This window comes from uncultured Parolsenella sp. (genome assembly GCF_958346945.1).
Lineage (GTDB): Bacteria > Actinomycetota > Coriobacteriia > Coriobacteriales > Atopobiaceae > Parolsenella.
The window spans coordinates 57,477-115,147 of sequence record NZ_CATVTL010000004.1 but is presented as its reverse complement, the minus strand read 5'-3'; the positions used below and the strand labels follow the sequence as shown (position 1 = coordinate 115,147).

General features: G+C 65.5%; 51 protein-coding genes (2 of these 51 cut by a window edge). 12 read left to right on the top strand and 39 right to left on the bottom strand.

From position 1 onward, the window contains the following. Positions 1–981: the 5' end (the start) of a cation-translocating P-type ATPase gene (locus Q3866_RS04230; protein ID WP_301829850.1), read on the bottom strand. 1,695 nt of this gene lie to the left of the window's left edge; the window shows 981 of its 2,676 coding nt (coding positions 1–981); its start codon is at positions 979–981; the stop codon falls past the left edge of the window. 401 nt (positions 982–1,382) lie between these two features. Here Q3866_RS04230 and Q3866_RS04225 point away from each other — a divergent pair, with 401 nt between their 5' ends. Together Q3866_RS04225 and pyk are read left to right on the top strand one after the other, a co-directional pair. Beyond that, entirely contained in the window at positions 1,383–2,375 is a 993-nt protein-coding gene (locus tag Q3866_RS04225; RefSeq protein ID WP_301829849.1) for a 2-hydroxyacid dehydrogenase, read from the top strand. A gap of 148 nt (positions 2,376–2,523) precedes the next feature. Next, positions 2,524–3,978, top strand: a complete 1,455-nt coding sequence (gene pyk / locus Q3866_RS04220) for a pyruvate kinase (protein ID WP_301829847.1) — start codon at positions 2,524–2,526, stop codon at positions 3,976–3,978. Positions 3,979–4,117: 139 nt separating this feature from the next. Here pyk and Q3866_RS04215 read toward each other — a convergent pair whose 3' ends face one another. From Q3866_RS04215 to Q3866_RS04150, 14 genes are all read right to left on the bottom strand, one after another. After that, positions 4,118–5,308 (bottom strand): iron-containing alcohol dehydrogenase family protein, encoded by a 1,191-nt coding sequence (locus Q3866_RS04215; RefSeq protein ID WP_301829846.1) that lies wholly within the window; start codon positions 5,306–5,308, stop codon positions 4,118–4,120. Positions 5,309–5,562: 254 nt separating this feature from the next. Continuing rightward, positions 5,563–6,297, bottom strand: a complete 735-nt coding sequence (locus Q3866_RS04210) for a GntR family transcriptional regulator (RefSeq protein WP_293674119.1) — start codon at positions 6,295–6,297, stop codon at positions 5,563–5,565. A gap of 190 nt (positions 6,298–6,487) precedes the next feature. Then, positions 6,488–7,309 carry a hypothetical protein gene (locus tag Q3866_RS04205; protein ID WP_301829843.1) on the bottom strand — a complete coding sequence of 274 codons (822 nt, stop codon included), beginning with the start codon at positions 7,307–7,309 and terminating at the stop codon, positions 6,488–6,490. A gap of 211 nt (positions 7,310–7,520) precedes the next feature. Beyond that, entirely contained in the window at positions 7,521–9,983 is a 2,463-nt protein-coding gene (gene pheT, locus Q3866_RS04200; protein WP_301829841.1) for a phenylalanine--tRNA ligase subunit beta, read from the bottom strand. A gap of 54 nt (positions 9,984–10,037) precedes the next feature. Continuing rightward, a complete protein-coding gene (gene pheS, locus Q3866_RS04195; RefSeq protein ID WP_293673528.1) occupies positions 10,038–11,114 on the bottom strand; it encodes a phenylalanine--tRNA ligase subunit alpha in 1,077 nt (358 codons plus the stop codon). A gap of 459 nt (positions 11,115–11,573) precedes the next feature. After that, a complete protein-coding gene (locus tag Q3866_RS04190; RefSeq protein WP_301829840.1) occupies positions 11,574–12,308 on the bottom strand; it encodes a hypothetical protein in 735 nt (244 codons plus the stop codon). A 9-nt stretch (positions 12,309–12,317) separates the two neighbouring features. Continuing rightward, positions 12,318–13,793: a S10 family peptidase gene (locus tag Q3866_RS04185; protein ID WP_301829838.1), complete on the bottom strand. Its 1,476-nt coding sequence runs from the start codon at positions 13,791–13,793 to the stop codon at positions 12,318–12,320. After that, the gene (locus tag Q3866_RS04180) at positions 13,794–15,056 is read right to left on the bottom strand and encodes a M20 family metallopeptidase (RefSeq protein ID WP_301829836.1); all 1,263 of its coding nucleotides are present in this window, start codon (positions 15,054–15,056) and stop codon (positions 13,794–13,796) included. It abuts the gene before it with no gap. Positions 15,057–15,131: 75 nt separating this feature from the next. Beyond that, on the bottom strand, positions 15,132–16,124 hold the full coding sequence (locus Q3866_RS04175) for an ABC transporter ATP-binding protein (RefSeq protein ID WP_301829835.1): 993 nt from the start codon (positions 16,122–16,124) through the stop codon (positions 15,132–15,134). Continuing rightward, the gene (locus tag Q3866_RS04170) at positions 16,125–17,177 is read right to left on the bottom strand and encodes an ABC transporter ATP-binding protein (RefSeq protein WP_301829833.1); all 1,053 of its coding nucleotides are present in this window, start codon (positions 17,175–17,177) and stop codon (positions 16,125–16,127) included. It lies immediately after the preceding gene. Positions 17,178–17,182: 5 nt separating this feature from the next. Next, the gene (locus tag Q3866_RS04165) at positions 17,183–18,088 is read right to left on the bottom strand and encodes an ABC transporter permease (protein ID WP_301829831.1); all 906 of its coding nucleotides are present in this window, start codon (positions 18,086–18,088) and stop codon (positions 17,183–17,185) included. Further along, a complete protein-coding gene (locus Q3866_RS04160; RefSeq protein WP_126422715.1) occupies positions 18,088–19,044 on the bottom strand; it encodes an ABC transporter permease in 957 nt (318 codons plus the stop codon). The genes Q3866_RS04165 and Q3866_RS04160 overlap by 1 nt, the downstream gene beginning before the upstream one ends. Before the next feature lie 115 nt (positions 19,045–19,159). Continuing rightward, a complete protein-coding gene (locus Q3866_RS04155; RefSeq protein ID WP_301829829.1) occupies positions 19,160–20,698 on the bottom strand; it encodes an ABC transporter substrate-binding protein in 1,539 nt (512 codons plus the stop codon). Between the two features lie 427 nt (positions 20,699–21,125). Continuing rightward, positions 21,126–22,541: an aminopeptidase C gene (locus tag Q3866_RS04150; RefSeq protein WP_301829828.1), complete on the bottom strand. Its 1,416-nt coding sequence runs from the start codon at positions 22,539–22,541 to the stop codon at positions 21,126–21,128. A 138-nt stretch (positions 22,542–22,679) separates the two neighbouring features. On the opposite strand from Q3866_RS04150, the gene Q3866_RS04145 reads away from it, so the two are divergent. Further along, positions 22,680–23,618, top strand: a complete 939-nt coding sequence (locus Q3866_RS04145; protein WP_301829826.1) for a DUF1177 domain-containing protein — start codon at positions 22,680–22,682, stop codon at positions 23,616–23,618. A 150-nt stretch (positions 23,619–23,768) separates the two neighbouring features. Further along, positions 23,769–24,449, top strand: a complete 681-nt coding sequence (locus Q3866_RS04140) for an AroM family protein (protein WP_293826667.1) — start codon at positions 23,769–23,771, stop codon at positions 24,447–24,449. An 88-nt stretch (positions 24,450–24,537) separates the two neighbouring features. Here the strand turns inward: Q3866_RS04140 and Q3866_RS04135 are convergent, their stop codons facing one another. The 8 genes from Q3866_RS04135 to nagA form a co-directional block, all read right to left on the bottom strand. Beyond that, the gene (locus Q3866_RS04135; RefSeq protein WP_301829823.1) at positions 24,538–25,545 is read right to left on the bottom strand and encodes a LacI family DNA-binding transcriptional regulator; all 1,008 of its coding nucleotides are present in this window, start codon (positions 25,543–25,545) and stop codon (positions 24,538–24,540) included. A 46-nt stretch (positions 25,546–25,591) separates the two neighbouring features. After that, positions 25,592–26,020 carry a PTS sugar transporter subunit IIA gene (locus tag Q3866_RS04130; protein WP_301829822.1) on the bottom strand — a complete coding sequence of 143 codons (429 nt, stop codon included), beginning with the start codon at positions 26,018–26,020 and terminating at the stop codon, positions 25,592–25,594. A 62-nt stretch (positions 26,021–26,082) separates the two neighbouring features. Continuing rightward, positions 26,083–27,264: a hypothetical protein gene (locus tag Q3866_RS04125; protein WP_301829821.1), complete on the bottom strand. Its 1,182-nt coding sequence runs from the start codon at positions 27,262–27,264 to the stop codon at positions 26,083–26,085. Positions 27,265–27,336: 72 nt separating this feature from the next. Continuing rightward, positions 27,337–28,050, bottom strand: a complete 714-nt coding sequence (locus Q3866_RS04120) for a sugar isomerase domain-containing protein (protein WP_195449194.1) — start codon at positions 28,048–28,050, stop codon at positions 27,337–27,339. A 179-nt stretch (positions 28,051–28,229) separates the two neighbouring features. Then, positions 28,230–28,730 carry a PTS sugar transporter subunit IIB gene (locus tag Q3866_RS04115; protein WP_293673543.1) on the bottom strand — a complete coding sequence of 167 codons (501 nt, stop codon included), beginning with the start codon at positions 28,728–28,730 and terminating at the stop codon, positions 28,230–28,232. Between the two features lie 24 nt (positions 28,731–28,754). Further along, complete coding sequence (locus Q3866_RS04110) at positions 28,755–29,561, bottom strand: PTS system mannose/fructose/sorbose family transporter subunit IID (RefSeq protein WP_293673544.1); 807 nt, start codon at positions 29,559–29,561, stop codon at positions 28,755–28,757. Then, entirely contained in the window at positions 29,548–30,333 is a 786-nt protein-coding gene (locus Q3866_RS04105) for a PTS sugar transporter subunit IIC (protein ID WP_198433393.1), read from the bottom strand. Before Q3866_RS04105 ends, Q3866_RS04110 begins: the two co-directional genes overlap by 14 nt. A gap of 291 nt (positions 30,334–30,624) precedes the next feature. Beyond that, positions 30,625–31,806 (bottom strand): N-acetylglucosamine-6-phosphate deacetylase, encoded by a 1,182-nt coding sequence (gene nagA, locus Q3866_RS04100; RefSeq protein ID WP_301829813.1) that lies wholly within the window; start codon positions 31,804–31,806, stop codon positions 30,625–30,627. 195 nt (positions 31,807–32,001) lie between these two features. On the opposite strand from nagA, the gene Q3866_RS04095 reads away from it, so the two are divergent. After that, the gene (locus tag Q3866_RS04095) at positions 32,002–32,730 is read left to right on the top strand and encodes a GntR family transcriptional regulator (protein WP_293826289.1); all 729 of its coding nucleotides are present in this window, start codon (positions 32,002–32,004) and stop codon (positions 32,728–32,730) included. 271 nt (positions 32,731–33,001) lie between these two features. Continuing rightward, a complete protein-coding gene (locus tag Q3866_RS04090) occupies positions 33,002–33,421 on the top strand; it encodes an RbsD/FucU family protein (RefSeq protein ID WP_293673548.1) in 420 nt (139 codons plus the stop codon). Positions 33,422–33,672: 251 nt separating this feature from the next. On the opposite strand, the gene Q3866_RS04085 is transcribed toward Q3866_RS04090, so the two are convergent. Further along, positions 33,673–34,479, bottom strand: coding sequence for an HAD family hydrolase (locus Q3866_RS04085; protein WP_301829811.1), 807 nt, complete (start codon positions 34,477–34,479; stop codon positions 33,673–33,675). A 63-nt stretch (positions 34,480–34,542) separates the two neighbouring features. Then, complete coding sequence (gene glmM / locus Q3866_RS04080) at positions 34,543–35,874, bottom strand: phosphoglucosamine mutase (protein WP_293826282.1); 1,332 nt, start codon at positions 35,872–35,874, stop codon at positions 34,543–34,545. A gap of 302 nt (positions 35,875–36,176) precedes the next feature. Between glmM and Q3866_RS04075 the strand changes: the two genes are divergently transcribed. Further along, positions 36,177–37,691 (top strand): carboxypeptidase M32, encoded by a 1,515-nt coding sequence (locus tag Q3866_RS04075; RefSeq protein ID WP_301829810.1) that lies wholly within the window; start codon positions 36,177–36,179, stop codon positions 37,689–37,691. An 8-nt stretch (positions 37,692–37,699) separates the two neighbouring features. Beyond that, positions 37,700–38,152 (top strand): D-aminoacyl-tRNA deacylase, encoded by a 453-nt coding sequence (gene dtd / locus Q3866_RS04070; protein ID WP_301829809.1) that lies wholly within the window; start codon positions 37,700–37,702, stop codon positions 38,150–38,152. A 72-nt stretch (positions 38,153–38,224) separates the two neighbouring features. Here the strand turns inward: dtd and ricT are convergent, their stop codons facing one another. From ricT to Q3866_RS04020, 10 genes are all read right to left on the bottom strand, one after another. Continuing rightward, complete coding sequence (ricT, locus tag Q3866_RS04065) at positions 38,225–39,868, bottom strand: regulatory iron-sulfur-containing complex subunit RicT (RefSeq protein WP_301829807.1); 1,644 nt, start codon at positions 39,866–39,868, stop codon at positions 38,225–38,227. After that, positions 39,847–41,010: an ATP-binding protein gene (locus tag Q3866_RS04060; RefSeq protein ID WP_301829804.1), complete on the bottom strand. Its 1,164-nt coding sequence runs from the start codon at positions 41,008–41,010 to the stop codon at positions 39,847–39,849. The genes ricT and Q3866_RS04060 overlap by 22 nt, the downstream gene beginning before the upstream one ends. Next, entirely contained in the window at positions 41,003–41,644 is a 642-nt protein-coding gene (tmk, locus tag Q3866_RS04055) for a dTMP kinase (RefSeq protein ID WP_301829803.1), read from the bottom strand. Before tmk ends, Q3866_RS04060 begins: the two co-directional genes overlap by 8 nt. Positions 41,645–41,964: 320 nt before the next feature. Further along, positions 41,965–42,801, bottom strand: coding sequence for an HAD-IIB family hydrolase (locus Q3866_RS04050; RefSeq protein ID WP_301829802.1), 837 nt, complete (start codon positions 42,799–42,801; stop codon positions 41,965–41,967). An 8-nt stretch (positions 42,802–42,809) separates the two neighbouring features. Then, positions 42,810–45,404 (bottom strand): DNA topoisomerase I, encoded by a 2,595-nt coding sequence (locus tag Q3866_RS04045; protein WP_301829799.1) that lies wholly within the window; start codon positions 45,402–45,404, stop codon positions 42,810–42,812. A 3-nt stretch (positions 45,405–45,407) separates the two neighbouring features. Beyond that, positions 45,408–46,199, bottom strand: a complete 792-nt coding sequence (gene tatC, locus Q3866_RS04040) for a twin-arginine translocase subunit TatC (protein WP_301829797.1) — start codon at positions 46,197–46,199, stop codon at positions 45,408–45,410. Next, positions 46,199–46,714: a twin-arginine translocase TatA/TatE family subunit gene (locus Q3866_RS04035; protein WP_301829796.1), complete on the bottom strand. Its 516-nt coding sequence runs from the start codon at positions 46,712–46,714 to the stop codon at positions 46,199–46,201. Before Q3866_RS04035 ends, tatC begins: the two co-directional genes overlap by 1 nt. A 51-nt stretch (positions 46,715–46,765) precedes the next feature. Beyond that, positions 46,766–47,077, bottom strand: coding sequence for an STAS domain-containing protein (locus Q3866_RS04030; protein WP_293673829.1), 312 nt, complete (start codon positions 47,075–47,077; stop codon positions 46,766–46,768). A 16-nt stretch (positions 47,078–47,093) separates the two neighbouring features. Beyond that, positions 47,094–47,915, bottom strand: a complete 822-nt coding sequence (locus Q3866_RS04025; RefSeq protein WP_301829794.1) for a tetratricopeptide repeat protein — start codon at positions 47,913–47,915, stop codon at positions 47,094–47,096. Positions 47,916–48,174: 259 nt separating this feature from the next. Beyond that, positions 48,175–49,467 (bottom strand): aminotransferase class I/II-fold pyridoxal phosphate-dependent enzyme, encoded by a 1,293-nt coding sequence (locus Q3866_RS04020; RefSeq protein WP_301829792.1) that lies wholly within the window; start codon positions 49,465–49,467, stop codon positions 48,175–48,177. A 73-nt stretch (positions 49,468–49,540) separates the two neighbouring features. Here Q3866_RS04020 and Q3866_RS04015 point away from each other — a divergent pair, with 73 nt between their 5' ends. Continuing rightward, positions 49,541–49,801 carry a hypothetical protein gene (locus tag Q3866_RS04015; RefSeq protein ID WP_293673832.1) on the top strand — a complete coding sequence of 87 codons (261 nt, stop codon included), beginning with the start codon at positions 49,541–49,543 and terminating at the stop codon, positions 49,799–49,801. A gap of 209 nt (positions 49,802–50,010) precedes the next feature. On the opposite strand, the gene nhaA is transcribed toward Q3866_RS04015, so the two are convergent. The 3 genes from nhaA to Q3866_RS04000 form a co-directional block, all read right to left on the bottom strand. Then, positions 50,011–51,405 (bottom strand): Na+/H+ antiporter NhaA, encoded by a 1,395-nt coding sequence (gene nhaA, locus Q3866_RS04010; protein ID WP_301829790.1) that lies wholly within the window; start codon positions 51,403–51,405, stop codon positions 50,011–50,013. 165 nt (positions 51,406–51,570) lie between these two features. Further along, positions 51,571–52,506 (bottom strand): manganese-dependent inorganic pyrophosphatase, encoded by a 936-nt coding sequence (locus Q3866_RS04005; RefSeq protein WP_301829788.1) that lies wholly within the window; start codon positions 52,504–52,506, stop codon positions 51,571–51,573. Positions 52,507–52,672: 166 nt separating this feature from the next. After that, positions 52,673–53,224, bottom strand: coding sequence for a DUF1836 domain-containing protein (locus Q3866_RS04000; protein WP_301829787.1), 552 nt, complete (start codon positions 53,222–53,224; stop codon positions 52,673–52,675). A gap of 220 nt (positions 53,225–53,444) precedes the next feature. On the opposite strand from Q3866_RS04000, the gene Q3866_RS03995 reads away from it, so the two are divergent. The 3 genes from Q3866_RS03995 (at position 53,445) to Q3866_RS03985 (ending at position 56,987) form a co-directional block, all read left to right on the top strand. After that, on the top strand, positions 53,445–54,305 hold the full coding sequence (locus Q3866_RS03995) for a DegV family protein (RefSeq protein WP_301829786.1): 861 nt from the start codon (positions 53,445–53,447) through the stop codon (positions 54,303–54,305). Positions 54,306–54,473: 168 nt separating this feature from the next. Further along, the gene (locus Q3866_RS03990) at positions 54,474–55,838 is read left to right on the top strand and encodes a PFL family protein (RefSeq protein ID WP_293826250.1); all 1,365 of its coding nucleotides are present in this window, start codon (positions 54,474–54,476) and stop codon (positions 55,836–55,838) included. A 216-nt stretch (positions 55,839–56,054) separates the two neighbouring features. After that, on the top strand, positions 56,055–56,987 hold the full coding sequence (locus Q3866_RS03985) for a hypothetical protein (RefSeq protein ID WP_301829785.1): 933 nt from the start codon (positions 56,055–56,057) through the stop codon (positions 56,985–56,987). A gap of 109 nt (positions 56,988–57,096) precedes the next feature. Here Q3866_RS03985 and murB read toward each other — a convergent pair whose 3' ends face one another. Next, positions 57,097–57,671, bottom strand: the 3' portion of a protein-coding gene (gene murB / locus Q3866_RS03980) for a UDP-N-acetylmuramate dehydrogenase (protein ID WP_301829784.1). Its footprint extends 370 nt past the window's final position; only the last 575 of its 945 coding nucleotides appear in the window; its start codon lies off the right edge, out of view — the gene reads right to left on this strand; its stop codon occupies positions 57,097–57,099.

Sequence of the window (57,671 nt, the reverse complement as noted above, 5' to 3'; positions counted from 1 at the left end):
GTTGCGGATAATCGCCTGGCGCTTGGCCATCTTGGTGACGCCCAGCGACAGCACGATGGTCACGACGGCCACGAGGCCCTCGGGGATGGCGGCGACGGCCAGCGACACCGCGACCATGAAGGTGTTGAGCAGAAGGCTCGGCTCGGCGGCCATGTTGCCAAAGCCATGGCGCAGGATGTCGACCACGAAGATGACCACGCAGATGGCAACGACCATCTTGGTGAGGATGTGGGAGAGCTCGTCGAGCTTCACCTGCAGCGGCGTGAGCTCCTCGGTGGCCTCGTTGAGGGCGCCGGCGATCTTGCCCATCTCGGTATCCATGCCGGTGGCCACCACCACGGCGCGGCCGCGGCCATAGACCACGGTGGAGCCCATGTAGCACATGTTCTTGCGGTCGCCCAGGGCAACGTCGTCGCCCTCGAGGGCGATGGCCTCGGCGTGCTTCTCGACCGGCACGGACTCGCCGGTGAGGGCCGCTTCCTCAATCTTCATCGTGGCGCTCTCGAGGATGCGGCAGTCTGCCGGCACCGAGTCGCCGGCCTCGAGCAGCACAACGTCGCCGCGCACGAGCTCGGAGGAGTGCAGGCTCACGAGCTTGCCGTCGCGGATGACCTTGGACTGCGCGGCGCTCATCTCCTGCAGGGCCGCCAGGGCCTCCTCGCTCTTGGCCTCCTGGATTACGCCCAGCGCCGAATTGATGATGACGACGGTGAGGATGATGGCGACGTCGGCAAAGTCGATCTCGCCCTGGATGGCGCCGGTGACGGCACTGATCACGGCCGCGACCAGCAGCATGATGACCATGGGGTCCGCCATCTGCCGGAAGAAGCGAATCCACATCGGGGTCTTGGGCTGCTCTTTGAGCTTGTTGGGGCCATCTGCGGCAAGACGCTTGGCCGCCTCGTCCGCGCTCAGGCCGTCCGTGGCGCTCGTCGACAGCTCGGCGAGCACGTCATCGGCACACGACAGATACTCTCTCACGTGAGTCCCCTTCCTGGGTTTGTGGGCACCCGCCAGATTGATGCCCGATCATAATTCCCAGGAAGGGCAAGGGCTCATCAAGGCTGCCATGGCAAGCGCATGTCTTACACGCGAGGCGATGTGCCCCGCGCGGCATAGGCATGATGATACCCCGAACGGGCGCCCTCCTTGCGCGAGCGAGCGGCACCTTCTTAAACGCTTACCGAAAACAGCGATAGGTTACGCTCTTAAAGTGGTAAGGAAATGGCCACTCTCCCCTGTACAATCACATCTAGCTGCGGTTTTAATTGCAAGCTTTACATGATTGGGCGGTTGAGCGATTAAATTGCGCGTTACAATTCCTAGGCGGTAATCACATCGATCTTGTGTCCCGGGGAAGGGGACACGGAAAGAGGAGACGTATGAAGATTCTGTTCTACGACGCCCGTGACTACGACCGCGAGTCCTTCGACTCCCAACTCAAGAACTACCCCAACATCAAGGTTGACTACATCGAGGCCGACCTCTCGCCGGTCACAGCCTCCCTCGCCCGCGGCTATGACGCCGTGTGCGCCTTCGTCAACTCCGACGCCTCGGCCATGGCGCTCGAAATCCTGCGTGGGTTTGACGTCAAGCTCGTGCTCATGCGCTCCGCTGGCTTCGACGCCGTGAACGTCGCTGTCGCCAAGGACCTCGGCATGACCGTCTTGCGCGTCCCGGCCTACTCGCCCGAGGCCATCGCCGAGCAGGCCATCGGCCTGGGCCTGTGCGCCGCCCGCCGCATCCACAAGGGCTACGCCCGCGTGCGCGAGAACGACTTCTCCCTGCAGGGCCTGCTTGGCGTGAACCTCCACGGCAAGACGGCCGGCATCGTGGGCACCGGCAAGATCGGCGCCGCCATGGTGCGCATCTGCAACGGCTTTGGCATGAAGGTCCTGGGCTACGACGTCTACCAGAACCCCTCCCTCGAGGGCATGGTCGAGTACGTCGAGGTCGACGAGCTGCTGCGCCGCAGCGACCTCATCTCGCTGCACTGCCCGCTGTTCGACTCCAACCGCCACATGATCAACGCCGACGCCATCGACAAGATGAAGCAGGGCGTCATTTTCATCAACACTGCCCGCGGCGGCCTGGTCGACACCAACGCCCTCATCGAGGGCATCCGCTCCGGCAAGATCGGCGCGGCCGGCCTCGACGTCTACGAGGAGGAGGGCGACAACGTCTTCCGCAACCGCTCGAACACTATCATCGAGTCGGTCACCTCGACGCTCTGCTCGTTCCCCAACGTGGTCATGACGAGCCACCAGGCGTTCTTCACCAAGGAGGCCCTGGCCTCCATCGCCAAGACGACGCTCGACAACGCCACGGCGTTCGCCAACGGCGAGGAGCTCCCCAAGGCCGCAGTCGTCTGCTAGCAGGCACCCAGGCGTCGTCCCCACGGGGCGGCGCCTTTTATAAGAGAGACCCAAGCCAAACGAGCGCGGGTCGAGCAGGCGGACAACCCCCAATCCGCCCCCGTATGCCTGGCAGGAGGCCCGGCGTACGTCACACGAAAGGAAAGAAATGCAGTCCAAGAAGACCAAGATCGTTTGCACCATGGGACCGTCCACCGAGAGCGAGGACGTGCTGCGCGAGCTCATCAAGGCCGGCATGAACGTCGCGCGCTTCAACTTCTCGCACGGTAGCCACGACTACCACCGCGCGGGCGTCGAGCGCGTGCGCAGGGTCTCCGCCGAGCTGGGCATCCCCGTGGCCATCCTTCTCGACACCAAGGGCCCCGAGGTCCGCACGGGCGTGCTCGAGAACGGCGAGAAGGTCCACTTCGAGACCGGCGACAAGACCATCATCACCACCGACGACGGCGTCGTGGGCAACCACGAGCGCTTCTCGCTCGACTTCAAGAACCTCCCCAACGAGGTCTCTGCCGGCGACCACATCCTGATCGACGACGGCCTGCTCGACTTCGTGGTCGACTCCGTCGAGGGCACCGACATCCACTGCACGCTGGCCAACGCCGGCGACCTGGGCGAGCACAAGGGCGTGAACATCCCGGGCGTCGACATCTCGCTACCAGCCGTCACCGAGCGTGACCGCGAGGACATCATCTTTGGCTGCGAGCTGGGCATCGACGCCATCGCCGCCTCGTTCATCCGCGACGGCAAGGGCGTCGAGGAGATTCGCCAGATTTGCCACGAGCACGGCCGCGACAACGTCTCGATCTATCCCAAGATCGAGTGCGCCCTGGGCATCGAGAACTTCGACGATATCCTGGAGCACTCCAGCGGCGTCATGGTCGCCCGCGGCGATCTGGGCATCGAGATTCCGCCCGAGAAGGTGCCGCACGCCCAGAAGATGATGATCGCCAAGTGCAACAAGGTCTACAAGCCGGTCATCACCGCCACCCAGATGCTCGACTCCATGATCCGTAACCCGCGCCCGACGCGCGCCGAGGTCAACGACGTCGCCAACGCCATCATGGACGGCACGGACTGCGTCATGCTCTCCGGTGAGACCGCTGCCGGCAAGTACCCGGTCGAGGCCGTCAAGATGATGGCCTCCATCGCCCGTGAGACCGAGCAGTACCTGCAGGAGCGCCACGACTACCACCAGCGCGGCGGCGTACGCGACGTCAACGGCTCCATCGGCTTTGCCGCTGTCACCACGGCCAACCGCGTGGGCGCCAAGTGCATCCTGACCCCGACCGAGTCTGGACGCACCGCCCGCCTCATCTCTAACTTCCGCCCCGAGCTGCCGATCTTCGCCGTCTCCCCGCACGAGGAGACCGTCCGCAAGTGCTGCTTCTACTGGGGCGTCACGGTGCTCAAGGGAACCGCTCAGGGCGCCATCGACGAGACGGTCAAGCAGGCCCTGACGCTCGCCCTCGAGAACGGCCTCGTCGAGGCTGGCGACCTCGTCTGCGTCACCGCCGGCGACCCGCACACCGCCCCCTCCCAGGGCGACTACATCACCTCGACGAACATGCTGCTCGTTGCCCAGGTACCCGGGCTCAAGAAGTAGCTCTCAGATAGTTCGCGCACTCGCAAGCGCCAACGCAACGCCCCGGAAGGCCTGGCCTCCCGGGGCGTTTTCTTGTGCGTCATCTCGGCAGAGAATGCTCGCGATGCTTCGCGTCCGCCATCTTGGCAGCGAGTGCTCGCTAGAGCTTACGGGGCGTGGGCTCCATGCAGCGGTGCTCGTGCACGGCGGCAAGCGCGGCTGCCTGCGCGGCGACGTCTCCCGCCTTGAGGGCCCGGCCGTAGGCGTCGGCGTCGAGGATGGCCTGCTCGAAGCGCTCCGGCGTAAAGCCGTAGGGGGCACGACCCCACTCGTTGGTTGCCTGGGCGCGCTCGACGATGCCCGCAAGCGCCTCGCGCCCGCACTCGATATCGGCAAGCGTCACGGGCAGACCCAGCTCGCGGTTGTGTGCGGCAAAGCGCGCAAGGTCCTCAGGCGCGTCGTCGAAGGCCTTGAGCACGAGCACGCCAAACGAGACGACCTCGCCGTGCAGGTGACGGCCGGCCGCCTCGCCCATGCCCGTGTAGGCGTTGTAGAAGGCGTGGGCCGTGCTCGAGTTGAAGTAGTAGGCGCCGTGCTTGGCCGCGAGGTTCATGGTCATGTTCGAGACGAGGCCCGTCGAGATGATGATGTCGAGGATGACCTGCTCAAGCTCGTAGCTCGACGTGCGGGCGCGCTTGTCGGCCAGGGCCTTGGCGCCGTAGTCGAACAGCGGGCGCTCGCAGGAGACGGCCAGCGCGCGACCCATAAGCGGGGTGTGGGGCAGGTCGAGGTCTCGGCTCGAGAGCTCGACCTCGGGCTGCTTGGAGAGGGCGTCGCCGATGCCCGCCCAGAAGTAGTCGTCGGGACTCTCGGAGATGATCTGTGTGTCGATGAAGGAATGGATGGGCGGCTCGGAGGGGAAGAAGTAGTTGTCGACCGAGCCATCGTCCTTGTAGAAGACGCCGATGGCCGTCACGGGCGCGCAGTTGGACGCCACCGTGGGGAACGTGAAGAGCGGCTTGCCAGCAAGCTCGGCGATCTCCTTGGTCTCATCGATGGCGCGGCCGCCGCCCATGCCAAAGACCATGTCTGCCGCAAGCACGCGGGGGTCTTCCGCGAGCTCGGCCGCTACGCTGTGGCGCGGCTGGCCACCGTACCAGATGCAGTCGGTGACCGTGATGCTCGTGCCCTCGAGCGTGGCGATGAGGCGAGGGGCAGCCTTCTCCATGGCGGTCTTGCCGCCAATGACCACCGCGCGCGTGCCAAAGCGGCGCGTGACCTGCTCCACAGCCTTGTAGGCGTCAACGCCCACGGTGTAGCTGGGCAGATAGTTGGTGCTGGTAAGATCCATGAGAAAGGGCCTCCCTCGATAATCAAGCATTTGACCATTCTAGGTCTGATATCGGGGGATGGCCCAAACTGAAAAGGCTCTATTACGCGAGCGGCGGGCGCGGCGTCCTTCTCACCGCACACCCATTCCTACGCATCCAGCAAACTCGCGCACCCGTTTCTACGCACTCAGCGGCCTTCTAGCACGTAAAAGCGGGTGCGCAGGATGGAGACATGGCGCAGCGATGGTCGAGAAACCCTAGCAGTCGAGAAGCCCTAGCGCGTGCGCACCGAGCTGATGACACAGCGATTGGCCGGCATCCAGACGCTGCCCCACTCGACGGGCGTGCCGTCGTCGAGGCGAACGAGTTGGTCGAGGTCGAGCACCGGGGAGCGCTCGCCGCAGCGCAGCCAGCGGCCGCGCTTCTTGCCGGCGGCGCGGGCGCTGTAGGTCATCTCGGCAGCGCCAATCGACTGGCCACTCGTGCGCTCGACGGCGTCGAACAGGCCCTCGCGCTCGAAGTCGATGTTCTCGAGGCCAGGGCACGGCTCGAGGTTCACGCGGCTCTCGATGAGCATGACCGGCTCGTCCTCGACGAAGCGTACGCGCATGAGGTAGAGGTAGGGCGACCCCTCGGCGATCTGCAGGCTGCGGGCGCACACGCGACTCGCGCGCTCAATGCGCTTGTCGACCACCTTGGTGGTGAACTCGATGCCCTGCTCGGTCATCGACTCGGCGAAGGAGTGAAGCTTGTTGCCCGAGGGGCGCGCCATGACCGGCTCGATGACGAAGGTACCGCGGCCGCGCTGCTGCACGAGCAGCCCCTCCTCGACCAGGGAGCGGATGCCCTTCTGCACGGTGCCGCGCGACAGGTGCAGCATCGCCATGAGCTCATGCTCGGAGGGAATGCGCTCGTCGACGCCCCACTCCTTGGAGTAGATCTTCTCGCGGACGTAGTCGGCCACCTGCACGTAAAGAAGCGAGGTGTCCTTCTTCTCGAAGTCCGACATTGCTCGGGCCTTCCTCGTGGGCGCCGCGACGACACGTGCGCCGGCTGCGTCAACTTGACCAGTTGACCAATACACGCTGAAGTTTAACGCGAGCAAGGCTCTTCCACCAACTCAACAGTTGCCAATTCACAGAGTGGTCAACCTACGCTGAGCTGCAAATTAATTATGCTTTCAAACCTTTTGTAAGTCCTTACATAGAGGCCGAGAAGCGCTTGCCATATTCCGATAGGCGCTGAATGAGGCACTCGTGGGCGTGCTCGAAGACCTCGTGGAAGAACTCCTCGGTGAAGAGGCTGTAGTCTGGCACGCCGTCGATGTGGCGCTCCTGGTTGCTGCGCACGATTCCCTCGACCACGTCGCACGACCTCTCGACGTCCACCTTACCCACCGAATACTGCGGAAACGCCGCCGTCTGCTCGATGAGTTCGGGCGTGGCCTTGCACGTGAGGGTGATGGGCAGGGTGTGCCCATACTTGTCGAAATCGCCCTGCTTGCGAATGCGCGTGCGCTCGCCGGCCGGCACGTGATACTCCTGCAGCCAGGCATGCGTGGCGGTGTTGTAGGCGTTGTCGCACATGAGGTGCGCCCAGGCGCCCAACACCACGTCGCTCGCGCGGTAGCCAGGGCTGTTAAGCAGGGCTTCGACGCGCTCGTGAACAGCAGGTTTGGCGGGAATGGCAAAATGACCACCCGCCTTTGAGATCTCCACGCCCTCCTCCACCGTGATGTTCGCGGGGCCTAGAGGAACGTCTGTGGGCAACTTGCGCGCAGGCTCCACGTAGAGGTCCCAGAACTCGCGCTCGCGCGGGATGGGGATGGAGCAGGGGTCGGCGAAGTGGGTGAGCTGGTAGGGCAGGATACCCGAGGGCTTGGGCAGCATGTATCCCACATAGACGTCTGGCACGAGATTGCCAAACAGGAAGGCGTTGGCGTCGCGGATGCCAAAATCCGAGAGCGGTCCCGTGGCAAGAAGACGCTGGGTGTGGGCGATATGTATGTTCCAACTAGGCATGGGCCTAATGGTAGCACGTGCCTGCGAGGGGTCAGCCATCCGCGCGCGACCGCAACCAAACGCTTACGCGGCCGGAGATGTGGGACAGTTGCTCAGGCACCTATTGTCCCAAATCGGGACAGTTGCTCAGGCAGGTATTGTCCCAAATCGAGAAGGGGCGAGCCCGCTTGCACGGACTCGCCCCCAGCGGAGCATATGAGACGGGCATCCGCTAGCCGCGGACCTCGCCACCAGTGGAGCGGCAGACCTTGGTCACGAGCTTCTCGTGAGCGCGCTCGACCTCGTCGCTCGTGAGCGTGTGGTCGCTCGCGCGGTAGGTCAGCTGGAAGGCCATGGACTTCTTGCCCAGGCCAACGCGCACCGGGTCGCGGTAGACGTCGAACAGGCGGGCGCTCTCGAGCAGCTTGCCGCCGGCACTCGTGATGCGCTGCATGAGCATCTCGCAGGTGACGTCCTCGTCGACCACGATGGCGAGGTCGTGCGTGATGGCCGGCAGTGTGGGCACGTCCTGGTAGGGCAGCTCGCGGGCGGCAAGGCGCAGTAGGTGCTGCTCGGACAGCTCGAAGGCCACAACGTCGGCGTCGATGCCAAAGTTGGCAAGGCTCGTGGGGTGCACGTTGCCCACCCAGCCAAGCAGCTCGCCGCCGGCGTAGACCTCGGCCGCACGGCCGGGCTGCAGCCACGGGTACTGCTCGGGGTCTGCCACCTTGAAGCGCACCTTGGTGACGCGCAGGGCCTGCAGCAGGCGCTCGACCACGCCCTTGGCGTCGAAGAAGTCGAGGGGCTGGTGCTTCTCGTTCCAGCCGTCGAGGCCCCAGGCGCCGGAGAGCACGCCGCAGACGTAGCGCGGCTCGTCGGGAAGCGTGCGCTTCTCATGGCCAAAGAAGACGCGGCCCTGCTCGTAGAGGGCAACGTCGGGCACGCCGTGGTCGTGGTTGTAGGCCACGCTGCGCAGCAGGCCCGGCAGGATCGAACGGCGCATCTCGGAGTTGTTGGCGAGCAGCGGGTTCATGATGCGCACGGGCACACCGCGGCCAACCTCGGTGATGTTGGCGCGCTCGAGGTCGCCGTCCTCGGCGAAGCAGTAGGTGAAGGTCTCGGAGAGGCCGCAGGAGCGCAGCGTGCGGCCAATGAGTTGCATGCGCTGCTGGTCAACCGTGAGACCGCCGTGGTGGTTCTTTGCACCGGGCAGCGTGGGCTCGACGCGGTCCATGCCCCACAGGCGTAGGACCTCCTCGATGAGGTCGGCCTCGCGGGTGAGGTCCGGTCGGCTCGTGGGCGCCACGACCTCAAAGTCGTTGCCACCCTTCTGCGGCACGACGGCACAGCCCAGGCGCTCGAGCAGGTGGGCGATCTCGTCGTTGGTGATGGGGGCACCGCAGATGCTGCGCACACGGTCACCGCGCAGGGCGATGCGGGCGGCCTTGACGGGCATGGGGTACTCGTCAACGCGGCCGCGGCAGACGGTGGCGCCGCAGCAGCTCTCGAAGAGGGCGGCGGCGATGTCGGCGACCTCCTCGCAGTTGGCGGCGTCGACCTGGCGCTCGAAGCGGATCGAGGCCTCGCTCATGAGGTTGAGATTGCGGCTCGTTCGCGAGATGTGGCTCTTGTCGAAGCAGGCGCTCTCGAGCAGGACGTCGACCGTGGTGTCGTCGATCTCGGAGCTGAGACCGCCCATGACGCCGGCCAGGGCCACCGGGCGCTCGCCGTCGTCGGTGATGACGGCCATGTCGGAGGTGAGCACGCGGTCCTGGTTGTCGAGCGTGGTGAGCTGCTCGCCCTCGCGGGCGGCGCGCACGACGATGTGGCGCTTGCCATCGCGCTCGGAGAGCTTGCCCAGGTCAAAGGCGTGCAGCGGCTGGCCGGTGAGGTACATCACGTAGTTGGTGACGTCCACGACGTTGTTGATGGGACGGCTGCCGGCGGCGATGACGCGACGGGCGAGCCACTCGGGCGACGGGCCGATCTTGACGCCGCGCACCACGCGGGCGACGTAGCGGCTGCACAGCTCGGTGTCGGCGATCTTGACGTCGACGAGGTCCGCGCTCTTGGGGCCCTCCTCGTGCTGAATCGCGGGCAGCTCGATGTGGGTGTCCTCGTCGAGTACGGCGCCCACCTCGGTGGCCATGCCCACGTAGGACAGGCAGTCGGGACGGTTGGGCGTGATCTCGCAGTCGAGCACCGTGTCGGAGGTGCCGCGGTAGTCGGTGAAGGGCATGCCCACGGGGGCGTCCTCGGGCAGAATCATGATGCCGGAGTGTTCGCCGCCCAGGCCAAGCTCGCGTTCGGAGCAGTTCATGCCGCAGGACTCGACGCCGCGCAGCTTGCTCTTCTTGATCTTGAGGTCGCCGGGCAGCACGGCGCCGATCATCGCGACGACGATCTTGTCGCCCTCCTCGAAGTTCTGGGCGCCGCAGACGATCTGCAGCGGGGTGGGGTTGCCCTGCTCGTCCAGGTTCTTGTCGCCCACGGAGACCTTGCAGAGCCACATGTGGTCGGAGTCGGGGTGCGGCTGCTTGGAGACGACCTGGCCCACGACGACGTGGTCGAGGTCCGCGCCGAGGCGCTCGATCGTCTCGACCTCGGTGCCGGTGCGAATCAGCTCGGTGTAGAGGACGTGCGGGTCGGCGGGCAGGTCCACCATGGAGCCGAGCCACTCATATGAAATGCGCATTCGTGTAAGCCTTTCTGTTGCGCGTGAGGCGTGCGGGTTTGCGAGGTGCTCGCGCTAGAACTGGGACAGGAAGCGCATGTCGCCGGTCATGAGCATGCGCAGGTCGGGCAGGTCGTAGCGCAGGGCCGCGACGCGCTCGGCACCGATGCCAAAGGCAAAGCCCGTGTACTTCTCGTGGTCGACGCCGCAGTTGTCGAGCACGTTGGGATCGACCATGCCGCAGCCCAGAATCTCGAGCCAGCCGGTGCCCTTGCAGAAGCGGCAGCCCTTGCCGCCACAGACACCGCACGACACGTCGACCTCACAGCTGGGCTCGGTGAACGGGAAGAAGTGCGGGCGGTAGCGCGTGGCGCGGTCCTTGCCGAACATCTCGCGGCAGAAGTAGTCGAGCGTGCCCTTGAGGTCGCCGAAGGTGATTCCCTCGTCGACGACCAGGCCCTCGATCTGGTTGAACTGCGGCAGGTGGCAGGCGTCGGGGGTGTCGGGACGGAAGACCGTGCCCGGGCAGATCATGTAGATGGGCGGCTGGTGGTTCTCCATGGTGTGCGCCTGGACGCCCGAGGTCTGCGTGCGCAGCAGGATGTCGGACTCGCCGTTGGCGTGGACCTCGGAGTGGTCGAGGCTGCCGGGGTTGTTGTCCTGTACGTAGAAAGTGTCGCGGGCGCTGCGGCTCGGGTGGTCGAGCGGGGCGTTGAGCGCGGTGAAGTTGTAGTAGCTCGTCTCGATGTAGGGACCGTCCTCGACGGTGTAGCCCATGCCGCAGAAGATTTGCTCGATCTCCTCGATGATCTGCGAGATGAGGTGCTCGGTGCCCACGTTGGGGACGCGACCGGGCAGCGTCACGTCGACCGAGTCGGCGGCGATGCGGGCCTCGAGGGCGGCGTGCTCAAGCTCGTGGCGGCGCTCCTCGAGGGAGGCCTCGATGCGGCCGCGAACCTCGTTGGCGAGCTTGCCCACGCGCGGGCGGTCCTCGGGGCTCAGCTGGCCCATCTGGCGCAGCACGCCGGTGAGCGAACCCTTCTTGCCCGTCACGGCCACGCGGATGCGGTCGAGCTCGGCCAGGTCTGCAACCCCGCCGATGCCCTTGGCCGCCTCGGCCTCGATGGCCTTGAGGTCGTCGATGATCGTCATTGCTTCTTTGCCCCTTTCGTCTGCGGGCATTCACCCGCCTCGGTGCGAGCCTGCTACGGCAATAAAAAACCGCCCTTGCTCGCGATGCTTGCGAGCAAGGGCGGATGATTTCGTGTGTCCGCGGTACCACCTTGCTTGGCCGCCGGATGTCGTGCCCGGCGTACCCACTTTGTCCCCGTTCCGTGGGGCCTACGGCTCCCCTACTAACGCCGCGTGGGCGCGTTCAGTTCGCGGCTGGTGGAGTGAACTCTGGCCGTCAGCCTTGGAGGGACCTCTCAGCCGGTGGGCCCCATCTCTTATCCGCTGGCGACGCGACAGCCAAACCTCTCCGTCATAGCCTAGCTGCATAGTCTAGCACAGCTGACATTGGTGGCGCGAGTTGCCCCGAAACAACGCCCTGTCCCCGGGAGTGGGTCCAGGAACTGGGCGCGTAGCGCAGCAATCTATGTGCGAGAAGGGCTACTCGGCATCGCCGGTCTTCGCGGAATCAGCGTCATCGCCCTCCGCAGCGTCACCCTCGGCAGCACCGGCCTCATCCTCGTCAGCAGCGGCGGGGCGCTCAAAGCCATAGGCCTTGGCGATGCGGCCCAGATACTCGTCGGCGCGCTTCTCGTCGCCCTTGTTGGCGTACTGCAGCGACAGGTAGTAGTTGAGGCGGGCCCGCTCATCTCCCTCGGCGCTCGCCAGCGCGTGCTCCATCTCGGCGATGTGGGAGTACGACCCCCTGAACACGATGTCGAACGTCTGGTGCGAGTCGCGGCGCAGTTCCTTGGCAAGGTCGACGGCCTCGCCCTTGCACTGGTCGGGCAGGGCGTCGACAAGCTCGAGCACGTGCGTGGCGCGGTCCTCGTCGTTCTGGCCCTCATAGAAGTTGAGCGCGCGCGACAGCAGGATGCGGCGCTGCTCGGCGCTGGCCGGCAGCTTGAGCAGCTTGTCGAGCGTTTGCTGCACGCCCTCGACGTTCTGGGAGGCCTCGTAGGCGTTGAGCCTCATGAACTCCTGGTTGAACTTGGGCAGTGCGATGCCCGCCATGGGTGACGACAGAGTCTTGAGCAGGCCCTCGAAGTCGCCGGCCATAAACTGGTTCTGCGCCTTGTTGGCAATGACGTTGCGCGCGATGGGCGAGATGGCCGAGACCGCCAGGAAAATAATGACCGCGGCGATGCCGATGGCCTGGATGGTTCCCTGATCCATGCTCCCCTCCTACTCCGCCGTATAGAACGCGTGCATGTCATCGACCATCTGCATGAGCGTGGGCACGTCGGTGTAGGCCATGTGGCCGCAGCCGTAGCGGTGGTAGGTGATGCGCTCCTTGAGCTCGCGCGGCAGGAACAGCTGCGACATCGTGTGGTCCATGTTCCACCACGGGGTGGCCGCGTCGTAGCGACCGCCCAGGATGGCGAGCTTGGTGGTGGGGCTGCGTCGCAGCGCCGTGGCGACGTCAAAGGCGAGGTTGGGCGCGGCGGTCTTCGTGTCGTCCATGCCAGGCTCGTCGTGCACCCAGTTCCAGCCAATGCCAATCTCGCTCCACACGGACAGACGGTACTCGGCCGGGTTCTCGTAGCCGAGCTCGCTACGCAGGAAGCTGCGGAAGGCGCCGTACCAGGCGTTCTCGAGGGCGTGGCCCGCCGGGTCCTCGCAGGCGAAGTAGAACGTGTTGCGCTGAACCGGCAGCGTCATCGTCTCGGTGTAGCGCATGTCGAGGCGGCCGCACATGAGGCCCTTGTCCTTGAGGAGGTTCGCACGGAAGTCCTCGAGCTCGATGCGGTTGTTGTGCTCGAGCAGAAGCTCGGCCGGAATGCCGATGTAGCGCTCCATCTTCTTGGCGATGCGGCGCTTCTCGCGCGGGTCGATACGGTCGCCCTTCATGAGCGATGCGGCGTACTCGCCGGCGGTGAACTCGCTGGCCTCGTCGAACCACTTGTCGACGTCGACGCCGCGGCCCGTGATGCCAAAGTGCTGGGCCGTCGAAGCAAAGCTCGGCAGCATGCCCAGGTAGTAGAGGTCGTTGCCAGGCAGGTTCTGCGACCAGTCGAAGTAGGCCGAGAGCATCACGACGCCGGCCAGCGGCACGCCGGCCTCGCCGAGGTAGCGCATGAGCACGGCGGAGCGCATCGTGCCGTAGGACTCGCCGTAGATGTAGAGCGGCGACCCCCAGCGGCTGTTCTCGTCGAGCCAGCGGATGATGGCGCGGCAGAAGGTGCGGGCGTCCTCCTCGAGGCCATAGACGCGGGCCTTGTCGTAGCCGTCGGCCACGAAGGACCAGCCGGTGCCCAGCGCGTCGAGGAACACGAGGTCGGTCTCGCGCAGCAGCGTGCCGGGGTTGTCGACGACCTCGTAGGAGGCGCTGGCGAACTTCTCGCCCTCGCTCACCACGCGGCGCGGACCCAGGCCGCCCAGGTTGATGGGCACGGAGGCCGAGCCCGGGCCGCCATTGAAGGCAAACGTCACGGGACGCTTGGCCGCGTCGACGGCCTCGCCGTTCACGGTGGAGGCAACGTAGCTCACGTTGAACATCTTGCCCTCGAGCACGCGCTGCGGGTCATAGATGTCCAGGTGCCCGGCGCTGGCCACGTAGTCGATGGACTCCTCGCCCACGCTCCAGGTCAGGGTATCGCTGCTCTTGGCCTCGGGCACCGCGTTCGCATCGGCGACGGGCGCCGCAAACTGCTCGCTCATCTACTCCACCCCCAGCATGTCGCACAGCGACAGCATGTAGATTTCCGCCGAGTGAACGATATCGATGACGTCGACGTCCTCGTTGTAGCCGTGGATGCCCTCGTTGTTGGCCGGGCCAAACTGGATCGTCGGGGCGCCGAGCGCACGGTAGTGCGCGGCGTCAGAGCTCGCCCACTGGTAAGCCGGCAGGCACTCCTCGTTCCAGACGTCCTCGATGTTCTTCTTGAGGCTCGTGACCAGCTTGGACTCATCGTCGGTGTAGTTGCCCTCGGCGATCCAGTTATAGCTGGCCTCGACACCCTCGACACCGCTCTTGGCGATCAGGGCATCGACCGCGGCAACGACTTCCTCGTGCTTGCAGCCATACGGCAGGCGAACGTCGACGCTGCAGGAGGCGAAGTCCGGCACCTGGTTGATCTTGCCGCCACCCTGAATGATGCCGACGTTGGTGGAGCAGTGGTCGATGACGTTGCCAACACCAGGAGTGCCGATCGTGCGCTCGGCGACGGTGCGCGAGTTCTTGACGGCGCGAGCCTGGGACTCGTCATAGTGACCGGGAACAGCGGTGATCTCGTCGATGAAGGGGATGACCTTCGCGAGCTTGTTGATGGCGTTATCGCCCTTGTAGTTGCCGGTCGAGCCGTGGCCGGGCACGCCATGAGCGGTGAACGTGAGGTGGAGGATGCCCTTCTGGCCAATCTCAATCGTGTCGTGGCCGGTGGGCTCGCCGATCATGACGGCATCAGCGCCGTCGGCATAGCCGTTCTCGCAGAACCACTTGGTGCCGGTGCCGGCAATCTCCTCGTCGCAGACGACGTGGAGGCGGATGTCGCCCTTGAGCTCGGCGCCGCTCTCGTTGAGCATGGCCATCGAGAAGAGCAGGACCGCGAGGCCGCACTTCATGTCAGAGGTGCCGCGGCCGAGCATCTTGCCGTCGCGGATCTCGCCGCCGAACGGATCGAAGTCCCAGCCATCAAGCTTGCCAACGGGCACGACGTCAACGTGACCGTTCAGGACGACGCGGAAGCCCTCCTCAGATCCAATGTGAGCATAGACGACAGGATAGTCCTCGCCGCTGTCCGCAACGATGCGCTCAGACTCGATGCCGTGCTCGGCAAGGTAGCCACGAACGAACTTGATAGCGGGCTCCTGGTCATCAATCGGGCTCTGATTCTTGATCTGGATGAGCTGCTGGCAAAGCTTGAGCAGATCGTCCTTGTGGGCGAGCACCGCCTCGTGCAGCTGCTGCTTCGTGACTGTCATTCTCGGCATTCCCTCTTTCATGAACGGCCCGGCCAAGCGATGCCTGACCGGGCGACTTGTAACCGTTGCTCTATGTTACTCGGCAACCTCATCGTGATACAGGAAGCAGGCCACCTTGTGGTTCTGCTCGACCTCCATGAGCGCAGGACGCTCGTGGTGGCAGCGCTCCGTGGCGTTAGGGCAGCGCCCGGCGAGCGGGCAGCCAACCTGGTCTCCCACGGGGCTCGGGATCTCTCCCTCGAGCTTCATCTCGGGGTGACGCTCAAAGGGATTCTCGGGCGGGATGGCCGAGAGGAGCGCCTTCGTGTAGGGGTGCAGCGGGTTCTCGTAGATGATGTGCGCCGGCGAGATCTCCATGACGCGGCCGAGGTACATGATGGCAACGCGGTCGGAGATGTGCTTGACCACGGAAAGGTCGTGGCTGATGAACACGTACGTGAGGCCACGCTCGCGCTGGAGTCGACGGAAGAGGTTCAGGACCTGGGCCTGAATCGACACGTCAAGCGCGGAGACAGGCTCGTCGCACACGATGATCTTCGGGTCAAGCGAGAGGGCGCGAGCGACATTGATGCGCTGGCGCTGGCCACCGGAGAACTCATGCGGGTAGCGCTGCAGGTGCTGGATGTCGAGGCCGACTTCCTTCATAAGGTCAAGAACCTTCTGCTGGCGCTTCGCGGCATCTGGCTCGATGCCATGGATGACCATCGGCTCCTCAATGGAAGCCGCCGCGGTGAAGCGAGGGTCAAGACTCGAATAGGAGTCCTGAAAGATCATCTGGAGATCCTTGTGCACGGGCTTGCGCGCGGCGCCCTTAAGCTTGGAAATATCCTGGCCGTTATAGATAATCTCGCCGCTCGTGGGCTCATGGAGACCAACGATGCAACGTCCAAGGGTCGACTTGCCACAACCGGACTCGCCAATGATGCCGAGGGTCTCACCCTCATAGACATCAAGCGAAACACCGGACAGCGCATGAAGCGTCTGAGGCTTGCCGAAGAGGCCGTCACCACGAAGACGGAACTCCTTGTTAAGGTTCTTGATGCCAAGAATCACATTATCGTTGGCCATTTAGTTCGCCTCCCCACGAACGAGACTCTCCTCGCCGTTCTGCCTGTGGCACGCCACGAAGTGGCCAGGCTTGACCTCGACCAGCGGCGGAACCTCGTTCTTGCACTTCTCACAGGCGTAGGGGCAACGGTTGTAGAAGTTGCAGCAGGTGCCGGTGAGCCTCAGATCGGGCGGAACACCCGGAATGGTCTTGAGGTCGGTCTTCGCCTTATCGGAGAGCTTGGGCATGGAATCCAGCAGGCCCCAGGTATAGGGGTGAAGCGGATTGGCGTAGAGCTCCTCCATGGGGGCATATTCGCAGGTACGGCCCGCATACATGACCATAACGTCATCAGCCATCTGCCAGACGATGCCAAGGTTGTGCGTGATGAGGAGAATGCCCGTGTTGAGCGTGTCCTGAAGGCCCTTGAGCAGGCTCAGGACCTGAGCCTGCACCGTCACGTCGAGGGCGGTGGTGGGCTCGTCGGCGATGATGAACTTGGGGTGGCAGCTCATTGCCATGGCGATCATGACGCGCTGGCACATACCACCGGAGAGCTCGTACGGATACGAGTCCATACGCTTCTCGGGGTTGGGGATGCTCACGAGCTTCAGCATCTCGATGGCACGCTCGCGCGCGGCCTCCTTGTCGAGACCGTCATGTAGGCGGATGTTCTCGATCATCTGGGTGCCGACCTTGAACACCGGATCAAGGGCCGTCATCGGGTCCTGGAAGATCATCGAGATGTCCTTGCCACGAAGCTCGCGGAGCTCGGCCTCGGAGGCATGCACGATGTCCTTGCCGTCGAACATGACGCTGCCGCCCTCGATCTTGCCGGTCTTGGGCAGAAGGTGCATCAGAGAGCTCGAGGTGACGGACTTTCCGGAGCCAGACTCACCCACGATGGCAAGGGTCTTGCCACGATCGAGCGTGAAGCTCACGCCGTCGACGGCCTTGGCGACGCCGGCAGCCGTGTGGAAGTACGTCTTAAGGTCGTGGACCTCAACAAGATGCTCCGAGACCTGCTCGGTAGCTGCGTTGGTCTCGGTAGCCTGAGAGTTGTTCTCGCTCATAGGGCCTACCTCTTCTGCTTCGGGTCGAGAACGTCGCGAATACCGTCACCAAACAGGTTGAAGCCGAGAACGGTGACGAGGATGAACATGCCAGAAATCGTGGCGATGTGAGGAGCGCCCTGCAGGCAGCTCTTGCCCTCGGAAAGAATCGAGCCCCAAGAAGCGGTGGGCGGCTGGATGCCAAGACCGAGGAAGGAAAGCGCGGCCTCAGAGATGATCGCGCTGGCGATGTTGAGCGTGAAGTAGACGATGACCGGGCTCATGGCATTGGCAAAGATGTGCTTGAAGAGGATGCGAGCGGGGCTGGCGCCAATGACGCGCTCGGCGTTGCAGTACTCCTCGTTCTTCACGACATGGACCTGGCCGCGCACGACACGAGCGAAGTTAGGCACGTTGGCAACGCCAATCGCGATGATCACGTTGATGGTGCCCTGACCGAGGATGGTCATGAGGATAAGGGAGAGCAGGATGAACGGGAACGCCATCATGCCGTCCATGATGCGCATGATCACGGAGTCAACGATGCCGCCAAAGAAGCCGGCGACGAGGCCGAGCAGGATGCCGACGATGGCACCGAGGATGGTGCCGCCGATGGCGATGAAGATCGAGATGCGCGCACCATAAATCACGCGGGAGAGGAGGTCGCGGCCAAAGGCGTCAGTGCCAAACAGGTGGCCCCCCACTCCGGGAGCGGCAAACATGTTGCTGGTATCCGTGGCGTTGGGGTCACACGGAGCAAGCAGAGGCGCAAAGACGGCGAGAATCACCATCACGACGACGATCGCAAGGCCCACGAGCGCCATCTTGTTACGAGCGAGCTTGTGCCAGGCGTTGTTCGCCTTGCGCTCGCGCTCGAGCATCTTGAGCGTCGCCTCGTCAGAAAGGCTAGCGCCAGTAGCGTTATCTGCCATTAGTTGCTACCCCCCTCATAATTGACCTTGGGGTTGATGACCATGTAGACGATGTCAACAACGAGGTTAACGAAGACGAAGACAACGGCGGAGAACAGGACCACGCCCTGAATGAGCGAGTAGTCACGGCCGTTGACGGCATTGACGATAAGCGTGCCAAGGCCAGGCCAAGAGAAGATGGTCTCCGTCAGGATGGCGCCAGCGAAGGCGCTGGCAAGCTGAAGGCCCAAGACGGTCACGATGGGCGGGAGCGCGTTCTTGAGCGCGTGCTTCCAGATGATCTTGGACTCCTTGATGCCGCGGGCGCGGAGGGCCTTGATGTACTCACCGTTGATCGTCTCGAGCATGCTGGAGCGCGTGATGCGGGCAAACGTAGCCGCGGGGATCGTCGCCAGACAGAAGCACGGCAGGATCATGTGGCTAATGACGTCCCAGACGCCCTTCGACATCGCACCCATGCCCATGGCGGGAAGCCAGCCCAGGTTCACCGAGAAGGTGAGGACGAGCATGAGGCCCAGCCAGAAAATAGGCATAGACACGCCAACGAGGGCGAGCACCATGAAGACGTAGTCAAAGATGGTGTTCTGCTTCACGGCGGACACGACGCCAATGGGCACGCCGACGAGAAGCGCGAGCACGAGGCCCGTAAGGGTGATCGAAAGCGTGGAGGGAAGCCTGCTCAGAATGATGGGCATGACGGGGCCACTGTATGAGTACGAATAGCCGAAATTGCCGTGCAGGATACCAACCAAATAGTTGATGTACTGCGTAAGCATGGGCTCGTCGAGGCCCATCTTTACTCTCATCGTCGCAATCGCATCGGGTGACGCCTGCGGACCCAGCATCTGCGCCGCTGGATCGCCCGGAATCATGCGCGTGAGGACGAAGGTGATGGTGACGACTACGAACAGAACCGGAATCGTCTGGAGAATCCTTTTGAGGATTGTCTTTGCCACCTTTGCAACACCCCCTGAGCGGAGTCTGGCGGGACCTTGTGCCCGCGTAACCATGTGATGGGGGCACGGCTCTGGGCCATGCCCCCATCATTCTTAACTGAATGAATAGCTCAAATTACGCCGTCTTGGAGATGTTGATCTCGCTGGAGACGATGACCGTCTTGTTGTCAGCGCGGCTCTGGAAGCCCTCAACCTTCTTCGTAAGGCCGGTGTTCACGAACTCGGAGCCATAGACAAGCATCGGGTCATAGGAGACGATCTTCTTCAGGGCCTCCTTGTAGTACTTGGCACGCTCGTTCTGGTCCGTGACCTCGAGGGCCTTGTCGAGCAGCTCGTCGACCTCGGGGTGGCTGAAGCCAGCACCGTTGCCAAGCGCGCCAATCTCCGTGGAGCTGAACAGCTTGTTGAGGAAGAAGTAGGGGTCGGGGAACCAGGACCAGCTCATGCCGTACAGGTCAGCCTTGCCGGCGGCGGCGGCGGCGCTGAAGGTGCCCCAGTCGCTCGGGTTGATGGCGAGGTCGATGTTCAGGTTCTCCTTGAGGGCCTGCTGGAGGATGGTGGCCATCTTCACGCGAGCCTCGGTGTTGGAGATGTACATGTTGAGGGTGAGACCGTCCGGATAGCCAGCCTCAGCGAGGAGCTTCTTGGCACCCTCGGGATCATAGGCCGGGACGTCAGCCTCGACGGACTCGTCATAGCCCCAAGAATCCTTGGGCAGGGGCAGCACGGCGGTCGTAGCCTCGCCATAGGGATAGACACCCTTGACCAGGTCATCGCGGTTGACGGCCATGAGAATGGCCTTGCGGACCTTCTGGTCGGCGGTGGGGCCGTTGACCTGGTTCATGTAGACGTAGGCAACGTGAAGTGCCGGCTTCTGGTCCAGCACGAGCTGGTCATTGTTCTTGATGGTCTGGGTGGCCTCGCCCGTGAGCGAAGTGGCGATGTCAATCTCCCCCGTGGCCAGGCCATTGGCCGACTGGGTCATGTCGGTAACGACCTTGATGGTGAGGCCATCGAGGTGCGGCTTCTCGCCCCAGTAGCAATCAGAGCGGGACAGGTCGCTCTGCTGGTCCTTCACGAACTGGTCGAGCTTGAACGCACCAGAGCCCACGAGGTGGTCGCCGAAGGCATCGCCCCAGCCCTCGACCTCTTCCTTCGGGACGATGACGTTGCCGGCATCCGTAAGAGCGGTGAGGAACGAGGCGTTAGGGGCCTTCAGCACGCACTCGACCGTGTGGTCATCAACGACGTTGCAGTGGTCGAGCATGGCGAGGCGGTTCAGCGAGGACTCAGTCGCAGAGCGCTCGAGGGAGTACTTGACGTCCTCGGCGACGACGGCGCGGCCCTCCTGGTACTGGCCAGCCTGGAACTTGGCGTCATCACGGATGGTGAAGGTGTAGGTGAGACCGTCGTCGGAGACCTTCCACTCGGTAGCGAGCTGGGGAACGATCTCGGTGAGGCCGATGTTGTAGTCGACGAGGGTGTCGCACACGCACCAGATGATCTGGGCCTCATAGGCGCCCGTGTACTTGATGGGGTCGAGGTACTTGGGCGAGGAGGGCAGGCTGAGGACGAGCGTGCCGCCATCGGCGCCAGCACCGGTGGAAGTCGAGCCACCATCAGAGCTGCAGCCGGAGAGTACGGTACCCGCCATCGCTGCCGCAAAGATGGACACACCACCGACGAAAGAACGACGAGAAATCTTGAGGTCAGACATGGTTCCTCCCATTTTGGTGTCAGGACGCTAGTGCCCTCTTGAAAAACGCGGATATGCCTGGAAAGTGCAAATTCCTTATCAGCCATGCAATTCGCTTCATAAAAGATATCTGAAACGGCATCACGTTGAGCTAGCGATACGCGATGGTTTACTCAGGCGAAATACTAGACTGCTTTTGGATAAGACAGTAGCTTTCTGCTTTACCTTATGATTGTCTTTAGTTGGTGTAATTATTTACGTGACGGGTGTAAAAAAGCCGCAGACGGCAAAGCACTGTTTGACCGCCTGCGGACATTTCATCACGCATATGTGAATAAGGCTCTTAGAGGCGACGTTGCCCTTGGGGATTCCCGCCCTAAAGCCCCTAGCCAATCGCGAGCATGTTATCCCAATAGTCAACGTCCTCGAGCGGCAGGGTATCCCAGAGGTCGAGGATGCGCTGCGGCAGGAAGCGGCGCTCCACCACGACGTCGCCGCCGTAGAGGCGGAACCAGTCCGCGTCCATGACGAGGTAGCCGTCAAAGCCAAAGTCGTCGCCCCAGCTGTTCTCGACGCGCCAGGCCACGGGCTTGCCGTCCTCGCCCAGCTCGACGCCCTGGAAGGCCATGCAGTGCGTCATGCCACACTCGCGGTCATCGATCATCTCGGCCTTGGTCTGGGAGAGGTCGACGCCAAAGGTGCCGTCGAGGTCCATGCCATCGAGCGCGAGCACGCCGGAGAAGTCCTCGTCCTTGCGCATGAGGTTCTTGTTGACGGCGCACATCATGAACGCGGGGACGCCGGCCTTGAGCGACTCGACGGCGGCGTTCTCGAGGTCCTCCATCGGCATGTTGAGGAAGCGCAGGCGCTGGCCGCCGATAACCGGATCGAAGTAGCGGATGCCATAGGCGTGTTCGTAGGGACGGGTCTCGCCCGGGAAGTTGACGAGCTCGACGTACTGCGAGAGGTCAAGCTTCACGTAGCGCTCGACGAACTGCTGGGGCGTGATGCCCGCGTCGCGCAGGACGCGTCGCGGCTCGCCACCGTTGGCGGAGACGACCTCCTCGACCTTTGAGGCGTCGACGTCGGCACCCTCGCCCACCTTAATCGCGAGGTCGAAGGTCACGGGTGGCTCGCCCAGGCAGCAGCAAAGGATCTGGTGGAACTCAGGCAGCATCTCCTGCTTCTTGGCGCGAAGCTCCTCGAGCGTGGCGCCGTTCGCAGCCATCTTGCGCAGGATCGTGGCGTCCTTGCGAAGGAGGGTCGTGAGCAGGGCGTTCATCTGCGCCGTGTCCTTGTTGCAGGTAGTGTCGGGCATGAGGGCCTTGGGGATGGCGCCCCACTTCTTCACGAGGTTGCAGCAGAAGACGAACTGGCCGCCGTCCTCGACCGGCGTGAGCATGAGCTGGGTGACCTCGCGGTCGTTCCAGGGGCGGTCCGCCGTGTCGATGACGTACTCGAGACGAGAGTTGCAGCGCTCGAGCTTGTCGTAGAACTGGATGTAGTTCTGCGAGAACTCAAAGTCATCGATGTCGAGGTTGGCAAGGACCTTGGAGCGCAGGACGTTGAGCGTCGAGAACATCCAGCAGCGACCTGAGTGGCGCTGGCCGGTCACGGTCTTGGCGGCCTTGAGCGACACGCCGAAGGTGTCCTGGTAGTTGCGTGCCTGCCTGCGGTCGACGCTGGCCTCGACCACGCCGAGCGCGGTGACGGAGTTGCGTGCCACGCGGTTGGCGCGCACGCTGGCGAACTCGTTCGTCAGCTCGTTCACGACAGAGAGGTCAAGCTCGTCTGAAGCCACGTTATTCTCCTTGGTTGCATTATTCCAACATTGGTAATCAGCATAGCGCTTGGAAGGGCTCGAAACGCTCATCTTGTCCTATCATGTTCGGATGGCCGGACAGGCCAGACCAATACGACCAAACGAAAGTGAGCCACCATGCTTCTTCGCCAGATGCTCGACATCTACGACCTCATCGACAAGCCCCAGGCCAGCGGCAACGAGGTTGCCGACTTCCTGCGCGAGCGCGGCGCCACCGACGTCGTGGTCGAGCGAGTGAGCGGCGAGCGCGGCGGCACCGACTGCATCAAGGTCCTCGTCCCCGGCTCCAACGGCAAGTCGAGCGGCGGCTCCGCGCCCACGCTGGGCATCGTTGGCCGCCTCGGTGGCCTTGGCGCCCGCCCCGAGATGATCGGCGCGGTCTCCGACGGTGACGGCGCCGTGGCCGCCCTCACCGCCGCCCTCAAGCTCACCGAGATGCACGCCAACGGCGACGTCCTCGAGGGCGACGTCATCGTGGCCACCCACATCTGCCCCGACGCCCCCACGCTGCCGCACGAGCCCGTGCCCTTCATGGACTCCCCCATCGACATGGAGACCATGAACCGCATGGAGGTCGACGAGCGCATGGACGCCATCGTCTCCATCGACACCACCAAGGGCAACCGCATCATCAACGTCAACGGCATCGCCATCTCGCCCACGACCAAGCAGGGTTACATCCTGTCGGTCTCCAACGACCTCATGGACGTCATGACGCGCGTCACCGGCAAGATGCCGCAGGTCTTTGCCCTCTCGCAGCAGGACATCACGCCCTACGGCAACGACCTGTACCACCTCAACTCGATCCTGCAGCCCACCACCGCCACCGACGCCCCCGTCGTGGGCGTGGCCATCGCCACCGAGCAGATGGTCGCGGGCTGCGCCACCGGCGCCACGCACGGCACCGACGTCGAGGAGGCCGCACGCTTCGCGGTCGAGGTCGCAAAGGTCTTTGGCCCGGGCGCCTGCAAGTTCTACGACGAGCAGCAGTTTGCCCACCTCACCGACCTGTACGGCGACATGAGCCGCTTCCAGGGCATGGGCGAGGCCAAGTAGCAACGATTTCGCGGGGCCCGTCGGACAGCCGGCGGGCCCTTTTCTTGCATCGATTCATTGGGCGAGACGGGAGGCGGGCACGCGCCGACCGCAGGAGACGAGACGGGCGGCGGGCATACGCCAACCGCGAAAGGCACGAGGAAGGCAGCCATGTCACACAAGACACGCATCGCAGGCATCACCGTGGGGCAGTCACCCCGCACGGACATGACGTGCGACCTTGTGCCGCGCCTCGCAGACACCCTCGAGCTGGTGGAGTACGGCGCGCTCGATGACCTCACGCTTGAGCAGGTCGAGCGCACACTTCCGCCCGAGCCCGGCGAGGAGGTGCTCGTCTCCCGCATGCGCGACGGCTCGCAGGCCACTTTCTCGGGCGATAAGGTCGTGCCGCTCGTACAGGCAAAGATCGAGCAGGCACAGGAGGAGGGCTGCCGCGCCATCATCGTGTTGTGCACGGGTTCTTTCCCCAAGCTCGAGCACGAGGTGCCGCTCGTCTTTCCGCAGCCGCTGCTGCACCAGTGCGCCCGCGCCCTGGCAGGCGGCAGGCGCGTGGCCGTGATGGTGCCCGAGCCCGAGCAGGCCGAGCAGGCGCGCCAATGGTGGGCGGCGAGCGGCGTCGACGTCGACGTGGTGGCAGCAAGCCCCTACCAGGGCATCGACGGCGTCTCGCGCGCGGCCCGCAGCCTGCGCGGCCACGACGACGCGTTTCTGTGCCTCGACTGCATGGGCTTCACGGTGGCGATGCGCGACGCCGCGAGGCGCGAGAGCGGCCTTGACGTGCTGCTGCCCCGCACCCTCGTTGCAAGCGTCGTCTCCGAGCTTCTCGGCTAAAGATGGGACACTTACGCCCGTAGCCTTTCTGTCCCACTTTTCCTGCGGTTTGGGACGATAAAGCTACGGGCTCAAGTGTCCCAAGAGGTTAGGCGCGCACGCTCGCAAGGCCGCCGTAGATGGACTCGGTGAGGCGCACCTCACAGGGCACGCGGTGGATGCCGTCGGGCGCAAAGCCATGGCCGATGCGCCCCAGCAGCAGGCTCGCCGTCAGCGAGGCGATGGCGCAGATGGGCTGCACCACACAGGCGGGGATGGGGTCGAAGACGTCGGCGAACTCGAGCTCGTCAAAGCCCGCGAACCCCAGGTCGACACCCGGGCTGATCTGGCGGCGTAGCATCGCCTTGAGCGCGCCCATCTCCAGAAAGTGGTTGCAGGCGAACAGCGCCGTGACGCCCTCGTCGATGAGCTCGCCCGCAGCGCTCGCGGCGATGTCCTTGACCGACTCGCAGCGGCGTATGAGCCGCTCGTCCGCGTGCATGCCGCGCGCCTCGTAGGCGCTCTTCCACCCGCGCGTGCGCTCCGCACCCACATGGGACACGTCGCTCATGGCAACGAGGCCCACGCGCTCGTGGCCCGCGTCGAGCATGGCGCCCACCGCCTGGCGCACGGCCTCGCAGTTGTCGACCACGATCGAGTCTGCGCTGGGCCCCACGAGCGGGTTGTCGATGAGCACCACCGGCACGTCGACGTGGCGCAGGAACTCCGCCGAAGACCCCGGCAGCTCGGAGAGCACAACCACGAGGCCGTCGACCCGGCGCGACACCAGAAAGTCAACCTTCTCGACCAGAAGGTCGGGGTCTCCCTGGTACTCGACGAAGAGGGCCGCGTAGCCCAGCCGCTCGAACTCGTGCTCAATGAGACCCATGAGCGAGCCCGCGAAGGGGCTCGTGGCGCTGCCTATGAGAATGCCCACAGTGTAGCTGTGGGCCGTGGCAAACGCTCGGCCCAGGATGTTGGGCTGGTATCCCAGCTCCGAGATGGCGCGCTCGATGCGCTGGCGGTTATCCTCGCGCAGCTGCGCCCCGTTGAGATAGCGCGAGACCGTGGCAACCGACACGCCCGCTTCGCCTGCGACGTCCCTGATCGTTGCCACGGTCCCACCTCTTCTACGTATGGCCCCGCATGTGCGGAAGTTGCCTCTACTCGTCGTCCTCGTCGTCTGCGCAGACCTCAAACTTGCGCGTGTCGACGCCGTTCTTGCCGGCGTTCACGGCCGTCTCGACCAGGGAGGAAATCGTGGCCGACTCGTCGGAGCTGCGGGCAAAGAACGTCTCGATGAGCATGGGCAGGTTGGCGCCCACGACGATCTCGACGTCAGGCGTGGTCTGGGAGGCCATCATGGCCTGGTTGAAGGGCGTGCCGCCGAGAAGGTCGCAGAACACGACGACGCCATCGGTCTGCTCGCGCATCGCGGCGATCTCGCCGTGGATGAGCTCGGGGTAGTCGGACGCCTTGTCGACGTCGAACGGCACAACCTTGAAGGCCTCCTGCCTGCCGGCAACGAGCTCGAGGGCGCTGGCCAGACCGGGGGCGAACTCGCCGTGACCCGTGAGGATGAAACCAATCATGTGAAACCTCCTTGTTGTGGGCGCATGGCCCGGATTTATGGGTGCTTTGTGGCAAGTACGCTCTAGCGGCCGAGGCCCTGGCGCTCGAGCAGCCACTCGTTGGCACGGGCGCGGCGGGCGAGCTGTGTGGCGTAGACGCGGCCGAGCGAGCCCGAGAGCGCCTCGCGGGGGTTCTCGATTCCCGCCTTGCCAGCGGTGCGCGCGGCCTGGGCAAAGTCCTCCTCGCCCGGCTCGAGCTTGTTGTCGCGGACCAGGGCATCGAGCGCCATGAGGCGCGTGAGCTCGGAGGACGCCTGGGCCTTGAGCATCTGGCGCAGCTTCTCCTCGCTCGTGTGCTGCGAGTTGAGGTACTCGGTGATGGTGTAGCCGCCTCCGTGCACTTGCTCGAGCAGGCCCTCGAACGACGCCTGGGCCATGGCCTCGACGGCATCTGTGGGCGGCATCGAGGTCACGCGACCGGTGAGCTGGCTGGCAGCGCGCTCGAGCAGCTCGTCGTGCTGCTTGCTCTTGGCCTCGGCCACGAGCGTCTTGCGCACGATCTGCTTGAGGCCACGCACGTCGTGGGCGTTGGGCATGTTCTCGGCCACCCACTCGTCGGAGAGCTTGGGAGCCTTGACGCGCAGGATGTCGCGCACAGCAACGCGCAGCTCGCAGGCGCGCGAGCGGCCGTCGTCGCCAAGCTCGCCGTGGATTCGCCAGCCCTGGGACAGGTTCGTGCGCTTCGTGTCGCGGATGCGCATGCCCAAAAGCAGCGTGGTGACCTTGCCGGGAAGCGCGGCCGAGCCCACGAGGTAGCGGAAGTTGGTCTTCGTGAGGTCGGCGATCTTGCCGCTGGCCGCCTTGCCCTGGATGTCGATGACCACGGTGTCGCCCATGCGCGGCGTGCTCACGCCCAGCGCCGGCTGCAGGGTGCCGTGGCCTGCCACGAGCTGGGCCACGTTCTGGTCGACCTCGGCCTCGCTCACGTGCGGGGCCTTGACCGGGCCCAGCGGGTAAGGCTCGGCCGAGGCGATGTCTGCCTGCGGCATCACGAACACCGACAACTCGAGCTCGTTGCCCCAGGCGCTTTCGACCTTAGGCACGAACAGGGGCACGACGCCCTCTTGTTCGAGCGCCTCGTCGACCTCGGGCGCGGCGCCCGGGTCATCGAGGTTGATGACGTCGCTCACGTCGTGGTCGAACGAAACCTTCCAGCTCTCGAAGCCGGCGTCGGCGGGCTTCCTGTCGATGGTCGTAACCCCCATGCAAAACTCCTTGCAAAGACAAGCGCCCCGAATGCCCGATCGGCACCCGGGGCGCGCGAACTAACGCGGACCCTAGTACTCGGCGAGACGGTCGGCGAACTTGTCGAGCAGCTTCTGGTTGAACTCAGGGCCGCCGTCGACGTTGGCGCTCATGAACACGGGCGGAGTCACGCCGCGCTCGAGCAGGATGTCGAGCGACTCCATGATGGCGCAGTCGAGCAGCATGCAACCGGTGTAGAGCGAGGTGCCGCCCACCTTGGTGTCAAGTCCCTCGACGTCGATGCAGGCGTCGCCAAACGAGCTCTTGTTGTCGAGCACGACGTCGCCAAACTCATAAAGGAGCTTGCCGTCGGCGCGGCGTGAGGTGCCGGCCTTGGAGACCTCGAGCGCGGTGACGACGATCGTCTTGACGCCCTTCTTCTGGGCGAGCTCGGCGATGTCGATGCCCAGGGGGTTGCGGCCCGAGTTCGAGATGACCACGAGGCAGTCCTGCGGGCGCAGGTCGAGCTTGTGCATGAACTGCTCGCCCGTGCCGTTGAGCATCTCGTAGATGCCGTTGGACGGCTCGCGGATGATGCGGGTCTGGATGTAGCCACCAGCGCGGCCGCAGATCTCGAGGGCGTTACCAAACGAGTGGCCCGAGCCAAAGGCGCGGATGATGCCGCCGCGCTCGATGGTGTCGGCAAAGATGGTCGCGGCCTCGTGGATGGCATCCTCCTGGCCGTCGGTGACCTCATCGATGCGCTTGATGATCTCTGCCTTGAAACGCTCGGCGGTCTTGTTCATGCAAGTCCTCCCCTTCTTTGGGTCTTTGCGAACACGATGCATACGCTGGGTTTTGAGCCCATGCGTGCCAGACCGCCCGCCTGGCACGCATGGACCGGCTCGACCCGGGTCGCCGGGAAGAGCCCGCCCTCAAAAAGAGGGGTCGGGTGCGTTGGCGCCCGACCCCTCTCGATTGGGCCCTACTTCAGGAAGTCCGTGAGGTGGGTCACCGGGTCCTGCGGAACGAGCTGCGTGGTGATCTCGATGCCGCGGGCCAGCAGGTCACGGAATTGCTGCTCCTGCTCGTCGGTGACGTTAACGTACTTCTTGACGACGTGCGTATCGTCCTTGCCGCCCATGTTGCCGATGTTGATCGTCGTGATGGGCAGGCCAAGGTCGATGAGGCGAATGATGTCAGCGGGCGAGTTCACGATAAGGAACACGCGCTGGCCGGCATACTTGCCCTCGAGAATCTGCTTGGCAGCACGCTCGACCGGAATGATCGAGGTCTTGATGCCAGCAGGGGCCGCCATCCTCAAAACCGACTTGCGCATGTCATCGGCAGCCACCTGATCATTGGCAACCATAATGCGCGTGAGCTTGAGCGAGTTCGACCAATAGGCCACGACCTGCCCGTGAATCAGTCGGTCATCAATGCGGATCGCAACAATGCCGGGCATGCCCTCGAATTCGTCAGCCATAGTGCTACCTCCTCAGATTAGGGTCTACTTAGCCAGGATACCGGTGCAGCCAAACAGCAGACCAACAACGATGACGATGAGAATCGCCTTGTTGGAAGTCATACCCTTCTTGGAGAGCAGCCAATACACGAGAGCGGTGCCGCACAGGGGAAGCAGGGACGGCATGATGCCATCAAGCAGGTCCTGGACGGGCTGCGAGACGTCACCAAAGGTGAACGTGCCGGGCGCGTGGATCGAGACGACGGAGCACACGAGGGCGCCAACGACGACAAGGCCCAGGATGGAGGCGGCGTCGGTGATGGGCTTCATGTTCTCGGCGATTGTGCCGACCGCGGACTGGCCCTGCGTGTAGCCGATCTTGAACAGGAACCAACGGATGATGGTCGTCACAACGCCCATGGCAATCCAGATGAAGCAGCCCACGGGGTTGCCGTCGAGAGCCATGTAGGCGGCGATGGCGCCAAAGATCGTCGGGATGACGACGCCGAAGATGGAGTCGCCCACGCCAGCGAACGGGCCCATGAGGCCGGTCTTGATGCCGCTGACGGCCTCCATGCCGTCGAGCTTGAGCTCGGGCTCAATGGCGCAGTCAATGCCGAGGATGATGAAGGCCATGTCGGGCGTCGTGTTGAAGAACTGAAGGTGGTTCTTCACGGCAACCTGCAGGTCGTCCTCGTTGGTGTAGATCTCCTTCAGGGCGGGCATCATGGCGTAGCAGTAGCCCGAGCCCTGCATCTTCTCGTAGTTCCAACCGATCTGGCCCCAGAAGTACCAGCGCCAGAAGACCTTGTTGAGCGTCTTCTGCGAAAGAGCGGTGTTACTCGTCGTCATCGATGGTCCCTCCCTCGGTGCTAGCAGCCACAGCGGCAACGGCCGGCTTCTGCTGAGTGAACTCGTAGTACTTCACGGCAGCGAAGGCGAGGCCCACGAGAGCAACGCCCAGCATGGGGACGTTGAGGTAGGCGGCAAGCACGAAGCCGAGAAGGGCGTACGGCCAGAAGCGGTTGAGCGGCATGAAGTGAAGCAGGATGGCGATACCGACAGCGGGGAGCATGCCGGAGACGCACTTGAAGCCGTTGAGCAGCCACTCGGGAGCGGCGGCGGCGAGGCTGGCGACGACGTCCTGGCCAAGGGCGAGGCACAGGAAGACGGGGATGGCGCGGGAGAGGCACCAAGGAATCGTGCCCAGCAGGCAGCCGAGCTCGACCTTGCGCCAGTTCTTCTCCTCAGCACCGGCATCGGCCATGTTCTGGAACGCGGTGTTGCAGAAGCGGCCGAGAATGTCGCACTGAACGAGCAGCAGGCCCACGGGCACGGCGACGGCAAGACCGATCTCGGTCGAGCCGGTCGTGACGGCGAAGGCGGTGCCGATCAGGGCGCCGGACATGTAGTCGGGAATCGACGAGCCACCATAGGTGCCAACGCCGAGGACCATGAGCTGAAGCGTACCGCCGATGAAGAGGCCCGTGGCCACATCACCCATGACGGCGCCTGCAAACAGGCCAGCGATAACCGGCTTCGACAGGTAGAAGTTCGGTCCCAGCATCTCCCAGGTGACAAACGCCGCGTACACAGTAAGAGCTATGATCTGCGGAAAGCCCATTCCAATTCACCCTCTCTTCTCTTTCTCGGGATCACCCGATCCCTGGCGCCAACCACCTCCAAGGTTGGGTGGCGCCTGTTTACCTACGCGCCCCACGCCGGAGGCGCGTGGGCAGACCCGGGCCCTTGGGTCCACGAGTTAGTATATGAACTCTGTCAACGATTCGTGTGTCGCTTCTGTAACCGTTTCAATTCTGGGCGTGAACGGTCGTATTACATAAAGCAGGCGGCCTCCAAAACTACGTTGAAGGCCGCCTGAAACGTTGTTTGAAATACTAGCTAGATGCCGGGCTTAGTACTCCGGGGCACCCAGCGACTCGCCCGCGAGGTAGGTCTCGCGCAGGTTGAGCTCGTGGTCGAAGACCACGAAGTCGGCGTTGCGGCCCGGCTTGATGGAGCCACAGCGCGCATCGATGCGCGCGGAGCGGGCGGCGACCTCGGTGGCCATGCGGATGGCCTCGTCGGCGCTCGCGATGCCCCAGTCGACCACGTTCTTGACACCGCGGGCGAGGGTGAGCACCGAGCCGGCGATGTTGCCCTTCGTGCCATCCTCGTTCTCGAGGTAGCACAGGCCGCCGTCCATGACGACAGGCAGGCCGCCGCTCATGTAGTGGCCCTCGGGCAGGCCACCGCAGCCGAGGCAGTCGGTGATGAGCACGGAGTGCTGCCAGCCCTTTGCACGCACGAGCGCCTTGATGGCCGCGGGCTGCACGTGCTTGCCGTCGCAGATGACCTCGGCATAGGTCTCGGGCGTGGACATGGCGCAGCCGAGCGTGCCCGGTTCGCGATGGTGAAGGCCGCGCATGCCGTTGTAAGTGTGGACAAAGCAGGTGGCGCCGGCGTTCACGGCGGCAAGCGCCTCCTCGTAGGTGGCATCGGAGTGGCCGATGGAGGTCACGACGCCCTCGGCGTCGAGCGCGGCGATGTAGGCCTCGGAGCCGTCACGCTCGGGGGCCAGGGCGCTCTTGACGATGCGGCCGCCGGCCTTCTCCTGCCAGCCCTTGAAGACCTCGTAGCTGGGATCGATGAGGTACTCGGGGTTCTGGGCGCCCACGTGCTTCATCGTGAAGAACGGACCCTCGATGTAGATGCCCTGGATGTGCGCGCCGCGGAAGCCTGAGTCGCGGGAGTCGTCGGCCGCGGCGATGGCGGCGCAGCACTCGCCGATGTGCTCGACACCGTCGGTGAACGTCGTGGGCACCCACGAGGTGGTGCCACGACGGGCGAGCTCAATGCTCGAGGCGTTCATGCCGTCGGCATCGGCGTCGATCGTGGCGTGGCCAAAGAAGCCGTGGATGTGCGTGTCCACCATGCCCGGCGCGATCCAGCTGCCCGTGTAGTCGCGCACCCCGACGCCCTCGGGCGCCTGCGCGCTCCAGGTGCCAAAGACCCCGTCGCTCACGGTGAGGTACCCGCCATCGACCGAGGAGCCCGGCAGGAAGAACCTGTCTGCCTTGATTGCGTACGTAGCCATGTCCGTCCCTTCTCGCATGCGCGAATGAGGTTGCCGCCGGCCTAGGTGCCCGCGGCCCGCCGTATCGAAACGTTCGCCGAAGGGGCACATTTCTCTCAAATACCCCTTCTTTATACTCAATATAGTATGTTGGCCGCTGCCCCGCGCCCGCGCAACCGCTGGCCCGTGGGCGGCTTTCCGCAAACGGTGATGTGCATGAAGACCCCCAAGTACGCCTTGATCAAGGAAGACCTCCGCCGCGAGATCGAGAGCAAGAAGTTCGAGAACGGGCAGCGCTTCTACAGCGAGTCCGAGCTCATCGAGCGTTACGGCGTGAGCTCCATCACCATCGTGCGCGCGTTGCGCGAGCTCGTGAACATGGGCTACCTCGTGCGCAGCCAGGGCAAGGGGACCTTCGTCTCGCGCACCCGCAAGCGTAGGCTCGTGGAACTCACGGACATGGAGCCGTGGGAGGGGGCCACGAACGCCGAGACCGTGCGCGTGGTGTCGATGGAGCCCGGTGACGACCCCGAGGTTCGCAAGATGATGCACCTGGCCCCCGGCGAGGGCTACCACAAGATCGTGCGCGTGCGCAGCAGCGGAGACGTGCCGGTGGTGCTGCAGCGCTCCTACATCCCCAGCCGCCTCGTGCGCGGCGACCTCGACCCCAGCGAGTACGTCTCGGTCTACAGCCGCGTGCGCGAGGACTTCAACATCTCGCTGAACGACGAGCAGGCCACCGAGGTCGACGACGTGGTCTTCCCGGCGCCGCCCGAGGCCGCCGAGGTGCTGGGCTACACCGAGCCCACGCCCGTGGTGCGCGAGCACAAGCAGACGGTGCTGGCCACCGGCGAGGTAGTCGAGGACGCCCTGTCCTACCTGCGCTGGGACTACTTCCGCCTGGGCTTCACCTCGCTCGACCGCGGCAACACGCTGAGGGACTAGGCACCCCTGGCGCCACGGCGAGCGGCGAAGCGGGCGGGACGCTTAGCGCGTTAGCTGCGGACTAGGCACCCTTGGCGCAGCGGTGGGCGGCGAAGCGGGCCGGATGGGCGCGCCACGTCATCAACGTTTCGCCGGATGCGCCCATGGAACGCTTTGGCTCGCTGGCGGATGCGATGCCGCGCATCGCCGGCCAACTCGCTATAACGAGACCAGGCCGCACGCGGCCCCATCCATTGGCCATGCGCCACCCGGCGACGACGAAGGAGCGAACATGCTGAACGGAATCCCCAAGAACGTCTCCCCCGACCTGCTCAAGGTCCTCATGGAGATGGGTCACGGTGACGAGATCGTCCTGTCCGACGGCAACTACCCCGCCACCTCGAGCGGCAACCTGCTCGTTCGCTGCATTGGCTTGGGCGTACCCGAGATCCTCGAATCGATCCTCACGCTCATGCCGCTCGACGACTACGTCGAGAGCCCCGTCGCGATGATGGAGTCGCCCACGCCCGACGAGCCGCCCATCTGGGCCACCTACCGCGAGATCATCGCCAAGCACTGCGGCGACGTGAAGATCACGCACATGGAGCACGACGCCTTCATCGAGCGCGCCCGCAAGACCTACGCAATCGTGGCGACCTCCGAGGAGGCCACCTACGCCAACATCCTGCTGCGCAAGGGCGTCGTGAAGTAGCGCTCGAGCAGCACGGCGAGTCCGAGAAGCACCAACGGCGCGAGAAATGCAGAGGGAGTCGCAGGCACAGGCCCGCGGCTCCCTCTTTGCGCATGCAGTCGGTCGGTGGCATCACTCACGACCAGCCATCGTCACCCACTCGCCAACAACCGCAAATTCCTAGGAAAACGCCGTTATCCGCATTTAACGGATAGCAATAACGTCATTTTCCTAGGAATCTGTGAAGGGAGCAGACAAGCGGGCGCCGGGCCCTAGCGCGTAAACGGGAACTCGCCACGGGCAAGGGCCAGTACCGCGTCGGCCACGGCCTCGTCGGCGCACGGGCCGATGTGCCAACGGGCGGCGGCCGCAGCGGCAGGCGTCGCGTTCGCCACGGCCACGGAGTTCTTCACGGCCTCGAGCATCGTCAGGTCGTTCTCGGCATCGCCAAAGACAAAGACGTCGTCCTCAGAGATACCCAGGTAATCGCGCAGGTAGAGGGAGGCAGCGCCCTTGTTCCAGCCCGCCGGCATGATGTTGGTGAAGCCTACCTGCGGCACGTCGAAGTCAAGCTCGCCCACCTCGGCAGAAAGCGTGTGCGCAAGCTCGTAGGTGGCATCGAGGTCGCCCGCCACGAAGGCGTTGACCTTCACCACGTCATGGGCGGGCAGCTCGGACGGCGTGCAGATCTTGCCATAGGAGGGAAACGCCACGAGCAGGTCGTCACGCGTGCCGCGGCACAGCATCGGCTGGGCGTCCTCGAAGTAGACGAGACCAGCATGCTCGACGTCCTCCACGACCTGCGCCATGCGGGCCACGAGCTCGACGGGAATCGTCTTCTCGAGGATCTTCTCGCCCGCGTGGTAGACCTGCAGGCCGTTGGTAGCGATGCAGGTCGAGACGCACGCGTCGTCGTTGTCGAACAGGATCTTTGCCCATGATGCGGAGCGGCCCGTGCAGGGACCCACGGCGTGCCCCGCCGCCGCGGCCGCGCGCAGGGCGGAACGCGTGTGCTCGGGCACGACCTGCTCGCCAAACGGCAGGACGGTGCGGTCGATGTCGGTGAGGATGAGCCTCATGGGTGCCTCCTAGACAAAGAAGGCCGCGCCCCACGCCGGGACGCGGCCACGAATGCGTTCGGGCTACAGCGACTCGATGACCTTGACCACCTCGTCGACGTACTTCTCGCAGATGGCGGGCGTCGCGGCCTCGACCATCACGCGAACCAGTGGCTCGGTGCCGCTCGCGCGAACCAGCGCGCGGCCCTCGCCCTCGAGCGCCGTCTCGACGCCGGCCACGGCGGCCTTGACGCGCTCGTCGGCCATGACGGTCTCCTTGTCGGCCACCACGACGTTCTTGAGCAGCTGCGGATAGATCGTGACCGGCTCGCAGAGCTCGGAGAGGGTCTTCTTCTGGCCCAGCATGGCCTCGATGATGCGCAGGCTCGTGTTGATGCCGTCGCCGGTGTTGCTGTACTTGGAGAAGATCACGTGGCCGCTCTGCTCGCCGCCCAGCGAATAGCCATTCTCGACCATGCAGGCCGAGACGTACTTGTCTCCCACGGCGGTCTGCTCGTACTTGAGACCGGCGCGCTCGAGAGCCTTGTACAGGCCCAGGTTGCTCATGACCGTGGTGACCACGGTGTCGCCCTTGAGCTGGCCGATCTTGTGCAGGTAGGTGCCGCAGGCGTACATGATGAGGTCGCCGTCGACCACGTTGCCGTGCTCGTCGACCGCGATGCAGCGGTCCGCGTCTCCGTCGAAGGCAAAGCCCACGTCGAGGCCCTTCTCGCTCACGAGGTTCTGGAGCTGCTCGATGTGGGTCGAGCCGCAGCCGCGGTTGATGTTGAAGCCGTTGGGCTCGTTGGACACCACGTAGGTCTTGGCGCCCAGCGCGTCGAACACGCCCTTGGCAATGGGCGTCGACGAGCCGTTGGCGCAATCGAGGCCGATGCGCATGCCGTGCATCGAGAAGCTCGCCGAGGAGATGAGGAAGCCGATGTAGCGGTTGCGGCCCTCGACATAGTCAATCGTACGGCCGATGTCCTCGCCCGTGGCCAGGGGCACGTCCATCTTGCCGTCGATGTAGTCCTCGACCATCTCGAGGACCTCGGGCTCCATCTTGTAGCCGCCCGAGTTGATGAGCTTGATGCCGTTGTCGGTATAGGGGTTGTGGCTGGCCGTGATCATGATGCCGCAGTCGAAGTCCTCGCTGCGCACGACGTAGCTCACCGACGGGGTGGTGGTGACATGGAGCAGGTAGGCGTCGGCACCGGAGGCCACGAGGCCCGCGCCCAGCGCGTACTCGAACATGTAGCTGGAGCGACGCGTGTCCTTGCCGATGACGACCTTGGCCTTGCGGCCCTCGCGCAGGCCATAGTACCAGCCCACGAAGCGGCCGATGGCGAAGGCGTGGTCAACCGTGAGGCCCTCGTTGGCGCGGCCCCTGAAGCCGTCGGTTCCGAAGTACTTCATGAAGTTCTCCTCAGTCTTGTGCGAGCAGCGTCGGGGATGACGCATCAGGGCGCGTCCGGGACACGCCGAGAAGTCCTAATAATTATGCAACTCATGGCACGGCGCTCCCCCGCCCTGACAGAAAACGCAGAGCCAGGGGCGCGGGCGGGCGTCATGTTTTTTTGGGACGAGAAGGACGGACGCGAAGGTCTGGCTTGGGTGAGGTGGGACGGTCGCGCGGGTCTGGGCCCGCGGTCGCCGCCCCATCCCGCAGGCCCGCGTAGCGAGTACACTCGACTCATCCAACCACCAAGGAGGAGACCATGCCCATCATCGAAGAGGACCTGCGCAAGCTTGACTCTCTGCAGGCCCACCTGTTTGCCCACCGCCACGCCACGACCTCGATCATGTTCGCAGGCGAGACCTGCGACCCCGAGGAGGCCGCGAGTCCGCGCGCCGAGGCACTGGCCACCCTCGAGGAGGAGGTCCACGAGCTTCTGTGCTGCGAGAAGACCGGCCAGGTGCTCGACCGCTTGGGCCAGGCTGCGGCGGCAGGCGAGCTCGACGAGACCCGCACCGCGCAGGTGCGCGTGCTCGCGCGCGAGCGATCCGAGCGCGTCGACGTGCCCGCAGACGTCCAGGCCGGCTTCGCGAAGCTGTGCTGCGAGGCCCAAAGCGTCTGGACCCGCGCTAAGGGCGCCAACGACTGGACGAGCTTTGCGCCCTACCTCGACCAGATGGTGAGCTCCATGCGCACCATCGCCAAGCTGCGCGCGCCCGAGGCAGACCCCTATGACACCTGGCTCGACGCCTACGAGCGCGGCACCTCCCGCGCCTTCTACAACCGGTTCTTTGCCGAGGTCAAGAACTGCGTCGTGCCGCTCGTGGCCGCCATTCGCGAGCGCGGCTGGCAGCCCAGCCGCGGCTGCATCGAGGGCACGTTCGACCACGACACCCAGATGGAGCTCGCACGCGACCTGCTCCGCGTCGAGGGCCTGCGCGCCAGCGCCCTCACCCTGTCGGAGACCGAGCACCCCTTCACCGACTCGGTCTGCAGCCGCCACGCCTACATCGCCACGCACGTCTACGAGGACGACGTCATCAGCAACGTCTACTCGATGCTTCACGAGGGCGGCCACGCGATGTACGAGCAGAACATCGACCCTGCCTACGACCGCACGATCTTGAACGGTGGCGTCTCGAGCGGCGTGCACGAGAGCCAGAGCCGCTTCTTCGAGAACTACGTGGGCCGCTCCGAGGCCTTTGCGCCTGTGCTTCTCGACACCCTGCGCCGCCACTTCCCGGGCCGCTTCGACGGCGTGAGCGCGCGTGACCTCTACCTCGCCACGAACCGCGCCGAGCCGGGCCTCGTGCGCACCGAGGCCGACGAGCTCACCTACCCGCTCCACATCATCATTCGCTACGAGATCGAGCAGCTGCTCTTCGACGGCAAGGCCACCGCGGCCGACGTCCCCGCCCTGTGGAACGAGCGCTACCGCAGCTACCTGGGCCTCGAGGTACCGAGCGACACCCTGGGGTGCCTGCAGGACGTCCACTGGTCCTGTGGCGACATGGGCTACTTCCCCACCTACGCGCTGGGCGGCGCCTATGGCGCGCAGCTGCTCGACGCCATGCGCGCGAGCGGCGTCGACTTCGAGGGTGCGTGCGCGAGCGGCGACCTCGAGCCCATACGCGCGTGGCTGCGCGAACGTGTCTGGCGCCACGGTCGCACCATCGACCCGATACCTCTCATCGAGGCGGCGTGCGGCGGGCCCATCGACGCGAGCCACTACACGCGCTACCTCACCGAGAAGTTCAGCGCCATCTACAACCTCTAGGAGGCACCGTGCGAGCACTTATCCAGCGCGTGAGGCATGCGAGCGTCACGGTGGAGGGTGAGGTCACGGGCAGTTGCGGCAAGGGGCTGCTCGTGCTGCTTGGCGTGGGCCATAGCGACGACGAGGCCGTGGCAGACAAGCTGTGGGACAAGATCTTGGGCCTGCGCATCTTCGAGGATGAGGCGGGCAAGACCAACCTGTCGCTTGCGAGCGTGGGTGGCGAGGCGCTCATCGTGAGCCAGTTCACGCTCTACGCCAACTGCAGGCGCGGGCGCAGGCCGTCGTTTACCGACGCGGCGGCGCCCGACGTGGCAAGCACCCTCTACGAGCACCTCTGCGAGCGTGCCGAGCAGAGCCTGGGCGCCGGGCACGTGGGCCGCGGCGTCTTTGGCGCAATGATGGACGTTGCGCTCGTGAACGACGGTCCCTTCACCATCTGGCTCGACACCGACGAGCTGTAAGACAAGGCGGGCGCGAGGAGTGAGTTCCTCGCGCCCGCCTCGTTGTTTGCTGGTTGGTTATGTCCCGCGATGCTACTCGGCAGACGGCGCCTCGGGCTTGCCGCCCTGCTCGCCACCGTTGCCACCACCGCGGCGGTGCCTGCGGCGACGGCGCTTGGGCGCGCCCTCGCCCGCGCTCGCGTTGCCCTCGGCCGGGGCGCCGCCGCCCTCGGAGGCCATGTGCTTGGGCTTCTGCCTGGGCTTGCGCTGCTCGCCCGCCTCGTCGCGACGCTGCTGCTGGGCCTGGGCGGCCGCACCACCCTTGTCACCCGGGCGACGGCGGCGACGCCTCGAGCTGCGCTGCTCGCCGCCCTCGGCCTGCTCCTGCTTGGCCCGTTGCTCGCGCTGGGGCCGCTGAGACTGCTCACCCTCGCCCTTCTGCACGTTGTGGCGACGCTCGCGGCGGCTCGTGGGCTGCTGCTCCTCGCGCTGCTCGCCCGCCTCCTGCTCGCTGTGATGACGACGCCTCGAGCGTCTGCCCTCACCAGGCGCGCTCTTCTTGGCAGAGGCGGAGTCGGACTGGCCCGGAAGGCTCTGGGCGTCCTCGACGGCAACCTCGACGGTCTTGTGCCTGCGGCGACGCCTCGTGGTCTCGCCCTCGGCAGACGGCGCCTGCGCGGTCTCGGCGGCCTCGGAGCGGCCGCCCTTGTTGCCGCCCTTGTTGCGGCGGCGACGGCCCGAGCGGCCCTCGGTCACGAAGAGGTCCTCGGCGGCCACTGTCTCCTCGGGAATCAGGCCGTTCTTGCGGTCGATCTCCTCGAGCGCGGCACGGACCTCGGGACTCGCGAGGCGGTCCATCGTGGAGCGCAGCACCGTGTCGGGGCGGCACGGGCAGCCCAGCTCCTCGCTCTTCTTCTTGGCGGCATCGCTCGCCTCCATCTCGGCGAGCGGCACGCGGATCTGCTTGCCGTTCTCGAGGCGCAGGGCCAGCTGCTCCTTGGGCGTGTCGTACTCGACGATCTTGGCGGTGCCCAGCGGCGTCTGGATCACGGCGTTCTTCTTGGGCGCGCGCTGCTTGAAGTCGCGGTAGGCCTCGAACTCATAGCGCAGGCAGCACATGAGGCGCCCGCACGCGCCGCTGATCTTGTTGGAGTTGAGCGGCAAGTCCTGCTCCTTAGCCATGCGAATCGAGACGGGCTCGAAGCCACTGCCAAAGCGCGTGCAGCACAGCTCCTGGCCGCAGTGGCCAAAGCCACCCATGAGGGCGGCCTCCTCGCGCACGCCGATCTGGCGCATGTCAACGCGCTCATGCAACTCGCGCGAGAGGTCGCGGACGAGCTGGCGGAAGTCGATGCGATCGTCGGCGGAGAAGTAGCACACGACCTTCTCGCCGCCAAAGAGGTACTCGACGGCAACGGGCTTCATGTCGAGGCCGCTCTTGGAGACGAGGCGGCGGAACGTCGGGAAGGCGCGGTCGCTGCGCTCGGCAAGCTTGTCGGCGCGGTCGTAGTCCTCGTCGGTTGCCACGCGAATGACGCTCTTGAGCTTGGCGCCGTCGGTCTTGCGGTTGTACTCGGCTTGGTCGACCTCGAACGGGTCGCCCGTGGCCAGACCCATTTCGGTTCCGCGCTCGGTGGCGCAGATCACGTGGTCGCCCTCGACGGCGTCGGTGCCGGCAGGGTCAAACCACAGGTCGCGCGCGGCGTAGGCAAACTTCACCGGAATGACGGTGGGCATAGTGCCTCCTTGCAGGTGCACAGCATGGTCTCGAAGACCAGCTGGGGGGATACGTTATGGGCGAGGTCGTCATTGGCCTGGTCTACGGCACGCAGGGCCGCGAGCACGCCAGCGCTCGTCGCCCGAGAGGCGAGGCGCTCGACGACATCGGTAGAGTCGGAGTTGACGACGGGCTCGTCCACGCCCTCGAGGCGCATGAGCACGTCGCGCAGCAGCGAGCTCGCCGCTGCTAGAAGTTCCATGATACCCGAACGCTCACGAGCCGTAAGCTCGCGCTTGTTGCGCTGCTCGATGAGCTTCTCGGCCTTGGTGGAGAGGTAGTCGGCGCCGCGCTCGAGCTCCTCGGCCTGGCGGCTCTTCACGTCGTCGAGCGGAGCCTGGGCGGCCAAGGTGAGGTCGCGGGCCGCGCAGAGCACATCCCAGGCGTCGTCGCGGGCGAGACCGTCGAGCGTGCGCACCATGAGCAGGCGGGCGTCGCGACGCTTGTGCGAGGCGATGAACTCGACTGCGCGCTGCGGCGTCATCGTGACGTCGAGGGCGATGCGCGCGATGGCGTCACCCGCCCCAACGCCGCTCGCCTCGGCCACGCGGCGTGCCGCCTCGGCGGGGTTGCTCAGGCGAAACGGCACGAGCTGGCAGCGCGAGACGATCGTGGGCAGCACGGCGTCGGTCGCGCGGGCCATCAGCACGAACACGACGCCCTCGGGAGGCTCCTCGATGGTCTTGAGCAGGGCGTTTGCCGAGGAGTCGCGCAGGGTGTCCACGCGGTCGAGGATGTAGACCTTGGAGGAGGCGCGCACGGGCGACAACGAGACGTCAGCGATGAGGTTGCGCACCTGCTCCACGACGTAGCCGCTTGCGCCCTCGGGCTCGATCCAGTGCACGTCGGGGTGGGTGCGGTGCGCCACGCGGATGCACTCGTCGCAGGCGTCGCAGCCGCCCTGCTCGCAGATGACGCACTGGGCAAGCGCCAGGGCGGCGTCCTGCTGGCCGCTGCCGGGGGCGCCCACGAACAGATAGGCGTGGCTGAACTTGCGCGAGCTCGCCACCGCGGCAAAGAAGTCGCGGACGCGCGGCTGGCCCGCAATGCGGTCGAGAGCTCGCGGCACCTCCCGCGTCGCCGTCTCTCGCACGCTACTCATAGGCCGCGCCAGTCCCCGCGGCCACGAGCTCGGCGTCAATGCGCACGGCCACCTCGTCTGCCGTGCCCATCGCGTCGACAAGCCTCACGCGGGCGGGCTCGCGCTCGGCGAGCGCACGGTAGTCCTCACACACGCGCTGCTGGAAGGCAAGGCCCTCGGCCTCCATGCGGTCGTGCTCGCCGCGGCCCTCGGCGCGCATGAAGGCGCACTCGGGTTCCATGTCGAGCACGATGGTGATGTCGGGCACAACGCCGCAGCTACCCAGCTCGTTCGCACGGGTCACGAGGGCGTCGTCCATGCCGCGGGCGCCGGCCTGGTAGGCGTGGGTCGAGTCGTAGAAGCGGTCGCACACGACGGTGGCCCCGCGCTCGAGGGCAGGCTCGATGACCTCGCACACGAGCTGGGCGCGAGCCGCCTCGAACAGGAGCAGCTCGCACTCGGGGGCCATCTCGGCGTTGGCGCGGTCGAGGATGAGCGAGCGGATCTTCTCGGAGATGGGGGTGCCGCCCGGCTCGCGCAGGCTCACGACCTCGGCGCCGGCCGCGCGCAGGCGCTCGACCAGCATCAACACCTGGGTCGACTTGCCCGCCCCATCGACGCCCTCGAGCGTGATGAACGTACCGCGACGCGCCATATGACCTCCCCAATCATCTCTTTGACCAGTTCTTCTATCCTACTCGCCCCCAGGCAGGCAGGGCTTCAGGCACCCAAAGACCGAATGGGGATGACATAAACGCCATCAGGCAGCTGGTAGGCAACCTCAGCAAACTCGCTGGTAAACTGCGCGCCATCACATAATACGATTGTCTACGCACACAAAATCCGAATGGTGACGTACACAAAATACGAATGCAGAAGCACCCAAAATACGAATAGAGGCCTGTGCCAGCTAGCTGGCACAGGCCTACAGTCAAAGCAGCTGGGCGCCAAAAGCCGCGACTGCCGCGAGAAACCCTACCTCACGGCCTTGTGGGCGGCGACGATCTGGTCGATGACCTGCAGCACGCCACGCTCCTCGTTGCTGGGGGCCACGAGGTTCGCGTGGCGCCGCATCTCGGGCACGGCATTGGCCATCATGTAGCCAAAGCCCACGTTCTCGAGCATCGTGGCGTCGTTGGGCGCGTCGCCAAAGGCGGCCATCTCGTCCGCGCCAATGCCCGTGAGCTCAGAGATCTTGTTGATGGCCGTGCCCTTGCTCACGCCGTCAGGCACGATGTCGACCCACATGATGCCACCGCAGGCATAGGAGAACTCGTCGCCGATCTCGGCACGGTAGGAGTCGATCTTGTCCATCGCGTCGTTGTTGGGAAAGAGCACCGTGTACTTGTCGGCCTCGACGTCGAGTGTCGTGAGGTCGTCGACGAAGGTGCACTTGCTGTAGAAGTTGCGAATGAAGTCCTCCCAGGCGAGCGCGCGCCTGTCGACGTAGCAGCCCTCAATGCCGCAGACAAAACCAAAGTCGCCGCGCTCGCGCGTCACGCAGGCCATGCGGCGGTAGTCCTCGACCTTGAGGTTGGTCTGGAAGAGCAGCTTGCCACGGTCGAAGACGAGGCCGCCGTTGTCGGCGATGACCATCATCTTGTCGAAGAGCGGCCCCAGGTTGTCGCGCAGGGTGTACATGGGCCTGCCGCTCGCCACGGCAAGCTCGGCCCCCACGCTCTCGAGCGCGTCAATGCGCTCCTCGAGGCCATCGGGAATGGTGTTGTCCTCGAGCAGCAGCGACCCGTCCATGTCGGTCAGGACGAGACGGACGTTCTCGAGGCCCTCTGGCTGCGGACTAGACTCGAACATGCTTCCCCCTACTCGGCCGCCTCTCCGGACTTCTTCGAGGTGGCACGCTTGGTCGTCTTCTTGGTGGTTGTCTTCTTGATGGTGGACTTGGCGGCGGTCTTCGCGGCCGTCTTGGCCCCACCTCTCGTGGCGCCGGCGCGGACGCGCGCGGGCGTCTTGCGCTCGTTGGTGGGGCAGTCCATGTTCACGCACTTCTTCCACGGGCCGCGGGCCGTCTCAACGATGATCATGGGCGCGCCGCACTCGGGGCACGTCTCGTCGGTGGCGGTGAGCTTACCGCGCGCAGGCAGCGGGTAGCTCACGCCGCAGTCGTCGTAGTTGGTGCAACGGATGAAGCGCTTGCCCGAGCGCTCTGACTTGTGCGCGATGAGATCGCCATGACGGCCCGCCTCGGCGCACACCTTGCACTCGCCCACCTTGAGGTCGGGCTCGTAGTTGGTGGGGCACTTGGGGTTGACGCACATCTCGTAGGCCTTGGCGCGGAACGGCTTGCACTTGATGCGCGGCGCGCCGCACTCGGGGCACACGCCGGCCTCGCCCTCGATGGCCTCGTAACGCACGCCGCTCGGCAGCGGATAGGTCACGTCGCAGTCGGGCCAGCCCATGCAGCCCACGAAGCTGCCGCGGGTCTTGGCGCTCGACTTCACCACGAGGTCCTTGCCGCACTTGGGGCAGGTGCCCACGCGGGCGTCGGCCGTAACGGCATCGGCGATGGCCTCGCCCAGGTCGTCCTTGTGCTCGATGAGGGCGTCGAGCATGCCGGCGAGCAGCGCGCGGGAGTGGTAGACCACCTGGTCCTGGGAGTCCTGGCCCTGGGCCACCTTGGTCATGTCCTGCTCGAGCTCGCTGGTCATCTCGGCCGAGGTGATGCGCGGCGCGTAGGTGTGCAGGGCGTCGATGATGGCCATGCCCAGCTGGCTGGGCTCGACGGGGTCGTTCTTGAGGTACTTGACCGTGTAGAGGCGCTCGATGATGCTCGCGCGCGTCGACTTGGTGCCAAGACCGCGCTTCTCCATCTCCTGGATCAGCTTGCCCTGGCTGTAGCGCGCGGGAGGCTCGGTCTGCTTGGCCTCGAGCTTGAGGTCGGCCACGTCGACCTTATCGCCCTCAGACAGGGAGGGCAGCTGGTCGTCGCGCTTGAGGCCAAACGGGTAGATGGCACGGAACCCTGGCACCTTGAGCACGTCGCCCGAGGCGGAGAAGGGCTCGCCCGCGATGTCGATCGAAAGCTTGGTGCCCTCGATGGTCGCAGAGTCGGAGAGCGTGGCGAGGAAGCGCCGCGCGATGAGGTTGTAGAGCTTCCACTCAGCGGGCTGCATCTTGTCCGGCGAGCCCACGCCCGTGGGGTAGATGGGCGGGTGATCGGTGTCGAACTGCTTGCCGCGCGTGGCATGGAGCTCGGGGGCGGCCACGAGCTTATTCACGTAGGGCGCGTACTGCGGCACGCCAGCGAGCATCTTGGCCGTGGCGCGCAGGTCGAGCGAGTCGGGGTAGACCGTGTTGTCGACGCGTGGGTACGAGATGAGACCGTCCATGTAGAGGCTCTCGGCAAGGCGCATCGTGCGGGCAGGCGAGAGGCCCTCCGCGGCGGCTGCGGCCTGCAGGCTCGTGGTGTTGAACGGCGCGGGCGGGCGCTGGGTGCGCGAGCGCTTGGTCACCGCGGTGACGGTGCCCTCGGTGGCACCATCGACGTGGCCAAAGGCCGTGGCGGCGGCATCGTGGTCGGTGAAGCGGCCCTGCGCGTGGGCAATCCTGAAGGCGGCGTCGTCGAGCTCGCCGGGACCGGCGGCACGGCCGTTGATGACCCAGTAGTCCTGCGGCACGAAGGCGAGGCGCTCGCGCTCGCGCTCCACCACGAGGGCGAGTGTGGGCGTCTGCACGCGGCCGGCGCTGCGGACGTTGCCAAAGCCTCCGAAGCGCGCCATCGTGAGGTAGCGCGTGAGGGCGGCGCCCCAGATGAGGTCGATGTACTGGCGGCTCTCGCCGGCGTCGGCCAGGTTCTGATCGAGGTCGACGAGGTTGGCGAAGGCATGCTCGATCTCGGCGCGGGTGTAGGCGGAGTAGCGGGCACGCGAGACGGGCACGCCGGGGTTGACCTCGAGCACCTGGGCCAGCGCGTCGGAGCCGATGAGCTCGCCCTCGCGGTCGAAGTCCGTGCCAATGACAACCGAGTCGGCTTTCTTGGCGAGGTTCTTCAGCGAGCGGATGATGCCCTTCTCGGCGGGAAGCTTCTCGACGGGCGCCCACACAAGGTAGGGCAGGCTCGGGACCTTCCAGCCCTTGATGTCGACGCCGTCCTCGAGGAACGGCTTCTTCTTTTTGAACGGAGGACGGGGCAGGCCGTCGGGGACGTCGGCGGGAAGGACCTCGCCCTCGGCCGAGACGGCATACCAGCCCTGGCTGTCGCTGAACTTGAGCTCGGTGGGAAAGTCCGGCGCCAGGATGTGACCGCGCAGGCCAATCGTGACCCACTCCTCGCCGCCGCGCGTAAAGCGGTAGACGGGAGTGTCGTAGACCTTGTCCTTCTTGGGCTTACCAGCCTCTGAGAGCAGGGCCGCGATCTTCTCGGCGGCATCGTTCTTCTCGGTGATGACGAGCTTCATGCGTTAATCCTCGTTGAACTTGTGCTCCTGGTACTCATCGCGCGACCACTTGAGCGACGCCTTGCCGTCGCGGGCCACGAGCACGCGGCGAGCCAGGAACAGGGAGGCCTCGTACAGCACGATGACCGCGGCGAACATCAGAAACATCGTGACGGGGCTTGCGTCGGGCGTCACGACGGCGCTGGCGACGAGCAGGCCAACGTAGATGAAGCGCCACTGCTCGCGCATGGTCTTGTAGGGCACGAGGTGGAAAATGAGCAGGTAGAAGATCACCAGGGGCAGCTCGAATGCGCAGCCAAAGCCAAGCTCGAGCAGGGTGATCATGTTGATGTAGTCCTCGGCGTTGGCGAAGGCGGCCGCGAAGTCGTTGGTCTGGTCGAGCATCCAGCCAAAGGTCGCCTGAAGGATTACCAGGTAGCAGAAGATCATGCCAAAGAAGAACAGAAAGACGAGGGCGGCCACCGTGGGGCCAACCCACTTCTGCTCGGAGGGCTTGAGCGCCGGCATGAAGAAGCCGAGCGTCTGGAAGATGATAATGGGGCAGCACACGATCACGGCAAAGAACATGGCCACCTTAAAGCGCAGGGTAAAGCCGCCGAGCGCCGTGGTGACGTAGAGCTTGCCGCCGTCGGGCATGAACTGGCGAATCGGGTCGATGAGAACCTGGATGAGCGTGGGCGTGGCCATGTAGACAACGACCGTCGTCACGAGCACGCACACGATGATGATGGTGAGGCGCCGCCTCAGCTCGCTCAGATGATCGAGCAGCGGCATTCTTGCGGGTCCGACGGGCATTATGCGTCCTCCTCGTCGTTGAGGTCGTCATCGTCATCATCGTCGTCGAGGCCATAGAGGGCTGCGACGGAGGTGGGGACGGGCTCAGGCTCGGGGTCTGCCTGCTCGGCCGGGGCGGCGTCGTCGTCGGCATCGGGGTCGGCCGGCGCTGCGGGGGCCTCACCGTCATCGGCCTTGGTGGCCTTCTCGGCAGCTGCAGCCTTCTCGGCGGCCAGGCGCGCGCGGCGCTCAGCGAAGGTCTCGGCCGGCTTGGCGGCTGCGACCTCCTCCTCGGTGAGGTCGGCGTCCTCCTCCTGGGCCTTGGCCGCGGCCTTGCCCATGGGCGAGTTGGCGGCGTCCTGGATGGGGTCGATGATCTCGGACTGGACGACCTTGGTCACGCCCTCCTGCGCGGTGCGGAACTGCCTGAGGGCGCGACCAATGGTGCGGCCCATGCCCGGCAGCTTGTCCGGGCCAAACAGCAGGAACGCAAACACGAGAATGAGTATGAACTCTGTATCTCCGATGCCGAACACGTAAGCCTCCTTGGGCGATTGCGCGCGCCTCGAGGGGTGCGCGCAAGTCTGCTAGTCCTGTACGTTCAGCGCTTTCTCAACGCCCAGAAGCCCCAGCACGCGGCGCACGTTGTGCTGCGGGTTGGCGACCTCGAAGCCGATGCCGTCCTCGCCCGCGCGGGTGGCGGCACCAACCAGCACGCCAATGCCAGTCGAGTCGATGTAGCTGGTCTCGGCAAGGTCGACCTCGACGCGGGCGGGCTTTGCGCCCAGTGCCTCGTCGACGGCCTCGCGGAGCTTGTCGGCGTTCGAGACGTCGACCTCGCCGGCGACGCTCACGAGGCGCGTCGCGTCGTTGGAAGTCGTGGTAATGGAAAGGTCCATGCCCATCCCCCCTTTGCTACTCGGCGTCTGCGGACGCGTCACCGGTGGTGGCGGCGTCGGCCGAGCTGGTGATTGACTGGAGCTGCGAGGTGACGTAGCTCTTCATGCCGTTCTCGTCGTTCGGGTCGACCTCGAGCGCCTTGTTGTAGGCGTCCTCGGCCTTGTTGGTGTCGCCTGTCTCCTGATAGATCATGCCGAGGTTGGCCCAGGCGGGCGCGTAGTCGGGCGTGGCGGCGACGAACTTCTCGAGCGCGGAGATGGCGCCGGCCGAGTCGCCCAGGTAGTACCGGCACAGCGCGCGATTCACGTGCGCGGCGGCGGCGTCGTTGCTCTCGAGGTAGGTGTCATAGTAGCCCTCGGCCTTCTGGAGAAGGTCGGTGACGTGGGCGTTCTCCTCGTCGGTGCTGGCGTAGTTCTTTGCCATATCGCCCCAGGTGAGGTAGGTGTTGGCGAGGTTGATGAGAGCCGCCGCGTCGTTGGGGTTGCTCTCGAGCTTGGCCTCGAGCGAGTCTGCCGTGGACTGGTAGCGACTGTCGAGCTGGTCCATGTAGGAGTTGGTCGTGGCCGCGGTCGCGCTCGTCTGCGCGGCATCCGTGCTCGAACTCGAGCTCGAGGCCTGCATGCCCGAGACAATCGCCGACAGCGACGGCAGCAGGATGGAGCCCACCATGATGATGGACACGAGAATGACGGCAACGAGCACCAGCGGGCGGCGGCTCGAGGGCTTGACTGTGCGGCTGGGCTCGGACTCCTCGCTGGCGTGGTGGCCGCGGCCTGTCGTCCCCAGGTCTACGCTCTCGGGCTTCTTCTCGACCTGCTCGTGCTTCTTCGATGCCATACGATCCTCCTGCCATAGCCTCGCGGGGCCACCTACATATATGTACGTCCCCGCGTCAACCCTAGGGCCAAGAAGGACACGTGCGGCTCATTCTACCCCAAGCCACCAAATTACCATCCCGCAAGGATAGCAGAGCGGGCGGCGACGCTGCGCGCGCCACCGCCCTCTCCTCGTCAAAGAACTGTCGAGCGCGGGGTCTTGCCCTCAAAGCCGCAGGGAACTGGGACAAAAAAGCTCCGGGCTATTTTGTCCCAGGGCGCTAGCGGGCGGCACGGGCAAGGCGTGCCGAGACGAGCTTCACGCAGGCGACGAACACGTCGAGCGCGGCGCCAAGGTTGTCGAGCGTGGGGTACGAGGGGGCAATGCGGATGTTGGTGTCGCGCGGGTCCTTGCCGTAGGGCCAGGTGGCGCCGGCACCGGTCATCTTGACGCCCAGATCTGCCGCCAGGGCAACGATCGCCTTGGCCGAGCCCTCGGGGCCGTCGAACGAGACGAAGTAGCCGCCCTTGGGGTGCGACCACGTGGCGCAGCCAAGCTCGCCCAGGCCCTCGGTGAGCTTGCGCTCCACCAGGTCAAAGCGGGGGCGAAGCACCTTGGCCTGCTCGGCCATGTGGGTGCGCACGGCGTCGGCGTTGGGCAGCCAGCGGGCGTGCATGAGCTGGGCGAGCTTGTCGGAGCACACGCGCTCCACGCCAAACCAGGCCCTGAGGTCAACGATGTCGGCGGCGCTCGCGGCCACGGCGGCGATGCCGCTGCCCGGGAAGGTCACCTTGCTGGTCGAGGCGAACTCATAGACGAGGTTATCGCCACCAGCCTCGGCCACGGCGCCAAAGACCTCGAGCAGCTCGTCGGGCTCGTCGGTGAGCTCGTGGACGATGTAGGCGTTGTCCCAGTAGATGCGGAAGTCGGGCGCGGCGGGCTTGAGCGCGGCCATGCGGCGCACGACCTCGTCGGAGAAGGTGATGCCCGTGGGGTTGGAGTACTTGGGCACGCACCAGATGCCCTTGACCGACGGGTCGCCCTCGACGAGGCGCCGGACCTCGTCCATGTCGGGGCCGTCCGGGCCCATGGCGACGGGCACGTTCTCAAAGCCCACGTTGGCCGTCACGCCAAAGTGGCGGTCGTAGCCGGGGCTCGGGCACAGCCACCTGAGCGTGCCGCGCGCGGCCTGCTGGCACTGCGGCTCGCAGCCGGCGACGCCCTTGACCCAGCCGTGGAGCACGGCGTCGTGCATGATGTTGAGGCTCGACGAGCCGCCCAACACGAGGTTTTCCGGGTTCACGCCCAAGATCTGGGCCATGAGGCGGCGGGCCGAGGGCACGCCGTCGGGGCAGCCGTAGTTGGCGGCGTCCACTCCATCGTCGGTGAGGTCGGAGGAGGAGGTCAGCACGTCGAGCATCGGGCGGGCCAAGTCGACCTGCTCGGGCGACGGCTTGCCGCGGGCCATGTCGAGCGCGAGGCCGCGGCTGCGCAGCTCCTCGACGTCGGCCTCGAGTCCCTTGATCTGCTCGTCCAGCTCCTCGGTGGTCATGCTCTCGTAGACGTTAGCCATGGTCGTCTCCATTCGCACATCTCAGGCGTCGGCGCGCCCCTGCACTGTGAGTATATGCGTTACCATGTGTCGCATGGATAAACCGCCCTACATTCCCAACTCAGACGAGTTTGGCGAGCTGCAGCGCTTCGTCGACTCGCTCTATGCCTCCGCCGAGTTTGTGGACAACCTCGACGCCCAGGTCATGGCCGAGACGTACGACCTCGACTACGACCTGCTCGAGATTGTCTCCTGCCTGCCCAGCGGCGTCTACGAGCGCGCCCGTCTCGCAGACCAGCTCAACTCGGCGCTGGCCGCCCACGGCTGGACCCAGCGCTTCGGCACGGTCGAGTAGCGCAAGAGGCACCGTCCCCGCGGACTGCGGCCCGCACCCGCCAACCAGGATGGGAACGCCATCCACGGCCCCGCGGCCGTCCGCGCCCGCCTGGCCAGCCCAGGCACACCAATCTGCATACACACAAAGACGCCCCGCCACGACCAATGCGTGACGGGGCGTCCCTTGTCTTGCAGCGCTACAGCATGCGCGAGAAGGTCGCGGCCGCCCTACTCCTCCACGGGATGCTCGGGACCCTCGGGCTTCTTGGTGGCAACGAGAATGAACACGCTGCCCACCACGGCCGCGACGACCGAGCCGGCGAGGATGGCGCACTTGGCGGCCAGCACCTCGCTCTCGACGGTGAAGGCCAGGCCCGCGATGAGTATCGACATCGTGAAGCCCAGGCCACCCATGAGGCCCACGCCCACGATCTGCTTCCAGTCGACACCGCGCGGCAGCTTGGCAAAGCCAATCTTCACTAGCATAAACGTCACGCCGATGATGCCGATGGGCTTGCCGAGAAAGGCGCCCAGGAACACGCCGCGGGTCACCGGGTCGGCGATGATGGCCGCGGGGTCCGCGCCCACGAGGCACACCTGGGCGTTCACGAAGGCAAAGAGCGGCAGCACGAAGAAGTTCACGAACACCGAGATGGCGTTCTCGACGCGCTCGAGCGGCGGGGTCACGTGATGCATGACCTGCTCGACGCCCTCGGCCGCAACCGTGAAGTCGTGCTGGCCCAGCACGTGGGACTCGGCATCGTAGGCGTCATCGAGCAGGTTGGCCTTGTCGGAGAGCCAGTCGCGCAGGGCATCGAGCTGGATGTCGGAGCGGGCCGGAAGGAACAGCGCGAGCACGACGCCCGCGAGCGTGGCGTGGATGCCCGAGTTGAACATGCACACCCACAGCACGAGGCCCACGAGGATGTACCAGCGCGAGCTGTAGACGTGGCAGTGATGCAGGGCCGCAAGCACCACGACGCAGCCAAGCGACGCGGCGAGCCACGGGATGCTCGGCGTCTGGCCGTAGAACACCGCGATCACGATGATGGCCAGGATGTCGTCTGCGATGGCGAGGGTCGAGAAGAACACCTTGGTGGCGGGCGCCACGCGGTCGCCCAGAAGCGACATGATGCCCAGCGCGAAGGCGATGTCGGTGGCCATCGGCACGGCCCAGCCGTGGGGCGCGCCGCCCTCGCCCAGGTTCAGCGCCATGTAGATGATCGACGGCACGGCCACGCCGCCCACGGCGGCGAGCATCGGCAGGGCCGCCTGGCGTGGGCGCCTCAGTTGGCCCACGGTCATCTCGTACTTGAGCTCGATGCCCACGAGCAGGAAGAAGATCGCCATGAGGAAGTCGTTGACGAACTGCTCGAGGGTGATCGTGGCAGACCAATCGCCGATGCCAAGCGTGAGGCCCGTCTCAAAGAAGTGGTGGACCGTCTCGTAGGCGGGGGTGTTGGCCACGATGACGGCGAGGATCGCCGCGAGCACCATGACCGCGGCGGCAATGGTGCCGTTCGACGTGATCTTGTGGCGCGAGTCTCGCTTCTCAATGCGCTGCGCCACCGCATCGACGCGGATGATCTCCTCGTCGATGACGGACTCTGGGGTCTGGGGCATGTCACATCCTTCTTCTGGGCGCGTGGCCCGAACGTGCGGGTTAGTGCCCGCGTCTCAAGAAGGCCGCCAGCGCATGCGCCGGCGGCCCAGTCTCAATCTATCTACCCGCACGGCCCCGCGTCCGGCGTCAGCCCAGCGTGCGCCCCACGGGAACTCCACGAGTCCCTACTCGGCGGCAGCCAGGATCGGAGCGGCGACCTGCTTCTTGCGGGAGAGGACGCCCGGCATCCAGACGCCGTCGTGCTCGTCGGCGATGCCCAGGCCCTTCTGGGCAACCTCGGTGGCACCCTCGAAGAGGACCTGCGAGCCCTCCTCCATGATGTCGGTGACGCACAGCACGATGCCGTCGGCGCCCTTCTCGGCCTGGTAGGCGCGCATGGCCTCACGGATCTCGTCGATCATGCCCAGGGCACGGGTCTTGTCGACGGTCTCGTACTGGCCGATGAGCAGCTGCTGGCCGCCCACCTCGAACAGCTTGATGTCGTTGCCCACCATCTCGGCGGCCGTGAAGGAGCCGGACGGACGGCTGAGGAAGACCTCCATGCCAAACTTGACCGGGTCGACGCCCACCTGCTCGCCCAGCTTGGCGGCCATGGCGCGGTCGACGTCGGTGGTGGTGGGGCTCTTGAGCATGAGCGTGTCGGTCATCATGGCCGAGAGCAGCAGCGTGGCCTGCTCGCGCGTGGGCTCAACGCCCAGGACCTCGAAGAGCTTGGCGACGATGGTGCAGCTGGAGCCCCAGGGCAGGGCGATGTAGTGCAGCGGAGCGGCCGTGGTGAAGCCGCCGATGCGGTGGTGGTCGACAACGCCGGTGACGACGGCGTTGGCGATGCCGTCGACGGTCTGGCCATCCTCGTTGTGGTCGGTGAGAACGACCTGCTGGGGCTCGTCGGCGGCCTCGATGACCTCGAGCAGCTCGGGCTCGGCCACGCCGTTGTCGGCGAGGAGCTTGGCAGACTCGGCGGGCAGCGAGCCCAGGCGGCGGGCAACGTAGGTGTTGCCGTCGTAGTTGACCTGGTTGAGCAGCTGCGACAGCACGACGGCCGACATGATGGCGTCGTTGTCGGGGTTCTTGTGACCAAAGACGTAGACCGTGCTCATGGACTCTCCTTCTATCCTTGCCCGCACCCTCGCGCGGACACCTGCGGACGCCTGCGCGCCCGGAATATGCACAACGTTTTTATTGTAACCGTGCCGCCTGCACACGCGCGCGACCGCGGCGCGTCCCTACGGGTTGAACACGAGCAATACCACGCGCCGGCCGCGCCTAGCGCCCCAGCAGCAGTGTCTGCTCCACGAAGACCTTGTCGGCCACCGCCTCGACGCCAGCCTCCATCACGCGGGCGAGGTCGGGGGCAACGGGCGTGCCCTCGGCGTCGGTGAGCTCGACGGTGGGCGTCGAGAGGGGCGCGGTTCCGTCGAAGCGCTGGGCAAGCGCGTCCTCGAGCGAGCCCGCCAGCGCGTCATAGGTGGCCGCCACGTTGACCCCGCGGTCGACGCAAACCTGGTACAGGTCACGAATCTGCGAGATCGAGAACACGCGCTTGAACGAGCACACGAAGATGAGGGCCGCCACGTGGCGGCGCGTGTAGCGGCGGCGCTGCGGCGCGGGCACGACGCGCTGCTTCACGTAGTTGTTGACCATCGAGCCGGTGAGCAGCTCCTCGCCGGGAAGGGCCATGAACGACAGGCTCTGCGACACGAGCGCAAGCACCTGGTCGAGGTAGAGCTCGATGCGGGGCATCTCGTCAATGCGCATGATGTGGGCGCAGGCCATGCGACGCGCCAGCTCGCGTGCCTCGTCATCGTCGAGCGTCATGGGCCACCCTCCCCTCGCGTGTCCGCCACGCCCGACCTTCTCGGCCGCGGCGTCGCCGGCACCTGCACGCCGGCGTTCTTCTCGTCCACGCTAGTTTACACATTATGAAAAGCAGCACATCTAGTTTTAAATACTAGATGTGCTAATCCTCCATATTCATAGGCTATACTGCCGCTCATGAGTTAACGGCACGACCGCGGAACGCCAGCGAGGAGAGACCATGAACGACCAGCGCATCGCCGTCCTCACGGACACGGGCACCAACACCCCCGCAGACTTCTGCGAGGCCCATGACGTGCGCGACATCCCCCTGGTGGTGAACTACGCGGACGGCTCGTACCGCTCGGGCGTCGACATCACCACCGACGAGGTCATCGACCGCTTCGCCACCGAGATTCCCACCACGAGCCTGCCGAGCCCCGCAGACATCCAGGCCGCCCTCGAGGCCGCACGCACCGACGGCTACGAGCGCGCCGTGCTCGTGACGATCAGCTCGGGGCTCTCGGCCACCTGCCAGACCGCCGAGCTCGTCGCCAGGCAGATGGAGGGCTTCCCCGTCACCGTGGTCGACACCAAGAGCATCGGCGTCGCCGCGGGCCTCGTGGTCATGGCCGCGGTCGAGATGATCGAGGCGGGCGTTCCCTTCGAGGAGCTGGGACCTAGGCTCGCAGACCTCTCCGAGCACACGCGCGTCTACTTCACGGTGCGCGAGCTCAAGTACCTGCGCCACGGCGGCCGCATCAACGAGGCGACGTATCGCCTGGGCAGCGCCCTCAACATCAAGCCCGTCTTTTACTGCGACGCCGAGGGCAAGTACGCCACGGTCAAGAAGGCCCGCGGCTGGGAGAAGGCCCTCGCCGCAGAGCTGGCGTTTGTCCAGGAGCAGGCCAAGCGCTACGAGCGCGTTGTCTGCGCCGTGTGCTGCACCAAGGCCGAGGACAGGCTCGACGAGCTCACGGCCAAGATCCGCGAGACCATCCCCAACGTCGTCGACGTGGTGCGCAGCGGCATCTCGCCCGACCTCATCGTCCACACCGGCGCGAGCCTCGTGGGCATGGCCGTCCAACCCTGCTGGCGCTAGCCCACCTGGGATACTACAGCCCGTAGCATTACATGTCCCAGCGCATGTGATGACATATTCTTCACCGCTGTAAACAGAACGCTACAGATGCGCCGACTGACCTGCGGGCCAGTCGGCGTTGCGTGCATAATGGAGCGATACCGTAGGCTCGACAGCTAAGGGGACACTGTGTCAATCACCGCAGAAGAGGTCACCGAGACACTCAACATGGTCACCGAGCAGCACCTCGACATCCGCACCATCACGATGGGCATCTCGCTCATGGGCTGCGCGGACGAGAACATGGACCGCATGTGCACCAAGGTCTACGACCACATCACCAAGACCGCCGAGAACCTCGTGCCCGTCGCCGAGAGCCTCGAGCGCGAGTACGGCATCCCCATCGTCAACAAGCGCGTCTCCGTGACGCCCATCGCCCAGATCGCCGCGGCCTGCCCCGACGCGGACCTCGTGCCGCTCGCCCACGCGCTCGACCGCGCCGCCGCCACGCTTGGCATCGACTACCTGGGCGGCTACTCCGCGCTCGTCCACAAGGGCATCGGCGACGCCGACCGCAGGCTCATCCGCTGCATCCCCGAGGCCCTGGCGAGCACGAGCCGCGTGTGCTCGAGCGTCAACGTCGCGAGTCTGCGCGCCGGCATCAACATGGACGCCGTGCTCATGGTGGCCCAGACGGTGCTCGACTGCGCCCGCCTCACCGCCGACCAGGACTCCATCGGCGCAAGCAAGTTCGTCGTCTTCTCCAACATGGTCGAGGACTCGCCCTTCATGGCCGGCGCCACGCACGGCTCGGGTGAGGCCGACGCCGTGATCAACGTGGGCGTCTCGGGCCCCGGCGTCATGGCCGCCGCCCTCGAGGAGCTGCCCGAGACGGCCAGCATGATGGAGGTCGCCGAGCGCATCAAGCAGACCGCGTTCAAGATCACGCGCGCCGGCGAGCTCATGAGCCGCGAGGCCGCGCGTCGCCTGGGCAAGGAGAAGGGCATCGTCGACCTGTCGCTGGCCCCCACCCCCGCCATCGGCGACTCCGTGGCCCGCATCCTCGAGATCATTGGCGTGGGCACCTGTGGCGGCCCCGGCACCACGTGCGCCCTGGCCATGCTCAACGACGCCGTCAAGAAGGGCGGCGTCATGGCGAGCTCCAGCGTGGGCGGCCTGTCGGGCGCCTTCATCCCGGTGTCCGAGGACGCAGGCATGATCGAGGCGGCCGAGGCGGGCGCCCTCTCGCTCGAGAAGCTCGAGGCCATGACCTGCGTGTGCTCGGTGGGCCTCGACATGATCGCGGTTCCCGGCGACACGCCCGTCGAGGCCATCGCCGGCATCATCGCCGACGAGATGGCCATCGGCGTCATCAACAACAAGACGACCGCCGTGCGCCTCATCCCGGCCATCGGCAAGTCCGAGGGAGACTCGGTGGAGTTTGGCGGCCTGTTTGGCCGCGCCCCGGTCATGCACGTGAACCCCAACGCGGGCCACGTCCTCGCCCACCGAGGCGGCCGCTTCCCGGCCCCGCTCAACTCGCTCAAGAACTAGCGCGGGCAACACCACCCGGTTTGGCGCCGGCCTCGCAAGGGGCCGGCCCCTTTTTGTGCGAGAAGGGCGAGAAGAACGAAGGCAAGCGGCGCGCCCATGCATATATGCATGGCATGATTATGTAAGGTAGTTTCTGGGAACAAGCTAGCCCATCGAGCGAGGAAGGGAGTGGGCGTGGGGCACGTGACGAGCGGGCACAGAGGCAGCAAGGCGCTGGTGGGAGCGTTTGTTGGCGGCACCTCCGTCGTGGCCGCGCTCGCAAGCCCCACCCCGGCGCTCGCCCTCGACCTCACCACGCCCCAGCTCGCCACCCAAGACGGCTCCCCCTCCTTTGCGCAGGGGCTGCTCACCTGCGCGCCCCTCGTCCGCGAGCAGCCGAGCCGTGTCGACGTGAGCGGCGCCACCGCCAACGCCTCCCAGCTCAGACCCCTCGACGAGGCCATCGGCGCCATCGAGGGGCAGGGCCACCAGGTGGGCTTCGTAATGGTCGACCTTGGCAGTGGGGCCACCGTGAGCTACCACGCGGACGACGCGTTCTACTCGGCAAGCTCCATCAAGGGACCCTACGTCGTGTCGGTCGTGCAGAACGTGCTGGGAGACGGCGCCCCCGCAGACGGGCGCATCGACGCGATTCTGCGCTACTCGGACAACGACGCCTACGCCTCGTTTCGCTCGAGCTACACCGACGCGCCCATGCACGCCCTCGTCGACGCCTCGGGCGCCGAGCTGATGGCGAACTCGGGCATAACCGAGGTGGTGGAGGCCTCGGCCGCGCCCGCGCGCGAGGGCGGCATCGCCGACAACTTCTACGAGTTCGTAACGCCGCGCCAGCTCGCAGCACTCTGGCAGCAGTGCCACGCCTACCTTGCCTCGGACGAGCCGGGCGCCGCGTGGCTCGCGGACGAGCTCACGCACCCCGAGGTCTCGTCGCTTCGGCACGTGGGCTGCGCCTGGGGCACCACCTGGTCAAAGGCCGGCTGGTACCCAGACGACGACGCGGCCTTCTCAACCACCGTCGACGCCGGTGTGGCGCGCACGGCCACGGGAGACGTGGCCATAGCGGTCATGACCACCGCGCCCGAGGACTTCTCGGTCACCGCGAGCGTCATCGCCCCGCTGCTGGTCCTCCATGCAGAAATGGCGGAGTAGCGCAGCCGCGCCACCCCGCCATCCTGGGACAATTGAGCCCGTAGCCTTATCGTCCCAAACCGCAGGAAAAGCGGGACAGTAAAGCTACGGGCGGTTCTGTCCCAAAGCCCTAGAACTCACCCACGAAGCGCACCTCGGGCTCGAGCTCCACGTCAAACTGGCGCTTGACCTCGGCGCGGACGTGGTCGATCACGGCGCGCACGTCTGCCGCCGTGGCGCCGCCTACGTTCACGACGAAGCCCGCGTGCTTGGTCGAGACGGCGGCACCGCCCACCTGATAGCCCTTGAGCCCGGCATCGGTGATGAGCTTGCCGGCGAAGTGGCCCTCGGGGCGCTTGAACGTGGAGCCGGCGCTCGGCAGCTCGAGCGGCTGCTTGCTCTCGCGCGCGCAGGTGAGCTCCTCGACGCGCATGGCGATCGCCGCCGGGTCGCCCGGGTCGAGCGCGAAGGTGGCCGAGAGCACGACGAGCCCCTCGGTGCGCACGCGGCTCGTGCGGTATCCCATCTCGAGGTCCGCCGCCGCAATCTCCTCCACGAAGCCGCTCGGCATGAGGCAGCGCACACTCTCGAGGACGTCGGCGCAGCAACCGTCGTAGGCGCCCGCGTTCATGAAGACCGCGCCGCCCACGCTGCCGGGGATGCCGCAGGCAAACTCCAGGCCCGTGAGGCCCAGCGAGGCCGCGA

Bases quoted from the DNA above. Each gene is read 5' to 3' on its own strand.
- Q3866_RS04225 (WP_301829849.1), top strand. From the start codon at position 1,383: ATGAAGATTCTGTTCTACGACGCCCGTGACTACGACCGCGAGTCCTTC.
- pyk (WP_301829847.1), top strand. From the start codon at position 2,524: ATGCAGTCCAAGAAGACCAAGATCGTTTGCACCATGGGACCGTCCACC.
- Q3866_RS04215 (WP_301829846.1), bottom strand. From the start codon at position 5,308: ATGGATCTTACCAGCACCAACTATCTGCCCAGCTACACCGTGGGCGTT.
- Q3866_RS04210 (WP_293674119.1), bottom strand. From the start codon at position 6,297: ATGTCGGACTTCGAGAAGAAGGACACCTCGCTTCTTTACGTGCAGGTG.
- Q3866_RS04205 (WP_301829843.1), bottom strand. From the start codon at position 7,309: ATGCCTAGTTGGAACATACATATCGCCCACACCCAGCGTCTTCTTGCC.
- pheT (WP_301829841.1), bottom strand. From the start codon at position 9,983: ATGCGCATTTCATATGAGTGGCTCGGCTCCATGGTGGACCTGCCCGCC.
- pheS (WP_293673528.1), bottom strand. From the start codon at position 11,114: ATGACGATCATCGACGACCTCAAGGCCATCGAGGCCGAGGCGGCCAAG.
- Q3866_RS04190 (WP_301829840.1), bottom strand. From the start codon at position 12,308: ATGGATCAGGGAACCATCCAGGCCATCGGCATCGCCGCGGTCATTATT.
- Q3866_RS04185 (WP_301829838.1), bottom strand. From the start codon at position 13,793: ATGAGCGAGCAGTTTGCGGCGCCCGTCGCCGATGCGAACGCGGTGCCC.
- Q3866_RS04180 (WP_301829836.1), bottom strand. From the start codon at position 15,056: ATGACAGTCACGAAGCAGCAGCTGCACGAGGCGGTGCTCGCCCACAAG.
- Q3866_RS04175 (WP_301829835.1), bottom strand. From the start codon at position 16,124: ATGGCCAACGATAATGTGATTCTTGGCATCAAGAACCTTAACAAGGAG.
- Q3866_RS04170 (WP_301829833.1), bottom strand. From the start codon at position 17,177: ATGAGCGAGAACAACTCTCAGGCTACCGAGACCAACGCAGCTACCGAG.
- Q3866_RS04165 (WP_301829831.1), bottom strand. From the start codon at position 18,088: ATGGCAGATAACGCTACTGGCGCTAGCCTTTCTGACGAGGCGACGCTC.
- Q3866_RS04155 (WP_301829829.1), bottom strand. From the start codon at position 20,698: ATGGCGGGTACCGTACTCTCCGGCTGCAGCTCTGATGGTGGCTCGACT.
- Q3866_RS04145 (WP_301829826.1), top strand. From the start codon at position 22,680: ATGCTTCTTCGCCAGATGCTCGACATCTACGACCTCATCGACAAGCCC.
- Q3866_RS04140 (WP_293826667.1), top strand. From the start codon at position 23,769: ATGTCACACAAGACACGCATCGCAGGCATCACCGTGGGGCAGTCACCC.
- Q3866_RS04130 (WP_301829822.1), bottom strand. From the start codon at position 26,020: ATGATTGGTTTCATCCTCACGGGTCACGGCGAGTTCGCCCCCGGTCTG.
- Q3866_RS04125 (WP_301829821.1), bottom strand. From the start codon at position 27,264: ATGGGGGTTACGACCATCGACAGGAAGCCCGCCGACGCCGGCTTCGAG.
- Q3866_RS04120 (WP_195449194.1), bottom strand. From the start codon at position 28,050: ATGAACAAGACCGCCGAGCGTTTCAAGGCAGAGATCATCAAGCGCATC.
- Q3866_RS04115 (WP_293673543.1), bottom strand. From the start codon at position 28,730: ATGGCTGACGAATTCGAGGGCATGCCCGGCATTGTTGCGATCCGCATT.
- Q3866_RS04110 (WP_293673544.1), bottom strand. From the start codon at position 29,561: ATGACGACGAGTAACACCGCTCTTTCGCAGAAGACGCTCAACAAGGTC.
- Q3866_RS04105 (WP_198433393.1), bottom strand. From the start codon at position 30,333: ATGGGCTTTCCGCAGATCATAGCTCTTACTGTGTACGCGGCGTTTGTC.
- nagA (WP_301829813.1), bottom strand. From the start codon at position 31,806: ATGGCTACGTACGCAATCAAGGCAGACAGGTTCTTCCTGCCGGGCTCC.
- Q3866_RS04095 (WP_293826289.1), top strand. From the start codon at position 32,002: ATGAAGACCCCCAAGTACGCCTTGATCAAGGAAGACCTCCGCCGCGAG.
- Q3866_RS04090 (WP_293673548.1), top strand. From the start codon at position 33,002: ATGCTGAACGGAATCCCCAAGAACGTCTCCCCCGACCTGCTCAAGGTC.
- Q3866_RS04085 (WP_301829811.1), bottom strand. From the start codon at position 34,479: ATGAGGCTCATCCTCACCGACATCGACCGCACCGTCCTGCCGTTTGGC.
- glmM (WP_293826282.1), bottom strand. From the start codon at position 35,874: ATGAAGTACTTCGGAACCGACGGCTTCAGGGGCCGCGCCAACGAGGGC.
- Q3866_RS04075 (WP_301829810.1), top strand. From the start codon at position 36,177: ATGCCCATCATCGAAGAGGACCTGCGCAAGCTTGACTCTCTGCAGGCC.
- ricT (WP_301829807.1), bottom strand. From the start codon at position 39,868: ATGCCCACCGTCATTCCGGTGAAGTTTGCCTACGCCGCGCGCGACCTG.
- Q3866_RS04060 (WP_301829804.1), bottom strand. From the start codon at position 41,010: ATGAGTAGCGTGCGAGAGACGGCGACGCGGGAGGTGCCGCGAGCTCTC.
- tmk (WP_301829803.1), bottom strand. From the start codon at position 41,644: ATGGCGCGTCGCGGTACGTTCATCACGCTCGAGGGCGTCGATGGGGCG.
- Q3866_RS04050 (WP_301829802.1), bottom strand. From the start codon at position 42,801: ATGTTCGAGTCTAGTCCGCAGCCAGAGGGCCTCGAGAACGTCCGTCTC.
- Q3866_RS04045 (WP_301829799.1), bottom strand. From the start codon at position 45,404: ATGAAGCTCGTCATCACCGAGAAGAACGATGCCGCCGAGAAGATCGCG.
- tatC (WP_301829797.1), bottom strand. From the start codon at position 46,199: ATGCCCGTCGGACCCGCAAGAATGCCGCTGCTCGATCATCTGAGCGAG.
- Q3866_RS04030 (WP_293673829.1), bottom strand. From the start codon at position 47,077: ATGGACCTTTCCATTACCACGACTTCCAACGACGCGACGCGCCTCGTG.
- Q3866_RS04025 (WP_301829794.1), bottom strand. From the start codon at position 47,915: ATGGCATCGAAGAAGCACGAGCAGGTCGAGAAGAAGCCCGAGAGCGTA.
- Q3866_RS04020 (WP_301829792.1), bottom strand. From the start codon at position 49,467: ATGGCTAACGTCTACGAGAGCATGACCACCGAGGAGCTGGACGAGCAG.
- Q3866_RS04015 (WP_293673832.1), top strand. From the start codon at position 49,541: ATGGATAAACCGCCCTACATTCCCAACTCAGACGAGTTTGGCGAGCTG.
- nhaA (WP_301829790.1), bottom strand. From the start codon at position 51,405: ATGCCCCAGACCCCAGAGTCCGTCATCGACGAGGAGATCATCCGCGTC.
- Q3866_RS04005 (WP_301829788.1), bottom strand. From the start codon at position 52,506: ATGAGCACGGTCTACGTCTTTGGTCACAAGAACCCCGACAACGACGCC.
- Q3866_RS04000 (WP_301829787.1), bottom strand. From the start codon at position 53,224: ATGACGCTCGACGATGACGAGGCACGCGAGCTGGCGCGTCGCATGGCC.
- Q3866_RS03995 (WP_301829786.1), top strand. From the start codon at position 53,445: ATGAACGACCAGCGCATCGCCGTCCTCACGGACACGGGCACCAACACC.